The following is a 57671-nucleotide window of genomic DNA, read 5'->3' as shown; positions in this document are numbered from 1 at the left end:
GATATCAAAAAGGGAAATGAGGATTATATTTTTTTAAACCGGCTGGGCACACGCCTTTCCAGGATATCAGTGTTTACGATGATCAAGGCTCTTGCCGGAGAAATAGGATTGAAAAAAAGTATCAGTCCCCATACCTTCCGTCATTCCTTTGCTACCCATCTCATTGAAGGGGGTGCCGATCTGAGGGCAGTTCAGGAAATGCTCGGACACTCCAGTATTACCACTACCGAAGTTTATACACATCTGGACAGGGATTATCTAAAAGGTATCATCACCGATTTTCATCCCCGTACTTAAACTGCAGTTCAGCTATTTGAGCTGGCAGCGGATCATCCGGTCTTTACCCTGCATATCTTTCCTTAACTCGATATCGATAAACCCTTTACCTTCCAGCATTTCTATCATTTCCTTACCCAAATACTCATTGATTTCAAAAAAGAGATAGCCTGATGTTTCTAAATGACTGAGGGCGAAATCTGCTATACTTTTATAAAATATCAATGGATCCTCCTCCGTGACAAAAAGAGCCAGCTCAGGTTCATAGGCCAGTACGTTCCGGTGCATTTCCAGGCGTTCTTTCGGGGTAATATAAGGCGGATTACTAACGATCAGATCATAGCTGTCAATACTGCTATATTTGAGAATATCAATTTGAATAAAATTGATATCAGTCCCATTTAAAGATGCATTCTCCTGCGCAACCTGCAAAGCATCGCGTGATACGTCGAGAGCGTTTGCATGACTAGCAGGCATTTTCTTTTTCAGCGTGATCGCAATACAACCGCTACCTGTACCTACATCCAGAAAACTGCTAAACTTTCGCGTTGCTGCGCTTTCCAGAATCCAGTGTACAAGCTCTTCGGTTTCCGGACGGGGAATCAATACCGAACTGCTAACCATAAATTTAAGACCGTAAAACCAGGCTTCAGCAAAAATATGCTGTACTGGTCTGCCCTCTTTTAATTCACGAAGTATATTTTGATAGCTACCCTCCTGCTCCACGCTCACCGCTTGTGCCGCCTGCAGCGGTATCATTGCCCTGCTGAGCCCTGAAACATACTCCGCTGTCATGTAAAACAATTGCCGGGCTTCCTGTGCATCATACAGCGGGCTCAGTTCAGCAATAAATTCGTGTTCAAATTGTTTCAGTGTCATTGCCCGCAAAAGTAATTAATAATGTTGCATGTCTATGTTTGAAATATTTCAACATCTCATAAATTGAAGGTACTTTTGCATTTATGAGTGATGAATTATTCATGAAACGCTGTCTCGAATTGGCAGAAATGGGGAACGGCAGTGTAAGTCCGAATCCTATGGTTGGCTGTGTGATCGTTACTGAAGGAAAAATTATTGGCGAAGGCTATCACCGGAAATATGGAGAGGCACATGCTGAAGTAAATGCCGTAAATGCAGTGCTGGCCACTTACGGCGATGCGGCAGCGGAGCTTTTAAAAAAAGCAACCGTTTATGTTAGTCTTGAACCATGCGCTCATTTTGGTAAAACTCCACCCTGTGCAGATCTGCTGGTTCGTCATCAGGTGAAAAAAGTGGTCATCTGTAACAGAGATCCCTTCCCTGACGTAGATGGGAAAGGCATTGGCAAGCTGCAGGCAGCGGGAATTACGGTTGTGCATGGGGTATTAGCCGACAAAGGTTTACAGCTGAACCGTCGTTTTTTTACGAGAATCACGCAGCAGCGTCCCTATATCATACTGAAGTGGGCTAGAACAGCAAATGGATATTTTGCACCAAAAAATAGTACACAGCAATGGATCAGTGGCCCCCTGGCCAAGAAGCTGGTACACCAGTGGCGTACGGAAGAAGATGCAGTGCTGGTTGGTAAACAGACAGCTATTGCAGACAACCCACAGCTGAATGCCAGGGAATGGACCGGCAAAGATCCGGTAAGGATCCTGGTAGACCGGCAGCTGCAGGTGCCGGAGCATAACCACCTGTACAGTGCAGGTGCTAAAACTGTGATTCTGAATGAAATCAAAACTGACTTAGCCGGCAATATCTATTTTATATCGATGGAAGATATGCAATTCTATCTGCCACAGAAAATAGCTTATCAGTTGTACCTGATGGATATTCAGTCTGTAATTATTGAAGGTGGCGCCAATATTCTGAACCAGTTTATTGCTGCCGGACTGTGGGATGAGGCTCGGGTATTCAATTCAAAAAACAACTGGGATACAGGCATATACTCGCCCCAAATCAACGGAAAGATCAGCTCGGTAACAGAGGTTGATCAGGACCTTTTAACCATTTATGAAAACATCAGGAATTAATGATATATATATTTTTGAGTATCTGCTGCAGCGTGACTGTAGCCGTGCTGCTTAAACTGGCGAGAAGATATCAGATCAATGTTTTGCAGGCTGTCATGTGGAATTACCTGGCGGCAATCCTCCTGAGTTTCGTCTTTTTCAGACCAGCCATAGCGACTCTTGTTATAGTCCCTCCCGTATTAACACTGGTGCTGGGCGTGTTGTTGCCGGTACTGTTTCTGGTGCTTGCCGCCTCCGTAAGAAACATAGGTATTGTAAAAACTGATATCGCACAGCGGTTATCTCTCTTTATTCCCATTCTTGCCGCATTGTTCCTCTTCGGGGAAAAATTCAGTACATTCAGAATTGCCGGACTAATTCTGGGATTCGTCGCTATATTCTTAACATTATTCCGAAAATCAGCTCCCAGGTCTGAGAAATTCAGCTATCTCTACCCTGTCCTGGTATTCGTTGGCTTCGGAATCATCGATGTGATCTTTAAGCAGTTGGCGTTGGACCTGTCTATACCCTATACAAGTGCGCTTCTCATCGTCTTTTGTATCTCCTTTATTGTAGCAATGCTGATTCTATTGTACACTGTGACCGTTAAAAAACAGAAAGTGCAGCTGATCAATTTCGCCTGCGGGATTGTACTGGGCTGTTTCAACTTTGGCAATATCCTGTTTTATATGAAGGCGCACCGCGCGATGTCAGGGAATCCCTCAACTGTTTTTGCCGCAATGAACATGGGTGTGATCGTGCTGGGCAGCCTCGTGGGCATCCTGCTCTTCAGAGAAAAAGTGAGCAAAGTCAATTACATTGGAATCGCCCTCGCACTGGCAGCCATTCTCTTTATCACATTATCCCAGGCAAATGCTGTTTGACGATACTTACAAAACGATTGAAAAACCTGCTGAAGGGTTGTTTATAGACAAGGGAAGCAAATTTTTGGCTTTTGCTTATCCTATGAACTCAGAAGCAGAGCTGAAACCAATACTCACTGCCCTGCGTGCGGAACATACCAAGGCAAACCACTTTTGCTATGCATACCGGCTGAGTCCTGACCGTAATGTTTTCCGCGTCAATGATGATGGCGAACCTTCAGGTACCGCAGGCAGGCCGATATTAAACACCCTTTTATCTGCAGATGTCACCAATATCCTGATTGTTGTAGTCCGTTATTTTGGCGGTACACTGCTTGGAGTGCCGGGTTTAATCAATGCCTATAAATCTGCTGCTGCTGAAGCGCTCTCTGCTGCAGAAATCAGCGAAAAAACAATCAACGACAGATATGAACTTCGTTTCGGCTACCTGATGATGAACGATGTCATGCGATTGATTAAAGAAGAACAGCTGAATATCATCACACAGCAGTTCGACAATGATTGCAGCATTGTATTTGAAGTGAGAAAGGCTCAACTGAACAAAGTACTGCAGAGAATAGAAAAGCAGGAAGGAATTAACGTAAAATATCTCCCCCAATGACAAAAACCAGAAACTTTTTCCTGATTCTTCTATTAGGTTCACTTACGGCATTAGGCCCGTTTTCAATCGATATGTACCTGCCGGGATTTCCTGCAATCGCCGCAGACCTCCATACGACTGTTGCCAAGGTCTCTTTATCCCTATCGGGATTTTTTATCGGGATTAGCGTAGGGCAGCTACTTTACGGTCCGCTGCTTGATCGTTTTGGCAGGAAGATACCCTTGTATATTGGCCTCAGCGTCTATATCCTCGCATCTATAGGCTGTGCCTATGCCTCAACTATTGATATGCTGATTATACTAAGGTGTGTACAGGCTATAGGCAGCTGCGCGGCAGCGGTTGCTTCAATTGCCATGGTTAGGGATTTGTTTCCTGTATCAGAAAATGCGAAAGTATTTGCTCTCCTGATGCTCGTTGTAGGTGTATCTCCCATGATCGCACCCACAGTTGGCGGATACGTAACCACAGCCTTTGGATGGCACTCGGTATTTATTGTGCTCATGTTACTTGGCCTCATCAACCTGCTGGCGAGTATCTTTGGTTTACCAAGCAGCTATCAGCCAGATAAAAGTATTTCCCTAAAGCCAAAGCCAATCCTGAAAAACTTTTGGGAAGTACTTACAGAGCCTCAGTTTTATACTTATGCCCTCACCGGTGCAGTGGCCTTCTCAGGACTTTTTGCCTATGTAGCAGGCTCTCCCTTACTTTTCATGGATATTTTTGCTGTTAAAGAAGAAACCTACGGCTGGATTTTCGCCTTTTTATCGATCGGCCTGATTGGCGCCAGTCAGGTAAACACCATGCTGCTCAAAAAGTACAGCAGCGAGCAACTGATCTTTGCAGCCTTGATCTGCCAGGGAATAACTGGTCTGGTTTTTCTTGCAGGAAGTTTTAACGGCTGGTTTGGATTACCGGCAACGATATTTTTACTGTTTGTATTTCTGAGCTGCCTAGGCATTGCCAGTCCGAATACCTCTGCCTTGTCGCTCGCTCCCTTTACAAAGAATGCCGGCAGTGCCTCCGCGCTGATGGGTGCTATCCAAATGGGACTTGGTACGCTGGCCTCCATTGGAGTGAGTATGTTTGACACCCGCTCTTCGCTACCCCTGGTAGCCATCATGGCTTCTACCTCCTTAGTGGCGCTGACAATCCTGTATTTCGGCCGGAAAACTATCAAAACAAAGGTTGAAGCCAGTAAAGACGGGGCTGTCGCTTTTCATTAGGTTTAAGCATGCTGCCGGGTTGAGTCATCATTAAATTGTAGTTCTTTCAAAAAACACCAAACAAAAAAAGCGGGCAGGTGTTCAATTTAGAGATCAATTGAAAAGATATGTTCAGGACAATAAAGCATAAAATAACCATGTCAGCAGCAAATAAGTTGCTGGAGACAAATAAGAATGAGACGTTAAGCACTGCAAAAAGAGTCATTTCAATAGTTGCCGGTGCCTATATTTTTCAACGGGGACTAAGGAGTGTTAAAAGACACCCTGTAACCAGTATACAGGAGGCTATATTGGGTGTATTTCTGATTTATGACGCCATAAACGGCATAAAGGAAACATATCCCACACGACCAACTGAAGCGGCACAGATCCGCAGAAACCAGATTCAGGGAAATGATCCCGCGAGTCCTACACCCGCATTTGTATAACCTTTTGTCTCATATTACTGATAAAGAGAAGTGACATCCATCTCCAACAAAAGATGAATGTTGCTACTCTTTTCTTTTTTAGATGTTTATCATGACTAATCCTTCCCTGCCTGATATAACTTTTTGAGTTCCGTAAAATAATCACATAAATCAGTCAGTCCTTCTTTTAATATCGTGGCATAGTTGTACTGAACCATTTGCCGCTCAGTCCAGCTGAAAAATTCCGACAAATCATCCAGTATGTCAAGCAGCCTAATGATTAGCCTGTTAATCTCCTGGATATATCTGAATAAAAATATAGTGGTATGATCACCGAATATCAGCATATCTACAGCGGCCCTGGCTTTGATCCGTTCGATTTCACATTTGATGAAAGCAGAATTTCTGAATTCGATGAGCAGAAAATTTGGAGATTCCAATCTTTCAGTAAGATACTTCAGCAGACCCAGCTCACATAAACTTTCGGCCAAATAATAATATAGCATAATTATGGAAATAGAGTTGGATTAAAATTCTGTCTTAGCGCTCTTAACCTGAGCTTCTTTACTGCCCCATCCCTGATCTGTCTTACCCTCTCCTTACTCAAACAGAGTTGCCTTCCAATCTCTTCCAGCGACATGGGAATTTTGCCGGTTAAACCAAAATGCATCTTTATAATATTTCCGTCCCTTTCAGATAAACACCTCAGCATCGTTGCGATATCATAGGCCTGATCCATGCGGTAAAAGTGGTGATCAGGAGTAGTCATATCTCCGGCAATCGTATCCAGCAATGGCGTTTTCGAATCAGCGTTCAGCCCATTGTCAAGATGTAATGTCCTGGGCGCACTGCAGAGGTGATTTTTTAGTCTGGGCTCCGCCATACTCATCCCATCGGCAATTTCTCCCTGAGTGGGCTGTCGTTCCAGCTGCTGCTCCAGTAAGACCGAGGCTTTATTAATGTGATTGATTGAATTGATAATGTTCAATGGCAACCGGATAATCCGGGTTTGTTCGGAGATCGCAAGAATGATCGTCTGCCTGATCCACCATACGGCAAAGGAAATGAATTTGAATCCTTTGGTATGATCAAATCTGACTGCCGCCTTGATCAGTCCAAGATTACCCTCATTAATCAGGTCGCCCAGACTCAGTCCGTTATGCTGATATTTCTTGGCTACAGAAACGACAAATCTCAGGTTGGAGCTGACTAATCTATGCAGCGCAGCCTGATCTCCTTCCCTGATTTTTTTTGCCAGCCTTATTTCTTCATCGACATTTAATAAGGGGATTTTCGCAATTTCAGTGAGGTACCTGTGGATTGAATCCGTACCTCTTTCCGTGATTGTTGGATTTAGCTTTAATTCTCTCATTTCAAATAATAGTTACACAAATCTTTGCAATAATTACGATAAAAGAAAGAAGATCCTCAAAAACTGAAAATATATTCGATTGTAAAGTCAGAACTGATATAATCCCTTGGTTTCACTAGACATATATGTGCAAAATGCGAATAATTTTCATCCATAGGTTAATTGTCTAATTACAGATTAAATTAGAGCCCTAACCAAAATAAAAAAACATGAAAAATGAACTGAGTGATGTAGAAAAAGACATTCTGAGGATTGTTCACAAAGATGGAGACATGGGCTATAAGCAAATTGGCGGGATAGTCTACCGCAGTCAAAGTTCTGTAAGTAAGTATATAAGGATTCTTAAAGAAAATAAAGTAATTCTGCGTACTACTGCACAACTGGATCCTTCGTCTGTAGGTATCTATGCAGTTGGCCATCTTTACATCAAAACTTGTATATCTATGGACGAGCTGAAGGCCAAATTACTTCCAATTTTACAAGTATGTTCCTGTACCAGCATTAGCGGAACAACTAATGTGAGGGTAAAGGTGGCAACACAGGACAGTAAATCATTTGACAGGGTCAAAGAAAGCATTGCCCGGATTCCAAGGGTCTGTGTGATGCGTGTTGAAATGGAATTGGATGAAGTGATCCCGGACAGAGGCTTTACCTTCTAAAAACACCCTCGGGCTTCCCCAAACTCAACGCCTCCTGCAGGGGAAGCCCGATGTTGGTTTCTTGCTCAGAAACGGTACTTTCCCGTGAAAAACATTAAGTTTGCATCTTAATTACAGAAGATGTTGAAAAGGATACCCTCCTATATTGGCTTGTTTTTTATCTATGCACTTTCCCTACTGCCATTACCGGTACTATATGTCTTCGCAACAATCCTTTACTGGGTCCTCTATTATATTACGGGATACCGCAGGAAAGTGGTCAGCACCAATTTGAGAAATGCTTTCCCGGAAAAAACAGATGAAGAAATCAATCAGATCGAAAAACGGTATTTTAAATATCTCTCCGTGCTGATCTTCGAGATCGTCAAGATGTCTACGATATCAAAAAAAGAACTTCAGCGTCGTTTTACCTTTACAAACGTAGAGCAACTCAATGCATATGCAGCAAAGGGTATCAGTGTAGTAGCGTGTTCTGCGCATTACGGAAACTGGGAATGGGGTACCGTCTCCCTTGGATTAAGTTATTCAGGAGATACCTACCCTATTTATAAACCACTTTCCAGCAAAGCATTTGACCAGTGGTTTAACCATATCAGAAGCCGGTTCGGAAACAAGCTGATTGCCATGCGACAAACCTACAGGGCGCTCACAGAAACAAAAAATACAGCTACCATGTTCCTGTTTGGTAATGACCAGGCCCCTCCAAAGAACGAATCTCATGAATGGATGACCTTCCTGAACCAGCAGACATCATTTCAACAGGGCATGGAGAAGATCGCTATAAAAATCAACAGACCAGTGTTTTATCTGAAAGTAAATGTACTTAAAAAAGGGTATTACCAGGTAGAGTGTGTTCCTCTTTGTCTCAATCCCGCTGAAAGTACTCAGCAGGAAATAACAGCGCTGCACGTCAGCCTATTGGAAACCATTATCCGGGAAAAACCCGAATACTGGTTATGGAGTCATAAGAGATGGAAACATCAGCCTAATCAGTAACCTGAAGGTTCAGTACGTCTGTTGTCTGATTTCTGATGGATGAAGCCAGTTTTGCATCTTCACTTAGCGCTTTTCCATAAGAAGGGATCATCTCTTTCAGTTTGGATTTCCATTCTGAAGTGTTCATCTTGTCTTTGAAACAGCGTTCCATTAAGGTCACCATGATCGAAACCGCAGTTGAAGCACCCGGAGAAGCACCCAGCAAGGCAGCAATTGAACCATCCGCTGCAGTTACCACCTCAGTTCCGAATTCAAGAATCCCACCATGTTCAGCATGTTTCTTGATCACCTGTACACGCTGACCAGCAGTTTCCAGTTCCCAGTCTTCGATAACAGCTTCCGGCAGATATTCCCTTAAAGCATCCATACGGTCTTCGGGCGACTGCCTTACCTGATCAATCAGGTATTTGGTGAGTGGTATATTGTCAAGACCTGCAGCAATCATGGGTCTGATGTTGTTTACTTTGATAGATAATGGAAGATCCAGCAATGATCCGTTTTTCAGGAATCTTGTAGAAAATCCTGCGTATGGACCAAACAAAAGCGCTTTTTTGCCATCAATCATCCTGGTATCCAGGTGAGGGACAGACATTGGCGGTGCACCAACTGATGCCTTACCATATACTTTTGCATGATGACGTTCAATCACTTGAGGGTTCACACATTTGAGCCACTGACCACTTACAGGGAAGCCACCAAAACCTTTACCTTCCGGGATATCAGATTTTTCCAGCAATGGCAATGAACCACCACCAGCACCAATAAATACAAATTTTGCTTTTACAGTTCTCTTCTCACCCGTTTCCTGGTCTTTGATTTTCACTTCCCAGATACCGTTTTTCTGCTTCAGCCTGCGTACTTCCTTATTGAATTCCATATCCACATCAGGTTTGGTCATCAATGTATTGAGCATCATCCTCGTTAAGGCTCCAAAATTAACATCGGTACCCAGCAGCATTCTTGTTGCAGCAACTTTTTCTTCAGGATTTCTGCCATTCATTACCAGCGGCATCCATTCCTGCAGCTGTTTCGCATCTTCAGAATAAGTCATGCCCTGGAACAATTCGCATTCCATCAATTTGGTATATCGTTTTTTCAGGAAGTCGACATTATTCTCTCCCCAGACAAAACTCATGTGCGGAATACTTTTGATAAAAGACTCCGGAGCACCAACGAGATTATTCTGTACCAGGAAAGACCAGAATTGTTTTGATACTTCAAAAGATTCGGCAATGGCTACAGCTTTTTTTGTTTCCACTGATCCATCTGCCAGCTGAGGTGTATAATTTAACTCACAAAAAGCTGAGTGTCCTGTGCCGGCGTTATTCCAGGCATCCGAGCTCTCTGCGGCAGCAACATCGAGCCGTTCAAAAATCTCTATGCTTAATTCCGGTGACAGCTCTTTTAAAAGTACGCCAAGTGTCGCACTCATAATGCCTGCACCAATTAACACTACATCAACTACTTTATTTGAATCAATATTTTTACTGCTCATGAAGGGAAGATCATTTATTCTTATATGTCGGCCACAAAATTAATATAATGACGCATAGTTGGGCCTAAAATTTCTATTTTATGCGTCATATTTTGAAGTTTTTTGATGAAAGGAGGAAAATTTATCTTATCTGACCATTTCCACGAACCACCCACTTGTAACTGGTGAGTTCTGCCAGTCCCATAGGTCCTCTTGCATGCAGTTTCTGCGTGCTGATTCCTATTTCCGCACCCAGCCCAAACTGACCACCATCGGTGAAAGCTGTGGATGCATTGGCATAAACTGCAGCAGCATCTACGGCAGTCAGGAAGGTATTAATCGTGTCCTCATCTTCAGCCACAATGGCTTCACTATGTTTTGAACTGTGGTCAGAAATATGTGATAAAGCACTGTCCAGGTTGTCCACGGTCTTCACCGCCAGCTTATAATCCAGGAACTCTGTTCCAAAATCTTCCGCACTGGCATGATACAGCAGTTGTTCAGGATATGATCCGGTAACTGCATCGTAGGCATCTTCATCAGCAAAGATCTGAACAGATTTCGCCGCAAGCGGTTCCAGTAATGCTGCAAGATCGGCAAGACGTTCTTTATGGATCAAAAGACAATCTAGAGAGTTACAAACACTTACCCTTCTGGTTTTGGAGTTAAAGATAATGTCCTTACCTTTTTTTGTATCTCCGGAAATATCAAAGAAAGTATGTACTATCCCTGCCCCTGTTTCTATCACCGGTATTTTACTGTTGTTTCGTACATAGTTGATGAGCGACTGGCTTCCTCTCGGAATCAGTACATCCACCAGACCTACGGCATTGAGCAATGCTGCTGTGGCTTCCCTTTCGGCAGGCAGCAGCGTGGCTACGTTTACATCAATATCATGGGCTTTTAACACACTATGGATCACCTTAGTAATAGCGATATTTGAATGTTCAGCATCACTTCCGCCTTTTAGCAGCGCAATATTCCCTGTTTTGAAACACAGTGCAAAAACATCAAGCGTGACGTTTGGTCTGGCTTCATAAATTACACCCACCACGCCCAGCGGAACTCTTATTTTGCTCAGCTGCAATCCATTAGGCAGCGTATCTGCAGAAATTATTTCAGCAAGCGGGCTTTCCAAAGCTGCTACATTCTTCATTTCGGTGGCCATATCAGCCAGTCTCTGGGTGCTCAGCTGCAGGCGGTCATACTTAGGATCATCCGCAGACATCGCATCCAGGTCCTTTTGATTGGCCTCTAATATGGCCGCAGAATTGGCGATAACAGCATCTGCAACTTCAATTAAGACCGTATTGATGGTTGTCTTGGCCAGGCGGTGTATGGTACGGCTTGCCTTAACTGCATTCTCAAAATATAAACTATAATCTCTTTCCATTTCTATTAGCGTACTGCATAAAAATAATTGTAATGAACCAAAGGTTTCTCTCCTTTTTGTCCTATTCTTTCACGGGCTTTATCAGAACCATATTCAGCAATTCCCAAGCCAATCAGCACTTCCTGCTCATCAACAAGCCTGATAATATCACCTTTCTTGAAATCCGAGGAGATATCCAGCAAACCAACCGGCAAAAGGCTTCGTGCCTGGCCTGAAATCAAGGCCTTTGCAGCACCCTCATTAAGTTTCACGACCCCAGTTGCTGAATCCTCGGAATGTGCAATCCATTTTTTCTTTCCTGAGGTATTCTTTTCGGGTACAAAAAACGTGTTTACCACATTTCCGGCTACCAGATCCGTTAATACATTTTCCCGGGTGCCATTGGCGATGTGAACCGGAATGCCCAGTTTAGCCACCTTCTGCGCCATGCTCAGCTTGGTCACCATTCCACCACGGCCTGAGCCTGATTTCGCAGTGCTGATGAAGGAGCTGATGGTATCATTGTCCCTTTTGATTTCCCTTATCACACTCGAAGAAGGTGATTTTGGGTCTCCGTTATAGATACCGTCAACATTGGAAAGGATCACCAGTGCATCCGCATCCAGCATTGAAGCTACCAGTCCGGCCAGCTCATCATTATCTGTAAACATCAGCTCCGTAACAGAAACCACGTCATTTTCATTGACGATCGGAATCACCTGGTGTTTTAAAAGTATAGAGAGACAGCTCTTGATATTGAGATAATGTTTGCGGTCGCGGAAATCTTCTTTGGTCACCAATACCTGCGAGCACAACATCTGCTGTCGCTCAAAGAGTGACAAATAGGTATTGATCAGTTTGATCTGTCCGATCGAGGCCAGCAGCTGTCTCGCTGCCACGGCGTCCTGTTTTTCGGAGATGCTGATCATACTTCGTCCTGATGCCACAGCACCTGAAGAAATCACCACCACAGTTTTACCTAGTTTTTTTAGTGTAACGATCTGATCAACCAGGTGCTCAATCCTGGCGAGGTCAGGAAAGCCATTTGGTTGAGTAAGTACATTAGAACCTATCTTCACGACGATTCTTTTATAGGCAGCGGCCATCATATATGAGAGTAAAAATTTAAAAACATCATTTCTTTGCTACAGGAGGGCAATTAATCCTGTCCAGCCCGTCTGGTGGCCTGCTCCTAATCCCTTTCCATTATCTCCGTTAAAATACTCATAAAAAAGAATATAATCTTTGAAATGCGGATCATGATTAAATTTAGGGTGACCACCCGAAACGGGTCGTTCACCTGCCCCATTTTTCACAAATAGTGTTTTTAAACGTTTACTGAGCAAGTCTGCAATTTCGGCAAGACTGAAATATTCGCCCGATCCTGTAGGGTATTCTACCCTGAATTCGTCGGTGTAATAGTCCTGGAAATTTCTGAGCGACTCAATGATGAGGTAATTTACCGGCATCCATATCGGACCCCGCCAATTACTGTTGCCCCCAAACATGTTGGAGTCGCTTTCCGCAGGCAGGTATGTAACTGTATAATGGGAACCATCGAGCTGATAACGGAAAGGATTCTGACAGTAAGCTTTTGATACAGAACGGATACCGTGGTCAGAAAGAAACTCATTTGGATCGAGCATTCTTTTGAGCAGCAGCTTCATCCGGTGTCCCCTCAGTAAGGAAAGTAAATGCTGGTTATTACCTTTGGTATCTGTCCAGTGACTCACCAGCCTCACCAGATCGGGACGTTTCTGCATAAACGCAGCCATGGCCTTCTTTAACTTAGGCAGCTTTTCCCATTTGGCTTCTTCAAACACTACCTGTGCAAACATCGGGATCAGTCCTACAAGACTTCGCAGCCTGAGCCGGTCAGACGTTCCATCAGGTCGGCGCAACATATCGTAATAAAACCCATCCTGATCATCCCAAAGTCCCGCAGAGTCTTCACCCATCGCAGAAATTGATCCGGCGATATACAGAAAATGCTCAAAGAATTTAATGGCCATCGCTTCAAACACATGGTGATGTGAGGCCAGCTCAAGACTGATCTCCAGCATGTTCAGCGCATACATGGCCATCCAGCTGGTACCATCTGCCTGTTCCAGAAAACCTCCGCCGGGCACGGGCTGACTCCGGTTGAACACACCGATATTATCCAGTCCCAGGAAGCCTCCCTCAAATATATTGTTGCCTTCACTGTCCTTCTGGTTTACCCACCAGGTAAAGTTGAGGAGCAGCTTATTAAACAGGTCGATCAGGAATTCTACATCCCCCTTACCTTTGGCTTTTTTATCAATCTGGTATACATGCCAGGTAGCCATCGCATGTACCGGCGGGTTAACATCGCCAAAATCCCATTCATAGGCCGGTAGCTGACCGCTGGGGTGCATATAATTGGCGCTAACCATCAGGCGCAGCTGCTCTTTGGCAAAATCAGGATCTACTGCAGCAAAGCTGACACAGTGGAAAGCCAGATCCCAGGCTGCAAACCATGGATATTCCCATTTATCGGGCATGGATAGGATATCATTTGCCACAAAGTGCTTCCAGTGTGAGTTTCTCCCCTTTTTCCTATTGTCATCCGGCCGTGGTTGTCCATCATCACCCTTCAGCCAGCGGTTAATATCATAACTGTAGAACTGCTTGTTCCAGAACATCCCTGCCCATGCCTGGCGCTGCATATTTTGCTCTTCAGGATCTACAGCGTGCATGTGACAGGTACTGTAAAACAGATCAGTCTCGGCAATACGCTGTTTAAAAGTCTGGTCAAAATCTGCAAATGGCTGCGCATTTTTACTTTTGGATAAGCGTAAACGTACTTCCCTGCTTTCTCCTGCAGGGATATCCAGGTGATACCAGATGCCCACTTTTGTACCACTCTGATCAGGATTTACCGCAGTGTGCAAGCCATGTACTATAGCGTCATTAATACCATCTTTCACATAAGGAGCGCCATTGGGGAAGTTGTATAAACGTTTGTTATTACTCTCGTTTTCTGTAAAGAGGAAAGTTGGCTTGCCATCAGCGCAACAATGGTAGTCGCCAATATCTGCGGATCTCAACAAAAGCGTATTGTGGCCGTGGTTGAGTATCTCAGGCTTTGCCGAACCGTCAAACCAGGTATTTCTGAACCAAAGCTGTGGGATCACATCAATCGTTGCCTCCTCTGCACTACGGTTCCAGATGGTATATTTGATCAGCAGGTCTTCTTCATTATTTTTGGCAAATTCTATAAAAACATCAGCATATTCATCATTATCGAACAGGCCGGTATCTATCAGTTCATACTCTGGTTGTGTTTTATCCCTGCGTCCATTTTCGTTGACCAGGTCCTGATAAGGAAATGCCTGCAATGGGTATTTATACAGCATTTTCATATAGCTGTGGGTAGGACTGCTGTCGAGATGAAAGTAGATTTCTTTCACATCTTCGCCATGATTACCCTGCTCATTGGTCAATCCAAACAAACGTTCCTTGAGAATCGGATCCTTGCCATTCCAAAGTGCCAGGGCTACACATAGAAACTGTTTATCATCACTAAAACCACCCAATCCCTCTTCTCCCCATCGATAGGCCTTACTCCTGGCCATATCGTGAGTCACGTGGTTCCAGACATCCCCATTGGTACTGTAATCTTCTCTAACCGTTCCCCATTGACGATCAGTCAGATAAGGTCCCCATTTCAGCCAATTGGTTTTACCTGTATAGTTGATTTCAATGCGCTCCTGTTCCGGATTAACTTGGGTACTGGTGTTCATACACCAATAATAAGGAATGTTAACCGGAATATATGGTTTTAACGTTAAAACTTAGCCGAAAATGATAATCCCGGCATACCATTCTGATAAGTTGGCAACAGCACGGTATTTGTTTTTTTCTTACCCCAGACGGCGCGTTTTACTGATGGATAAACGAGGTAAGCGAATTTTGTAGATAGGATCCCAATCCCTGCTCCGGCAACCACATCACTAAACCAGTGATAACTTTTATATAAACGGAGTACGGCGGTCATCGTAGCAACACTATATCCGGCAGCAGTATACCAGGGAGAATTTTCACCATACTCCTGACGCAGAAATTCTGCAGATGCAAATGCCGTAGCAGCATGACCCGATGGGAATGAGTAATCATTCAGGCCGTTAGGACGCAACCTGTTACTACTGGCCTTCAGCGTTTTGATCGTCACCCCGGAAAATATAGAAGAGATAACCAGAAGCGATGTTTTATCACGGAAGTTATTCTTGCCTTTTACACCAAAGAGATCCAGTGCGTAAACTGCTGCAGAGGGAACATAACGTAAGAAATCATCAGCATTGGTATAGAAATTCCTGTTATCATGTTTGATAGTTTTGAGAATCTGGTTATCGGCACTGCGCAAAAAATCTGCATTAAGAGCTGTAAACCCGTAGGCAACGGCTACAGTGGCCGGTATAAACGCATAAAACTTAAGCTTGCCCTGATCTCTCAGTATAACGGTATCCTGACGACGAATTGAATCTGTTTGCTGCGCTTGAAGCGCGTTGGTAAAGGTACAAATGATGAGGAATGGCAATAACAATTTAGCAGACATAACCTAATGTACGAAATTACGTGCCAAAAGGCTTTTGGGAAATATGCTTAGTTTATAATTTGCTCTTTCTAGCATTCTTCCGCTCTATAATTCTCATTTGGCTTGGAATATCCAATATTTATTTCGTACATTCATAATAACAATTAAACCAAGTATAGATCATGAAAGTATTAGCGAAAATTCAGGAATGGGGTGATCGTCATCATCCAAAATGGCTTGACTATATCAGGATGGCCTTAGGTTTAACTTTAATGTGGAAAGGAATTGAATTCGCTTTCAATTTACACGCTTTCACTACACTCATGGAAAATGCAGGTTTGGGATTCGCTGTATCCATCAGTCTGCTCGCACACCTCATCATTGCCCTTCACTTGATTGGCGGATTGATGATTGCGCTGGGTACACATACTCGGATGTTTTGCATGCTTAATCTTCCGATTCTGCTGGTGGCAGTATTTTATGTGAACCTGCCAGGACAGATTTTCAGGCCATATTCAGAATTCTGGTTCTCCTGTATAGTGGCACTGGCGCTGATTTGTTTTCTGGTTGAAGGTGACGGAGTTATCTCCATTGAACACGACCGGCAAACATTAGCGGAATAATCTGCTCATTTTTCAATATTTTTTGATAGTTATCAAAATATGGACTGGTTTTTGAACTAATAATGACAAAACATTATTTATTTAAAAACTAATTGCCATGAATTACAAGAAATTATTGAACGACCAGCTGCATAGCGATACAGATAAAACTCCTGTTGTTGTTGCTTTATTAGCTGGACTAGCAGTTGGTGCTGCCCTGGGGGTGTTATTTGCACCAGCCAGCGGAACTGAAACCAGAGATTTGATCGCTGATAAATCCAAAGATCTTGCAGATAGTGCAAAAGACAAGCTGCAGACTTACAAAGAGAAGATCAAATCTGGTGCAGATCAGTTAACTGATACAGCTAAAGATAAATATCAAACATACAGCGGCAAACTGCAGGATGGTGTAGATGAACTTTCAGATTTGAAAGATATCGCTGTAGAAAGTGTAAAATCTAAATTTAACCGCGCTGAGAACCTGGCGGATAATATCAAAACTGATGTTGAAAACGCATAACTATCAGTTTATATAAAAACATAAAAAAAGCAGACTATAAATAGTCTGCTTTTTTTATTTGCTGCCAAGAGCAAGATATATTTCTGCAAAGAGCAAACCACTGCCCCCTCCATAATGAGGGATGATATGAATGTCAGGATGCATTTCTTTAACCTGAGCGGCTACCTGCTCTTCCTCTGCATCAGTTAATCCTGCCCCGATCAGGAAAACCTCATACTGTACTTCCCTGCTCATCTTCAAGGCTTCTTCCGGACTGGCGACGCCGGTGGCATTCCAGTTTTCATTGGTGTTCAGCAATCTGAGTACCGTTGCCAGAATTGGAGCATTGGTGCAGATCACCAGGATTTCAGTTTGTCTTTCCATGATTACAGGTTCATAGGTACATCCATAATTAAAACCTCTGCATCGGCATCAGCGGTGATCGTAAAACCATCTGTATCCCAAATGCCATATCCGTCACGCGTATCCAGCAACTGACCATTCACTTCAACTTTACCCGCAATCACAAAGATGTAGGCACCATTGTTTTTTTGGTGAATCGCGTAATCTACTGTACTGCCTTTCTCCAGCTTGCCCAGGTTAAACCAGGCATCCTGGTAGATCCAAACTCCGGCATCTTCCGGATTCGGAGACAGAATCTGTACCAGCTGATTGGGCTGCGCAGGACTTTCAATTTTCACCTGATCGTACCTTGGCTCTACATTTCTTTTATTCGGAAACACCCAGATCTGGAGAAATTTAACCGGTTCTGCTGCATTTTTGTTATATTCAGTATGGTAAATACCTGTACCGGCACTCATCACCTGGATCTCGCCGGTCTCGATGTTGGCAGAGTTACCCATGCTGTCATTATGCTGCAAAGTCCCTTCCAGTGCAATGGAAATGATCTCCATATTATCATGAGGATGTTCACCAAAGCCTCTTCCTCCTGCAACTTCATCATCATTCAATACCCGCAGTGCGCCAAACTGAACACGTTCAGGATTAAAATAACTGGAAAAACTAAAGGTATGGTGACTTTTTAACCAACCGTGATCTGCTACTCCGCGTGATGCTGCTGTATGTAATACTGTTTGTGCCATGATGTCATTCTTTATTTGATAGCTCAAATGTACAGCATCAGCTCTTGTCCGATCTTATCATAGAATAAGAAATGCTTTTATAATGTGAACTTATACCCCAAAGTGGCCCAAACTCCGGGCATCGGTACAGCCTGAGCCTGTATATAATTTACATCAAAAATATTCGATGCATCAGCGTAGATGCTTCCTTTATTTAGTTTACAGGACAGTCGCGCATCCATAATGGTATAATCCTTATAAGAAATTCGTTCACAATATCTCGCTGTAACTGTCAGCGACATCACCTTCAGGAAATCCGCATTTGCTGTACCTGTCAGTTGGTCGCGTAAAGTTTCGATCGCATAACGCGAGAATACAGCCATAGGGATCACGGTCTTCACCTTTGGGTCCAGATGTGTGTACGACAAGCCAAATCTCATGCTGTTGAACATGCCGGCATTGCTCAGCTGACCTGTATTGTAATCAGCGCTCAGGGTGTAGCCCGTACTATTGAGCTGTGCAAAGTTATTTGGCTGCCATTTTACGGTTTCGGATGCTCTTACCCAGTCGATAAAATCAGTGATTCTTCTTTTGAATACACTGGCATTTAAGACAAAGTGATTAGAATTATATTTCAAACCACCTTCAATATAGCGCGATTTCTCCGGACGCAACTGGTCGTTTCCGATATTCTGAGGCCCCGCATAATACAGATCGGTAAATGTCGGAAGCCTAACGCCGGTACCTACATTCACAAATACTTTCCAGTTATCCAGAAAGGTATAACCTGCATCAATTCCCGGCATTACATGCCAATCGAAATCAGAATTGTAATTCACATAAGTACCAGCATTGATCAGCAGGTTTTTAACCAGATCAAACTTATACTCACCATAAATCCCCAGGTTATCCCTGTCTCTTTTTCCGAGGTTATTGCTGTTGATTTTTTCTTTCCTGCCTTCCAGACCTAAGCCAAACTCGCCGATTCCGGTTTCAAAAGTATTGTTCAGCTCTGCACTCATTACCTGTGTAACGTGGTGATTATGGGCTATATTCGGCGTTTGCTTGATATACATATAGTCATCCACATTGTTTCTGTAACTCAGCCTTGGCAGCAAAGTCCAGAAAGAGTTCAGCTTTGTTTTATAGGCAACAGTGGCAATAGCCGTTTTAACGGTTTCTTCAGACTCTGTTCCGGCAGCAAAAAAACCGTTTGCACCATAGTTATTGTGGATATATCCACCTGTCACATCCAGCTGATCAGATTTACCTACATTGAATTTTCCCTGGTAGTAGATCTTCTGGTTATCAAAAGCAGTGTTGTGACGGTAACCATTTCCGGCTTCCTGTCCTGCAGAGAACAGGTGGCTCGATTCTTTCAGCGCCAGGGTTCCCGTAGCGCGGACACCATAATTACCATACACCTTGCCACTGCCATTCTTCTTAAAGCTGCTTCCGGTAAAGACATTTCCCGAAACTCCGGTAGTTACAGCGGATTTGGTGACGATATTTATTGCTCCTGTGAGCGCATTCAGACCGTAAATACGCGAGGCAGAACCCCTGAGCACTTCGATATGATCAATATCATCAATTGATATCGGCAAATTCATCATGTTATGCCCTGTCTGTGGATCTGATACTTTCACGCCATTCAGCAAAACGAGCGTCTGATCAAAAGTACCACCGTCAATACTGATATCGGCCTGTACGCCACCCGGGCCACGCTGACGAACATCTACACCGGTAGCATAGCTCAGTAATTCACTGATAGATCTTGAGGGCAGATTTTTGATCTGCTGGTTATCGATGATCCAGATATTGCGGTTTTGTTTAGAAAATGGAAGCTTCAGGCGATTCTCCTTCACCAATACTTCATTGAGATTATTTGTAGTATCACTTTGCGCTGCTGCATATCCGGCAGAGAGCATACATGCTACCATAACAGGTAAAACTTTCTTCATGTGCTATTAAAAATGCTGCGAAGATAGGCAATCCGCAGACAGATTAACACAGGAAAATTTTCTGCCCTTAGTGCCCGGGACGGATGAACTTCATAGACAATGCTGTCGAAGTACCCAAAAGAGCCCCTGTAGCCACATCTGTAGGATAATGCACGCCCAGGTACATTCTCGAATAACCCATTGCTCCTGCCCATAAATAGGCTGGCGCGATGACGTACCACTTGCTGTATACCTGTGATAAAGCAGTTGCGGTAGTAAATGATGAAGAGCTATGTCCTGAGGGAAAGGACGTGCTTCCCGGATGATAAACTGCATTGATTTTTACGCGCCCGTTAAAGGGTCTTGGTCTGCGAACGATCTTTTTGATGGCAGTAGTAACGAGGAAATTTATTGCTGAACTGCTGGCAATGTACAACGCATCCTGACGGGTGCCCTTATCATTAGATATCACTCCGCCAGCAAGTACTCCCGCCGGGACTGCCACATTCACGAGATTGTTATATTTTGATAAGAACATAAAAAAATCCGTCTGTTTTGGCGTACGGTTTTCTGAAAGATGAACCATAATGCGGTCATCCAGTCCCTGCAAACCCTTGCTTTCTTTCCAGCCCTGAGGTTTTTCAACAGTTGTTGAATCCTGAGCTTTCGCAAAAAAAGGCATTGCAGACAGTAAACTGAGCTGCAATGCGATCGAATATTGTAAAATGATCTTTATCGTAAATCTCATGATCAAATACTGGCTTCTGACTTAGACCATGCTTGTTCCATTGCACCTAAAAAAGTCTCCGGAGATTGTGCTCCCGAAACAGCGAGCTTCTGATCAAATATAAAGAAAGGAACGCCACTGATACCGATCTGCTGGGCAATGTGCTCATCAGCACGAACTTCATTGCTGAAGTCAAAACCATTCAACATACTTTCAACCGCAATCTTTTCCAGGCCTGCAGCAAGACCTATTTCACTGAGTACTGCAGGATCATCTATGTTTTTACCATCTATGAAGTGAGCAATAAAGAGTAGTTCTTCAATCTCATTGTCGAGCCCCATCGATTTGGCCAGTTGAATCAACCGGTGCGCATTAAATGAATTGGCGACAACAACATTTGCAATATTAAATTGCAGACCAACTTCGGCGGCAGCCTTCGTCACATGTGACTGTACGCCGACTGCCCATTCTCTTGTCTGTCCTTTTTTACGTGCAAGATCGTCCGTAGGATCAAGGTCGGGACGGGTTTCTGCATTAGGCTCCAGCTCAAAACTGTGCCATTCGATTTGTACACTATCTTTATGAGGAAATTGCTCCAGGGCTATTTCAAACTTTCTTTTCCCTATATAACAAAACGGGCATCTTACATCGGACCAAATATCTACTTTCATCAATTTATATTTTAGTAATTACAGACCAATTATAGTCACTGGTCATAGTATAACGTTAAACACAGAAATCTGTTATATTTACATGAGCTACTGCCATCTTTGATATTTATCCTGCCTTATACGGTTACTTTAAAAATAGTGGTCTGCAGATAAGTCTCGCCGGGCAAGAGCGTAGTTTTCGGGAATTCAGGTATATTGATACTGTTTGGGGCATGCTGCGTTTCAATGCAGAAAGCTTCAAAAGGATGATGATCCCTGCCGTTTTTACCCTTAGCTACATTAAGATATTTTGCAGTGTAGAAATGCGCCACTGGTTCAGTAGTAAAAACTTCGAGTTTAAGACCTGTGATCGGGTCGATAGTTTCGGAGGCAAGTCCCAGTTCCTTATATTCCTTATCCAGTACATAGGTCTGGTCATACCCTTCCTGAGGGTCCCAATCCTGTCCGATAGATTTACCGGCCAGAAAATCATGAATAGTACCTTCTACCGGCAACACCTTGCCTGTAACAATATATTCCGAATCCTGCTCCAGGTAGTTGCTTGCAGGGATCCGCTGCTGATAACGGCCTACATTTCCGCCATTTTTTGAAAGGTTGAAGTAAGTATGGTGTGTGAGATTGACAGCCGTAGCCGCATCAGTTACAGCATGATAATCCAAAATCAGCTCATCCTCATCAGATAATTTGAAGGTTAGCTGCACGGTCAGATTTCCCGGGAAGTTTTCCTCTCCCGCAGGACTGGTATATTGTAAAGTAAGACTTGGATCAATCGTCGGCAGGATATCCCATACTTTTTTGTCGAAGCCATTTGTACCGCCATGCAGACTTTGTGTAAGTTGGTACTGTTGGCCCTCAACGCTGAACTTTCCGTCTTTAATACGGTTGGCGTATCTGCCGATCACCGTTCCCAGGTAGGGGTAGTTTGCAAGGTAATCCTCACTGAGATAACCGTCAATATCGTCAAAACCAAGCACCACATCCTGGTCCTCGCCCTGCGCATTTTTGATGACAAAGCTGCTGACGATAGCACCATAGTTAAATATTTTCACTTTGCTTCCGCGGCTATTGGTCAGCTCGACAGCAAAAACTTCTTTTCCTTCAATTATTCTTCCTGTACTAATTTGATTTTCTCTCATAAAACGTATATTGGTCGACAGTATTCCTCAACAATACTACAAATAATACAGGCAATATTTGAGCCACCGTAAACATTTAACCAGATATTTAACATTCAGTCAAAAGATTGATTAACATTTTTATTCCATACTTATTGTGAAAGACGAATTAGCCCATAAATTCTTTGAGATCTACGGCCATGAGCCTGCCGAAACTTATTTCACCCCGGGACGCGTAAACCTGATCGGTGAACACATTGATTACAACGGAGGATTAGTTTTTCCCTGTGCAATAACCCTGGGAACCTGGCTTTGCCTGGCCCCAAACAACGACAGAATTCTCCGTTTTAAAAGCGTAAACTTTCCTGAAGAAGCAGAAATTCCTTTACAGGACAGCTATAAAAAAGATGGCAGCGGCTGGTATAATTATCCACTGGGCGTGTTCCATGAAATTCTTAAAAACTTCCAGATCCCTGTGGGATTCGACTTACTTTATGCGGGTAATATACCTATTGGCTCCGGTCTCTCCTCTTCAGCTTCAATCGAAGTAGTTACAGCTTATGCTTTAACTTCATATCTGGAACTGGATTATGACCGACTGGCGCTGGTAAAACTATCAAAACGCGTAGAGAATGATTTTATCGGGCTCAACAGCGGAATCATGGACCAGTTTGCTGTAGCCTTTGGTGAAAAAGACAAAGCTATCGTGCTGAACTGCGATACACTGGATTACCAGCTTGTCGACTGTGATCTCGGTGATCACGTACTCACGATCATCAATACCAAAAAACCAAGAGGATTGGCAGAATCTAAATATAATGAAAGAGTAGCTGAATGTCAGGCTGCACTTAAAGCCTTAAACACCGAGCTCAATCTCAACAACCTCTGTGAGCTTACGCCGGAGAAATTTGCCTTGCACAGCCATCTGATCACCGATGAGGTGGTACTCAAGCGTGCTACCCACGTGATTCATGAGAACGAACGGGTGAGCCTGGCTGCAAAGGCGCTGAGCGAAGGAAAACTGGAAGAGTTTGGTGAGCTGATGTACGCTTCACATCAGTCGCTCAAAGACTTATACGAAGTTAGCGGTCAGGAACTGGATACTGTAGTTGAGTTTTGTGCGGACTATGCTGATGTAACCGGTGCACGTATGACAGGTGCCGGATTTGGAGGCTGTGCGATTGCGATCCTGAAAAAAGATACCGTGGAAGATTTTACTGAAAAGCTGACTGCGTTTTATCAGGACCGTATCGGATATGCCTGTGAAGTATATGTCAGCAAAATTGGTAACGGCGCAACCACAATTTAATTCTATTTTTGCGCTATGCAAAAGTTAAAAACAACTGATTTAAACCGCGTAGGTATAGAAGAATTTAAGGAGCAGGATAAACTACCGGTAGTTGTCGTGATGGACAATGTCAGGAGTATGAATAATATAGGTTCTGCATTCAGGACGGCAGACGGATTTGCAATTGAAAAGATATTACTTTGTGGGATCACGGCACAACCCCCGCACCGCGAAATCGAGAAAACAGCAATCGGTGCAACGCAATCTGTAGCCTGGGAGCATTACGAGGATACGCTTGAAGCCATCAGGGAACTGAGAAAACAGGGATATGTGATCATTGCTATTGAGCAGGCAGTTGAAAGTATCATGCTGAATACCTTCAAACCTGAGATGGATCAGAAATATGCATTGATCTTTGGCAACGAGGTAAATGGTGTGAGCGATGAAGTCATGGCTGAGATCGATAAGTGTATCGAGATCCCGCAGTTTGGGACCAAACACTCCTTCAATATCGTGATCTCTGCAGGTATTGTACTCTGGGATTTCTACGCAAAACTAAGATTGTAATTATAAAAAAAGCACCGGGAAATTCCCGGTGCTTTTTTGGTTAGTACTAATGTAAAGTTAATACTATATACTATGCATAAGGAATGCCGTCTTTTGTGGCGAGTCTGCTTGAGCCCATCAGGTACATATCCACTTTTCTCGCCGTTTCTCTGCCTTCAGAGATTGCCCAAACTACTAAAGATTGTCCTCTTCTCATATCTCCCGCTGCAAAGATCTTCGCAATATTGGTCTGGAATTTACCCTCTTCAGCTTTCACGTTTCCGCGTGCATCAAGTTCTACCCCTAACTTTTCAATCAGCCCTTCTTTCTGAGGATGCAGGAAACCCATCGCCAGTAAAATCAGCTGACAAGGTAACTCGCGCTCAGTGCCGGCAACTTCTTTGAAGTTTAATGGTCTGCCCGAAGGATCGATTTCCCATTCTACATCTACTACCAGGATACCTTTAAGGTTACCTTCTTCATCCTTTAAGAACTCTTTGGTATTTACACCCCAGGCTCTTTCGCAACCTTCCTCATGAGAAGTAGTTACTTTCAGTAAGGTGGGGAATGTTGGCCATGGCATGTTTGAAGTACGTGCAGTACCTGGTTTTGGCATAATCTCAAACTGCATTACAGAACGTGCACCCTGACGGTTAGAAGTTCCCACACAGTCAGATCCTGTATCACCACCACCGATCACGATAACGTCTTTACCTGTCGCAGAGATGGCTTCCTGCTCAAAGGAGATTCCTGCAACGCGTTTGTTTTGTTGTTTTAGGAAGTCCATCGCAAAATGTACACCTTTGGCTTCACGTCCTTTTGCAGGGAGATCACGCGGAATGGTTGAACCACCAGCAAGAACGATCGACTGGAAATCTCTCAGTAAAGTATTCAGCTCTACGTTCACTCCTACGTTGGAGTTACATTTAAACTCAATGCCTTCTTTTTCCATCAGGCTGATCCTTCTGCTTACTACATCTTTCTGTAATTTGAAATCAGGAATACCATAGTTTAACAATCCACCCGGTCTGTCATCACGTTCGTAAACGACAACCTCGTGTCCTGCTTTGTTCAGCTGCGCCGCTGCTGCAAGTCCCGCAGGTCCGGAGCCAATTACGGCAACCTTTTTACCTGTACGGATCAGCGGTGGTTCTGCTTTGATATATCCTTTTGCAAAAGCAATTTCAATGATATGTTTTTCAATTTCCTCGATAGAAACTGGTGATTTATTGATACCCAATACGCAGGCCGACTCACATGGAGCAGGACATATCCTGCCTGTAAACTCAGGGAAGTTATTGGTGCTCAGCAAAATGCTTGATGCCAGCTCCCATTCTCCTTTATATACGGCTTCGTTAAATTCAGGAATAACATTTCCCAGCGGGCAGCCCGACTGGCAGAACGGAACGCCGCAATCCATACAACGTGCACCTTCCTGTTTAACCTGCTCCTGCTCAAAAGCAACTACAAATTCATTGTAGTGTTTTAAACGAGCCTGAGGATCTTGTTTTGCAGGAGAAGTTCTCTCATATTCTAAAAATCCGGTTACTTTTCCCATTATTATGATGTTTTAACTTTATTGCTTCTTTTTAATAAAACTGCTTTGTACTCTTTAGGGAATACTTTGATGAAATGTGCCGATTGAGTTGCCCAGTCGCTTAAGATAAACTCTGCTAACTTACTTTTTGTTAACTGAATATGTTTTTTCAACAAGCTATTAATGCGCAATTCATCTTCCTCATTCAACGGATCAAGGTCAACCATTTCCTTGTTGCATTTGTTAGGGAAATCACCATTCACATCGTATACCCAGGCAATACCACCACTCATACCTGCGGCAAAGTTGCTGCCTGTATTTCCGAGTACCAGCACCTCACCACCAGTCATATACTCACAACCATGGTCGCCCAGTCCTTCGATAACTGCTGTAGCACCAGAGTTCCTTACTGCGAAACGCTCTCCTGCCAAACCTCTGGCAAAAAGCTCTCCTGAAGTAGCTCCGTACAAGGCAACGTTACCCAGGATGATGTTTTGCTCAGGAACGTAGTTTACCTCTTTGAAAGGATAGATCGAGATACGTGCACCCGATAAACCTTTACCTACGTAGTCATTTCCTTCACCTTCCAGCTCCAGGGAAATACCTCTGGCAGCGAAACCACCGAAGCTTTGTCCTGCAGAACCATGGAATTTGAAGTTGATCGTATCAGCAGGCAATCCTGTGCCTTTGTATATTTTAGACACTTCGTTTGATAACATCGTACCGATTGCGCGGTCAGTGTTTTTCACTTCGAAGGTCTGGAATACAGGTTCTTTGTTTAATAATGCCGGCTGTGCTGCTGCAATCAGCTGGTGATCCAGTACGTGATCGATACCATGATCCTGTGTTTCAGTATTGTATAAGCTTACGCCGGTATCAGGTGCCTTGAATAAGATCGCTGACAAATCAATATTTTTCAGTTTCCAGTGCTCATCAGCAATCGGACGAACCTGAAGTGAATCTGACTGACCTACCATTTCCTCAATCGTTCTGAAACCTAATTCAGCCATGATCTCGCGCAGCTCTTCCGCCAGGAAACGGAACAAGTTTACTACATGGTCAGGATCACCTGTAAAGAGTTTTCTCAGCTCAGGATCTTGCGTAGCAACTCCTACAGGACAAGTATTCAGGTGACACTTACGCATCATGATACAACCTGCGGTCACTAAGGCTGCTGTAGCTACACCCCATTCTTCAGCTCCCAGCAAGGCAGCGATAGCGATATCACGTCCGGTTTTCAGCTGACCGTCACCTTGTAATACTACCCTGCTGCGCAGACGGTTTTTCACTAAGGTCTGGTGTGCTTCTGCCAATCCAAGTTCCCATGGCAGACCAGCGTGCTGTACTGAAGTTAAAGGAGAAGCTCCCGTTCCGCCATCAAATCCTGAGATCAGGATCACATCGGCATGTGCTTTCGCTACACCGGCTGCAATCGTACCTACTCCTGCTTTAGAAACCAGTTTCACGTTGATGCGTGCGGCGCGGTTTGCATTTTTAAGGTCGAAGATCAGCTGAGCCAAATCTTCGATTGAATAAATATCGTGGTGCGGAGGAGGAGAAATTAAACCTACTCCAGGAGTTGCGTGACGAGTCTTGGCAATCCAGTCGTCCACCTTGTGGCCCGGCAGCTGTCCGCCTTCACCTGGTTTCGCACCCTGCGCCATTTTAATCTGCAATTCATCAGCGTTGGTCAGGTAGTTGCTGGTCACCCCGAAACGTGCCGAAGCAATCTGCTTGATCGAAGAACGCATAGAATCACCGTTCTCCATTGTTTCATATCTTAGCTCGTCTTCACCACCCTCACCTGTGTTGCTCTTTCCGCCGATGCGGTTCATCGCGATAGCCAGTGTAGAGTGTGCTTCATGAGAGATCGAGCCAAATGACATCGCTCCTGTAGCAAAACGTTTTAATATATTTTCAGAAGATTCTACCTCCTGCAATGGTACAGATGGACGGTTGTAGTTAAACTCAAATAAACCACGGATAGTAAAGGCCTGTTTGCCCTGCTCATTTACCAGTTTACTGTATTGTTTAAAGATGTTGTAATCGTTTTTACGCGTTGCATTCTGCAATAAGTGGATCGTTTGCGGGTTAAACAAATGTTGCTCCCCTTTTCTTCTCCATTTATAGTTACCACCTGTCGGAAGGATTGCATCCGGACGTGTGTGTGCACCGAAGATCCTGTTGTGTTTGATCAGCGTTTCGCGGGCGATCTCATCGAGACCTAAACCACCGATACGTGAAACCGCACCCGTAAAGTAGTTGTCAACCACGTTTTTGTGGATACCCAATATTTCAAAGATCTGTGCACCATGGTACGACTGCAGTGTAGAGATTCCCATTTTAGAGAAGATCTTCAGCAAGCCGCTGTTGATGGCATAGATATAGTTTTGAATCAGTTTTTCTGCCGGAATACCAGACTCCTTGTCCATTCCAGTAATCGTTTCCAGCGCCAGGTAAGGGTTAACTGCTGTTGCACCGAAACCGATCAGTGTAGCAAAGTGGTGAACTTCCCATACGTCACCAGCCTCTACAACCAGTCCTACCGCTCCACGGTATCCTTTACGGATCAGGTGGTGGTGTACTGCAGATACAGCAAGCAATGAAGGAATCGCCGCATGCTCAGAGTCGAGCGCTCGGTCAGATAATACAATCACCTGGAAACCATCTTCCACCGCATCTACTGCATAGCGGCAAAGGCGGTCGAGGCCTTTAGCAAGTGAACCTGCTTTACCGTCCGCACGGAAGTAAGTCTGCAGCGTTTTCGACTGGAATACACCAGTATCGATACTACGTACTTTTTCAAGCTCAAGGTTGGTCAGTATCGGATGTTTGATCCCTACACAATGACAGTGCATCGCATTTTCCTCGAGCAGGTTTCCGTTGTTACCCATAAAGCCTGCAAGACTCATCACCACTTTTTCCCTGATCGGGTCAATTGGCGGGTTGGTTACCTGTGCAAATAGCTGCTTAAAGTATGATGAAAGGTGTTGTGGTTTCTGTGAAAGGATCGCCAGAGGAATATCCGTACCCATAGAGCCGATTGCTTCCTTGGCTTCCAGCGCCATTGGTTTAATCACCAGGTCGATATCTTCCCTGGTATAACCAAACACCTGGTGGTACTTGAAGATAGACTCCTGAGATAAACCTGTAAATACAACCCTTGGATCAGAAAGTTCTTCCAGACGGATCTGGTATTGATTGATCCAGTCGCCATACGGACGGCTGCTGCATACTTTATTTTTAATCTCTACATCACTGATGATACGGCCTTCTTCCATATCTACCACGAACATTTTTCCTGGTGTTAAACGGCCTTTTTCTATCACCTGACTTTGATCAAGTGCCAGAACACCAGATTCAGAAGCCATGATCACACGGTCATCTTTAGTGATGGCGTAACGTGCCGGGCGTAAACCATTTCTGTCAAGCGTACCACCAATGATATTTCCATCAGTGAAGGCAATTGCAGCAGGTCCGTCCCAGGGCTCCATTAAAGTAGCATGGTATTTATAGAAAGCAGCTTTCAGCTCGTCCATGTCCTCGTTGCCGTCCCAAGCTTCTGGGATCAGCATCATCATTACGTGAGGTAATGAGCGACCGGAGTGCATCAGTAATTCTACCACGTTATCAAGACAGCCAGAATCGGACTGTGTTTCATCGATAAACGGCAGCAGCATGTTCAGTTCTTCGGTAGTGAAATAGCTCGAAGCAAAAGAGCGTACACTTGCACGGAACCAGTTCAGGTTACCCTGCAGGGTGTTGATCTCGCCATTATGGGCGATATAGCGGAAAGGCTGCGCCAGACGCCACGAAGGGAACGTGTTGGTAGCAAACCTCGAGTGCACCAGACCAAAAGCGGATACCACCCTCTTATCACTGAGTTCAGTGAAATAGGTACGCACCTGCATTGAAGTCAGCTGTCCTTTATATACTATAGTACGTGAGGAGAATGAGGCGATATAGAAATCACCTTTGATACCCTTCACGGTGTTAAGAATCGTTTTAGTCAAATAGTTTTTAAGAACGTACAGCTTACGTTCAAAATCAGCACCGGCAGCGATATGGTCTGGACGGGCAATAAATACCTGTTCCATTTCCGGCTCTACTGAAAGGGCCATATTACCAATACCATCAGGATTGGTGTTTACCTTTCTAAAACCTAATACTTCCAGGTTCAGCTTTTCAGCTACGCGGTAAATAATCTCTCTGCTTTCTTCTCTGGCTCTGACGTCCTTTGGAAGGAACAACATCCCTACTCCGTAGTCGCCCGACTGATTCAAACTGAATCCTATCTTAAGGCACTCATCATATAAGAATTCGTGTGGAACCTGGATCATAATACCTGCACCATCGCCGGTATTAATCTCAGCACCAACAGCACCCCGGTGGTCAAGCTTCTCTAAAATAGTAATGGCATCAGAAATAATTTGCTGGGATTTTCTTCCTTTCACGTGAGCAACAAAACCAATACCGCAGGCATCGTGTTCAAAGCTTGAGTTATATAAGCCTTGATTCTCTTCTATTTGTTCCATATCTTAATGTATTCGAAACACTAAGATAATCAAATTGTTCTCAAATTGTTAAATTCACAATTTTTTTATGAAAAATAAAGAATTATGTAACAACCAGCGCCCCTGTTTAACATATTGACAATATATAGCTATCTAAATTACAAAATACGTAAGCGGCTTATTTAGATTCATTTTTGATTAGCTGTTTCTACCCCCCCGATTCAGGAAGTTGATTGTAGTAAGCTCATCTATATATATAATAAATATACGAAGTTATCCTGAAACACGGCTTGAATTGGAGAAATCATGATTATATGGTATAAAGCTGTGCAAACATGGAATAATTAATTTTTATTAAAATACAACCCGTTAAATCTCAATCCATTATCACAAAAAGTACAAAAAATAGCTAAAAATAGTTGTTTTGGGTTTTGCAGACCAAACTCTTTTGCTACATTTGCAGTGGGCAAGTCCTTTACGATCAGCTCCCTTTGAACTCCCCCAGGGCGGGAACGAAGCAAGGGTAGAAGGTTGTAGCGGTGCGATAAAGGTTGCTTGCCCATTTTTTATTTTTTTCCAGATTGACTATGCTTTCATTGCACAATCTTCCGTTCAAAATACCCGCCGATTTATTGCGCAGTTTATTTTTCCCTAAATTATATAATCATGAAATTTTTCATTGACACGGCTAATCTTGATCAAATCAAAGAGGCACAGGACCTTGGCATTTTAGATGGTGTAACTACGAACCCGAGCCTTATGGCTAAAGAAGGTATCACCGGCGAACAAAACGTAATCAACCACTACAAAGCAATTTGTGCAATCGTTGATGATAAAGTTAGTGCTGAAGTGATCTCTACTACTTACGAAGAAATTATTAAAGAAGGTGAAGCCTTAGCTGCGCTGGATGCTAAAATCGTTGTGAAAGTTCCAATGATCAAAGATGGTGTAAAAGCAATCAAATATTTCACTTCTAAAGGTATCAGAACAAACTGTACGTTGATCTTCTCTGCTGGTCAGGCTTTATTGGCTGCTAAAGCAGGTGCTACTTACGTTTCTCCATTCCTGGGCCGTTTAGATGATATCGGTTCTGAAGGTTTGACGCTGATCGAAGATATCCGTTTAATTTTTGACAACTACGGATACCCAACAGAAATTCTTGCTGCATCTATCCGTGGTCCGTTGCATATCATCAGCTGCGCTAAATTAGGTGCTGATGTAATGACTGGTCCATTATCAGCAATCTTAGGTTTGTTAAAACACCCATTAACTGATAACGGTCTTGCTACTTTCCTGGCTGACCATAAAAAAGCAGCTGAAGCAGCAGCAAAAGGATAATATTATTATATTATATATGAAAAAAGGGCCTGAATATTCAGGCCCCTTTTTTTATTCTCCGGCGAGGACTGCCTTCACTTTTTCATAGTCAATCTGTTCATCCGGGGCAATCAGGATACCCTTCACTCCTGCTCCGTTTGCGGCATCAACATCTCGTGGTTTGTCGCCGATCATCACTGACATTGCCGGATCAATATTGTATGTTGCAATTGCTTCCAGCAACATGCCTGATTTTGGTTTCCTGCATTCACAGTCGCCCGAGACTGTTGGGTGGTGCGGACAGTAGTAAGCATGGATAATCTCTGCGCCCTGCTCCTCAAATTTCCTGAAGAGGATCTTGTGCATCTCAGCAAGGGTTTCTTCAGTATAGCGGTTTAAAGCGATTCCTCCCTGGTTGGTAATTACTACCAGTAAGTATCCTTCATCAAAAAATCTTTTCAAAGGTGGAATCTGATATTCCAGGACTTCAAAATCTTCGAGTCTGGTGATATAATCGTAAATCTCGTGGTTCAGTACCCCATCACGGTCTAAAAATATGGCTTTGTTCATCATGTCGAATTTGCTCCAAATATCAAAATATAATTTAAAGCAGCGCAGGTGTTCGGAGAATTATTAGAAAATAATGAGTTTTTTTATGAATTTATGATTGTTGATAATGATTGGATAGGTGTTAAAAACGCGGTTTTCTGTATGAATTTAACGTTTATTTAACACGAAATGCAATTAATCTGGCTTAGGATCAGGGTACTATAAGTTATGCCATATTTTTATTTGCAGTATATAGATTGTACTCCTATATTTGCATCACTTTAAAAGGAAACGCTTAGAGTAGTTCTGAAAAGAATGATGATTCCGTAGCTCAGCTGGTAGAGCATTACACTTTTAATGTAGTGGTCCTGGGTTCGAATCCCAGCGGGATCACAAGATTTATCATCACAACGAGTAAAACCCTGCAATCATAAGATTAGCAGGGTTTTTTCGTTTACAGGGAAACTCAAAATTCATTAAAATTCACATTAAAAGGTGAGTGATCCGGTGAGTAAATTTGGGGGTAAAGACATGGCACCACTAAGGGAAATGTTTATCGGTAGAACTCTTGAGCCAGAAGCGCTCAAGGTTAACCAATGTACAAAGGATATCTGATCGTCGCGTTACAGCCTAGTATCATCATTCCGGTTACTTTGATAAAAAAACATGCCCGAAATTCATTCGTCGGGCATGTTTTTTTATAATGATATGCAGGGTGTGCACTGTAAAGACTGAAAAGCAGGGAATTGAGGACAACCACTCCGTATATGCCCTAAACGGGAACACGCGCGACGGGCATTGTGCGAAGGGGTTCCGTAGGCCGCAAATGCGCGGGGGGATTTTGGGATTTAATGATGATTTAGTAAAGATTAAATATCATCACAATATAGTCTATGACTGAATTAATCCCTCGTCCTGAAAGTAGTTCTTAAGTATGCTGAAGTACCAATTACAGGTAGCATTAAAACAAAAGTAATCCAAACTATTTTGTGCATAGTCGTCAGATTCTGATTGCTTACAATTTTAGAGATACCATAAATGAGATAGCTAATTATAATACAAAATAAGATAGCTTGCCCTATTATCATTCTTACTAAGATAAGAATTTCGCTTGCTAATAATTTAAACAAAATTTGTAGCTTAACCTTAATTTAAATTCGTAAAGAAGCACTGCAAATTCATGCCGCCAACGTTTCCAATATTTCTCGGATTAATGTCATACACCGCATTAACAGGTATATCGTTAATTCTATTTGCACCATTACTTTTCTTTAAGGCCAAAAGGGCAATGGCGATGAAAGTAATTGCAACCGCTTTAATATCATTTCCTTGTTTGATACTGGTAGTCATTGTATTTGGATTGATATTTACAATCCCAGCACTTATATTTTCTGGTCTAGCTAGGTCTGGAAATATAAGCGAAACATCAGGAATAATCATATTTATGATAGGTGCAGTCATATTTTTAACACTGGTTATTACATCCTCTCTATATTTATGGTTTTTCATCAGCAAAGTATTATACAAGAAGATTGGCAAGGAGCCTGCTTCAGAATTTATAAATAATGATAGGGTGTTTAATATCTTAAGATTCTATTTGAATAAATACCTAACAAAGAAATAGATATGTTAGAACATAAAAAATCATCTATAATTTCAATGATCATAATCCAGCGGGATCACAAGATTCATCATTACATCGAGTAAAACCCTGCAATCATAAGATTAGCAGGTTTTTTTGTTTTATATGAATCTCAAAATATGCGAGGATGCGCAAAATATAAGTCAGCAGTTCTCATGAGGGAACAAAGTGGGGCTAAAGCCCAACTTCCAATTACTCCAACACTCGTCATCATTCTCCTGCCATATCATAACAGTAGCTCAGCTAAATTATTGGCTTTCGAAAGTATTTAAAGTCATAATAGTTTAATATATATTTGAGCCCAATACAACCCTAAAGACGTATAGCAATGGCAACAGATGGAGTTAAAATAATTGACGGTGACACAGCGCACGATACATATTGGGGTATAATGGACTTATATGATAGTGGTGGAGATTTTGACGCTATTAATAAAGAATTCCCTCTTGTTCAAGCTGACTACTTTGACGACTTCGACAATGAAGTTTACGTAACATCTTGTGCGTTGGCTTTATGGGAAATTGGTCAGCTGACTCAGGACGAATTAATTTATGTAAAAACAGTTATTGATAATGGTGCTTGTAAAAAAGAGTGGGCAAAAAACGATGAAAAAGACGGCAAGGCGAGGCAAAAAGAGCTTGACAGGTTTTGGAAAAAAATCAGCCAGACTAATAATAAAGTAAGAGCCAGAAAAAAGTACAGAAAGATAACGAACTTCTATTTTCAACCAGATGACTTGTTGACCTTTCAACTTAAAGACGGAAACTACAGAACGATTATTTGTACGTCAATAGAACAGTATAGAGGGCAATGTAACTACATCTTAGTTCCGACAACATACAATTCAAGTAAAAAACCAACAGTCGATGATTTAAAAGATAAAGAAATTTTAGGTCGTCAAATCGGTAGCGGCTACGATCAACAAACAACAAAAGAGAAGCAACCGGGAATAGAAAGAGTTTGGAATTTATCAGGCGGAAATTGCAACTTCTTTTTTGGTGTTGACAAAATTGCGGTTGATCATAAAGACTTTATTAATTTCAAAGATAGATTTGAAAAAGTTGGAACCTTAAAAATAATTGAAGGACTGAAGGAAACAGGTTCTTATGGATATCAAGGGAACTTTGAAAGATTTGAGACAGTTTTTGCAGACTTGGAGAATCACATCAAAATATTTCAATGTAAAAAATATCCGGTAGCAACCTTGTGTGATATATGAAAGAATAGGCTGCAATAACGACTAATCCACAACTGAAGTACTTTTATTTTATTTATTATCACATCGAGTAAAACCCTGCAATCATAAGATTAGCAGTTTTTTTTTATATCCTATTTTCACTAACCCAGCTTTTTATCAGGTCTTTCTGCTGTGGCTGATCTTGTTGAAAAATAAATTAACAGCGAAATACAAATTAGAAATAAGTTAGCTCTGGCTTGCTCAGATTTACGATGAGCACAAATGGTAATTTATGGAAGATCAAACACAACAAACAGAAATATCTGATGAGATGATTTTGGATCAGATCTATTATGTACGCGGACAGAAGGTGATGCTTGATAGTGATCTCGCCGCGCTTTACGAAGTAGATACCAAACAGCTGAAGAGACAGGTACGGAGAAATATTGAACGATTTCCTGAAGATTTCATGTTTGAACTGAGCCCCGAAGAGATAAAATTCTTAAGGTGCCAAATTGGCACCTTAAAGCAAGGGGAGCATTCAAAATATACAAGTATGGTATTTACCGAACAGGGAGTTGCAATGCTATCAAGTGTTCTGAACAGCAGTAAAGCCATAAAAGTCAATATTCAGATCATCAGAATATTCACACGTATGCGCGAAATGCTGAAAGATACCACAGAACTGAGGCTGGAAATCGAGAGAATCAAAAGCGATTTGAATCATCATGGCAAAAATATGGAAATCGTGTTCAGGTATCTTGATGAGCTGCTAGTCAAACAAGAAAACCCAAGTCCGCCGAGAAAGAGGATTGGTTTCAAACCCGATTTTTAGTTTATTCAAGATTGTATATACATTCTCTCCTAAATTTGGTGATAACATTGCCCGGTATAGGCGATTGCTGGCGGCGCAGATAAATTTGATGTTTGTAGAAACATTAAAATCATACAAAATGAAAAGATTATTTCTACAGACAGCGCTAATGATTGCTACAGCAATAGCATTTAGCAGCTGCGACGATGACGACAAAGATTACACTCCGGAAACTCCCAATCAGGTTGAAGTGATACGTGCCGAAGGTGAGATTGATGCCATTAACGCAAAATTGTCCGCATTCCGCGAGATCGCAGGGAACCCGGTAAATGCTACCCTTGGTGCCAAAGGTGGCCGCCGCGAAATCAACTGGGATGGCGTTCCAGCTAACCTCACCAACGTAAACACCTTCCCGGCCGACTTCTTCAACCCTACTGACCCTGCTATTCCTGAAGCAAGGAAAAGAGGATTGCTCTACACTCCCGCTACCGCAGCATTGAGGGTGAGCGACAATAATTTCGCTGATATCGATCCTTCGTATGCGAACGAATTCAAAGCTTTTAGTCCGGCAAAATTGTTCAGTGCAAGCGGCACAGTAACCACTGATTTTAAATTCCAGGTGCCCGGAACAAACCAGGATGCTTATGTAAGTTCATTTGGAATCATCTTCTCTGATGTTGATGATGCCAATGCGACGATCGTAAAAGTTTATGAAGGCAATGATTTAATTGCCGAAGTGAAGGCGACAGCCGCAGACAAAAAGTTCTCCTTTGTGGGCATAACTGCGAAAAACCGCAAGATCACGCGTGTGCAGGTGAAGGCCGGAAACACCGTACTGGCTGCAGGTGCCCTAGATGGTGGCGACAAAGATGTTGTAGTGATGGATGACTTCATCTACAGTGAGCCAATAGCACTAAAATAAAAAAAATGGGCTTCCAGTTTGTTTGGAAGCCCTTTCCTATTGATGCGCTTTTAACCACTCCAGCCTGCGCTGATCAGCCAGGTGTGTAACTTTAAAGTTCTCAAATTTGGCTTCAAAACCCTTACCATCCGGACTTGCAGCCATCAGTCCTACCATCACGGGTGCGTTATCCTGCAAAGGAGCGTTACGAACCATGATATAATTTTTATCATCCAGGGAATAAAAGAACTCCACAGCATCCAGACGGCGCACAGCTTTGATCCAGATAAATGGAGGAACTTTATCCAGGGGCAATACACTCCAATCGCTTTTTTCATGGGTCACTACTGTGCTGACATTGAATTTCCCATCCACAAACTCAACACCTGCTTTGATATAGTTTTTGTGATCAGTACGTATCATCAATCCCATCTGATCAAAACGAGCTTCATAAGCACCAGTGATTTTAACTTTTGCTTCGAATTCTCCGCCATAGGTTGCGTAATAAAATGGTGCATCATCCACGGTAAAGCCATAATGTGATATCCGCCAGTAATCACTAGCCGGCGTAACCTGCATCACCAGGCTGTTGTTTTTGATCTGCCACTGTGTGGGCTCGTTAAACCACTGCATTTTATCCAGGCTTTGCGCATTGAGATTATTCAGGCCAAAAAATAGCGCGATACTGAGAAGGAGTTTTTTCATCATTTATTGTTTAAGATTCTGATCGTTTAGTAAGTTCGCAAAGCTATTGATGGCTCAGGCCAAATCAAATGGTCATTAATAACCATATCATTTTACTTATGCGGGATTTACTTGATATCAAACTATTCTCACAGCCTTTCGGAACAGGTTTGGACTCCAGCTCTCTACTGCCTCATAGCAAAAACATCGCTGAGTTATATGCCAGAATAGAAAATGGTATCAGCGTGCTCAGCGATCTGAAATCGAGAAAAAGTTATATTTATCATGGTGCTCTTGCTGAACAGATTGGCTTGTCCGACGAACATTCAGAGATAGAATCGATATGGGAAGATGAGCTGCTGTCCAGGATCAATCATGAAGACCTGCAAAATAAATACAGACTGGAGCTTCAGTTTTTTCAACTGCTCAATGCTCTTGAAGCTGAGGATCGAAAGGATTATCAGGCGATCACCAAATTAAGAGTGCGGAATACCGAAGGCAAGATTTTACTGGTCAAGCACCGTCTATTGTATATCGGGAGTTCGACTGATGGCAGTATCTGGCTTGCGCTGTGTCTGTACAACAGGATTTATGATAACCCGGATTACCAGATACCGCAAAGCATGATTGTCAATACCCGAACGGGGAAAGTCATTGATGACAGCCATACCAGATTTACCGATCTGCTCTCGCCCCGTGAAAAAGAAGTGCTGACGCTGATTAAACATGGAAGAAGAAGCAAAGAGATTGCTGTCCAACTGGAGCTGAGTATCAATACCGTTAACAGGCACCGTCAGAATATATTTCAGAAATTAAACGTCAGCAACGCAATTGAGGCCTGTAAGGTCGCAGAAAATACGGGACTGTTATCCCTCTAAATCCCAAAGTTTAAAACAAAAAATCATTTGAGTTGTCATCCATTCCTAAAACCTACTTATGGACAGCATCAATCAAAATCAAACAGAAGAGAACCACAAAAACCTTGACAGCGCAGCTGCTGTAAAGAAAATCAAAGAACTGGTAGATATCGCAAAAACCTGTTTCCTGTGCACAAAACCATCTGCGGGAGATTCAAATGGTACGCGCCCAATGAATGTACAGGAAGTAGATGAGCAGGGAACTTTATGGTTCCTGATCGCAAATGATAGTCACACTTATCAGGATATCAGCGCAAACTCCGGAGTGAAATTATACTTCCAGGGCTCCTCTCACTCCGACTTCTTATTCCTTGAAGGAACTGCGATCCTCTCAGCAGATAAAGCAAAGATCAAAGACCTTTGGAACCCTATCATGAAAACATGGTTTACTGAGGGCGAAGACGATCCGAGAATTGCAGTTTTAAAAATATCGTCAGAAACAGGTTACTACTGGGACAATAAACATGGAAACGTTGTTGCAGGGATAAAAACCGTCATCGGTGCAGCCATCGGCAAAACACTTGATGATTCTATTGAAGGTGATATCAATGTATAATAAAATTTCTTATATTAGTATAACGACTGATTAAGACTCTGTAGCTCAGCTGGTAGAGCAATACACTCTTAATGTATGGGTCCTGAGTTCGAACCTCAGCGGGGTCATAAAACCTTGCCAACGCTTCTAAAAAATTTAGAAGCGTTTTTTATATCAAATTATATCTCAGTCCTCAGACAGTTTTTCAATAGCTAATGACACATCTGAGAGAAAATTGATACGTTGTCCACGATTGCTCTCACGAATGAAATCCCTGAGGCTTCCGCCAGAGTATTTTTCAAAATCGCCAACAATCGCGAGCCGCATTTTATAATTTGAATATTTCTGCAATATTTCGCCAGCAAGTCCAGTCTTCAGATCAAAAAAACTGGGCGAGATATTTTTTTCATGAAGAATAACCTTATCACAGTCCTGATAGTAAACGTCTACCACTATCTGCAATCCTTCCTCCGCAGTGCTCATAATGATATCATCAGCTATCACTTCAGCGATTTGAGTTCCTTCTTTTTCAAGTATATTTATCTTCATTACCTCTTTTTGAAGTATTAAAGTTATATATTTTTTTCAGGATAAACCCCTTCAACATATTGAGCAATGAAAGCTTTCCTCGTCATGATATGTAAATACGGGTAATCACCAGACAACTGTCTGCGTTGCTTCAGCTGATAAACAAAGTGCCCTCCAAGATCAACTACGATAGGATTTTTTGCCTGATACCACACCCTGTGCGGATGTTTCCAGCAAAAGGAATAATAGTAAGACGTAAGCGGAAGCTTCCTCAGCTCGGGATGATGAAAATTTAACCTGCGCGGACTCCCCTGCAGAAAATCCGCTTTCCTGATCATCGAAAGATGGTCCGTATGGCAAAACTCATAATTCAGAATCCTTGGATCATCCACATCCGGCAGATTCTTTAAAACCCGGAAGCCTTTGAACTTTTTCCCGTTGAGAATCCAGATCAGCTTGGGATAAAAGCTCTCCCTGCTTTGCATCTCCTCCAGGCAGATCGGAGAATTCTGAAACTCCAGCGTAGTCCCGCATGGCGTGTGCACATCTGCACGGTGAAGCTCGCCAGCAGTAAGATCAGAAAAGCTCACCTCTCTAAATGCCGGCGGAAATGCCGCTTTCCAGTCGCGGTGCCAATCCGATTCCCCAAAATGATTTCTCAACGCCATATTTTAAAAGCCACAGCAATTTAGCAGCCCTCAAATTTATACTAATATTTTTAGTGGCGCAATACTTTGAAAATATTCTAAATGAAATGCTATTGATATATCTCCTGTTCTGAGACGCTGTAGTATATTTTTAATGGCGCAATATTTCGAAAAACTTCTAAATGAATGCTATTGCTATAACTCCTGTTCTGAGACGCTGGACTAATAATTTTAGTGACGCAATATTTTGAAAAGTTTCTAAATGAAATGCTATTGAAATAACTACCGTTCTGAGAGACTGGACTAATAATTTTAGTGACGCAACATTTTGAAAAGATTCTAAAACAACTGCTATTGATATAACTTCTGTTCTGAGACGCTAAAATAACTACTTCTTTTGCTCTTCCCTGTATCTTTTTTAACTACAGGCTTCTCACCAATCCTTGTTTCAGTTCTTCGGTAGACCTCCAGGTTTTGAGTCAGCTGATCAACCTTTCGCCATTTCAGAAAGTCAAAACTAAAATCCCTAGCCTCCTTTACAATAGCTTTCAACTTTGCAGCCGGGATCTTCCCTACAAGACTTTCAGGATGAACCCCTGCACGGTACAGCGCTTCATTTTTGATAATATTTCCTACACCGCTAAAGATCTTTTGATCAAGCAGCACGTCGCCAATTTGTTTTTTGGGCAAATCTTTCAGCTTCCCCAGCGCCTTTGCAACATCCCATTCATCACTCATCACATCTGCCGAAAAATCATAATGATCTTCCAGCGCCCCCTCAATACGTTCTATAGTGCAGACATAAAAGTAAACATCATCATTATTGAAGTGCAGCGCTAATTTTGGATTCACCTTCTTGGGCTCATGAAACTGATAACTGCCAAAGAGGCCAAAGTGAATCCTGATCGTAAAGTCGTTAAAGCAGATAAAGAAATGTTTGCCCCAGGACTTAAAATCCAGGATCTTCTTGTGAGACAAAGCTTCCATATCAATTTCAGCATAACCGGAAGCTTCCGAAACAATCTTATGTTTCAGGTAGTCCATTTTTTCCTTGAGAATAACGATTGGAGGTCCTTCGGGCATAGTTTTTTAAGCCAGAACAGATAAAAGCAGACAAAGTTTTTGAGGCTGCTTGTTTTCAAAGTAACCTCCTGTAAAACCAGAAAAAGAATTTCCTATATCTTAATGTGAAAGCTAAATTATCAGTTAGATTTGCTTTTTCTAACCAATTCTGCATGAAAATCCTTTTGCCCTTCATCGTAATCAGCCTCCTGTTTCCATTAACTGTAGCTGCGAATAACCCGGCCGACAGCCTGTTGCAGGTACTCAAAACGGAAATCAGCAGAAAGGAAAGGTACGACCGCAAGATGGAAGCCCGGATATCAGGATTAAGAACCGCTTACCGCCAGTCAAAACTACAAAACCTAAACAGTCAGTATCAGGCAACTCTGCATCTTTTTGATATCTTCCGTGATTACCAATTTGATTCCACATATCATTACGTACAACATTTGATAGTACTCAGTACACAAATGCGCGATGAGAAGAAACTCGCAGAGAACAGGCTCAGGATGGGAATGACACTCATCACTGCGGGCATGTTTAAGGAAACATTCGACTGCCTGAGGGAGATCCGCCCTGCCCTGCTGGATAGCAGCACCAAAAAATCGTACTACATCTTATACTCATGGGCGTACTCCGATCTCGCAAAATACAATGGCGACCGTATCTATGCGCCCCAGGATATGCGCAGGAAATACCTCTATCTGGATTCTGCTATAGCCCTGTGTACCCCCGGATCCTTTGAACGCGCCATTCTTGAGGCGCAACAGGAACCAAAACCAGGCCGCCACCCCATCAATTACTTCCTGAAGCTGAGCAAGATGAAGCTTTCCCTCCATGAGGAGGCCATGGTGGCAACAGGCCTCAGCACTTATCGTCAAGGTCCCGAGAAAATCCGCCTATTAGCTACAGCAGCGATAAATGATGTGCGCAGCTCCACCTATCGTGCACTCGCCCTACTCAGTCTTGGCACTGCATTATACGATCAGAGGAAAATTGAAGATGGATATTTCTTCCTGCAGCAGGCACTACAGCAGGCCAATAAATTTGGCAGCAGGCTGCAGCGTTATCAGGTGATCCATATGTTGTCTACGGTAGCTGCGACAAAAGAGAAGCTTGCAGCAGAAGAAAGACAGCGTTTTCTTATCTACCTAGCCTCCGTCGTTGTTTTTGCAGTCATCACCAGCCTGATCGGGTTTATCATCTTTGTGCAGTTTAAAAAAGTGAGGTCCGACGAACGTACCATCAGGGCCACCAACCAGATACTCGCTGTAAAAAACCAAAAACTCTGGGAAGACGGACGCATCAAAGAAGAGTATATCGGCTATTTCTTCAGCGAATTATCGCGATATATCATCAAACTAGACAAATTCAAAAACAACGCCCAGCGCAAAGCCAAATCCGGCAGTGTAGAGGAACTCCTGCGGCTGCTCGAGCAGGTAGATATCCCTTCAGAAAGACATGAATTTTTTGCAACGTTCGACAGGATATTCCTGAAATTATTCCCTGATTTTGTCGATGCTGTTAACGTCATGTTCGCCCCCGAAGACCAGATCAAACCTAAAAAGAAAGGATCCCTTACAGCGCAACTGAGGATCTTTGCACTCATGCGGCTTGGCATCAATAAAAATGAAACCATCGCCGGAATTCTTCAATATACGGTAAACACAGTTTACACCTATCGTTTCAGGGCAAAATCCAAGGCTTTGGTATCGGCAGAGGACTTCGAGCAACGTATCATGGGTATTCAGGTGGTCGCAGATTAAGCAAACACACCTGGATTTTTCAGAACACAACAAAGCACAACTATCTATAAAACAAAGGCTTATAAATATCAAAACTTAGATTTTAATTCCACATACCGTAATACCCTTGTAAGTTTCTTCGCAACGGACTTACTTGCATTTGCTAGAGCACACATCTGCTTTAACCAAATATTACTGTATGAAAAGAAAACTTTTACCGCAACTGAGTACCATTATTTTCGTAATGCTCTGCTCTCTTACAGTGCTGGCCCAGGAAAGAAAAATCAGCGGCAGAGTAACCAGTACTGCAAACCAGCAAGCCCTTCCGGGCGTCAGCATCACCGCAACCGGAACAAAGGCAGGCACACTCACAGACGCCAGCGGACAATATACCATCAGCGTTCCGGCGGATGCCAAAAACCTAACCTTTACGTTTATTGGCTACACCTCCAGAACCCTCAACCTGCCTGAAGGAAATGAATTCAATATCTCACTAACCCAGGCAGAAAACGATCTTCAGGAAGTAGTTGTAGTGAGCGTAGGTTACGGCACCCTGGATAAACGTGAAGTTTCCAGCGCCATTACCCATGTTTCGGGCAAGGATCTGCTCCCAGTCTCAGCAAATAACCCACTGATGTCACTGCAGGGCAAAGTTGCCGGACTAACCATTACGAATACTGCCAGCGGCGATCCCAATTCAAGTCCGGCATTACAGCTCCGCGGTGCTTCCTCGCGTAATGCAGGTTTAGGACCGCTGTACGTCGTGAACGGTGTCCCGGGAGGAAATATCGACAACATCAATCAGAACGATATCGAAAGCATCGATGTACTCAAAGGGGGGGCAGCTTCAGCCATCTACGGTACCCGCGGAAGTAATGGCGTGATCATTATCACCACCAAAAAAGGCAGCTCCCAGTCGCGCATGTTCTACGATGGATACGCCAGCTTCGACTATGCCAACAACCGTCTGGAAAACTTATCTCCAGAAGAATTCATCGCCAACCGCGTCAATAATAACCAGGGACAGGATTATGGTGCCCGTACCGACTGGACTAAAGCGGTAACAAAATCACCGGCATTCAGCCAGAAACATACCATCCAGCTCTCCGGAGGCTCTGGCAAGACCAATTACTTTGCTTCGGCCGACTACCGGGATGCAGATGGGATCGATCTTCGTGCTCACAAAAAGGAGTATGGCGCAAGAGTCAGCATCAGCCATACGACCGACAATGATATGTTTGTAGCAACGCTGAATGTAGCGCCCCGTTACATGAATACCAGCAACGCCGATCAGAGCAATTTCAATAATGGGCTAACACTGAATCCCACTTATCCCATTTATAATGAGCAAGGTAAGTACAACTACCTCAACACCGGCTTCTTCTCCAATAACCCAGTAGAGAACGGCAATGTGATCAAATCAGAAGGAGATATCAAGGAAATGGATATCAACGCTTCCCTGAAGGCAAACCTGCTGAAGAACCTCAGCTCCACTGTCACACTTTCCCAGATCAGCAGATCTGCCCGGGGTATGGATTTTAGTCCCTCGACCTTGTCGTCCATTGTCCATGCCAACAGGACCAACCAAACCAACTACGCCAGACAGAACCAGGAAGAAAACGACCAGAAGAACCTGGAATGGACCGGTAACTACAACCTGAACCTCAATCAGCATCATTTCAAGGTACTTGGTGGGTATTCCTTCTCTGCCTATAACTACAAGCAGTTTTCTGCACAGAATTACGACTTTCCCTTTGACACCTACTTATGGAATAATCTCGGTTCGGGGCTCTACAATGGTGGAGCTGCCGGACAGGGACAATCTGCCGTAGGCTCAACTCAAAATAGCTCCAGACTGATCGCGTTTTTCGGACGTTTAAACTACGATTTCAATAACCGCTATATCCTCACCGCCAGTCTGCGTCATGAGGGATCTTCCAAGTTCGGCCCCAACAACAAATGGGGTAACTTCCCTGCAGTATCCGCAGCATGGCGGGTTTCTGAGGAAGATTTTATCAAGAAAGATATTCCCTGGATCAATGAACTCAAATTCCGCGCAGACTATGGCGTAACCGGAAACCAGGATTTCGGGAATTACCTGTCGCTCCTGCTTTACGGCGGTGCCGGATATTTCCCGTTCAACGGCGTGCAGTACCAGGTGTATGGTCCGTCTTCCAACATCAACCCTAACCTCAGCTGGGAGAAGTCGGTCAACTTTAATGCAGGAATAGATTTTACACTGTTCGACAGCAGGCTGAGCGGATCGGTGGATTATTATATCCGTACCAATAAAGACCTGCTGGGCTATTACAATGTCCCTCTCCCACCAAACCCGCAATCGCAGACCTTCACCAATGTAGGCACCATGCGCAATAACGGTGTGGAGGTTACTTTAAATGGCAGCCTGATAAAAACAAAGGATTTCAGCTATAACGCCAGTGTCGCAGTAGCTTTCAATAACAATAAGTTTATCTCCTTCTCCAATTCCCTCTTCCAGGGAGCAGTATTTCAGGATGTTGCAGGACTGCCGGCTCCGGGATCACCGGGTACCATACAGCGTATTGAAGAAGGCCATCGGATTGGTGAGTTTTACACCCTTCGCTCTGCAGGTGTAAATGAAAGCGGTGCACTGCTGGTTTACAAAAAAGATGGCAGCATTGTCCCTGCTAATGAGGCCTCGAATGACGATAAGCAGTATGTAGGCAATGGATTACCAAAAGTTGTGGGATCACTGAACAATAGTTTCTCGTATAAACGTTTCGACCTAAACATCTTCCTCAGGGGATCTTTTGGCTATAAAATCTTTAACACCCCTGCCTTTTACCTCGGCACACCTTCATCACAGTCGGACGCCAATGTGTTAAAGTCTGCTTACGACAGCAAAAGTAAATACTCCAAACTCACCAATCCTGCTACCACCTCCATTGCTTCAGATTATTTCCTGGAATCAGGATCATTCCTGAAGATCGACAACGTTTCTCTGGGATATACACAACCTTTAAAAAGCAAATACCTCAAATCCGTGCGGGTATATTCTGCGGCAAGGAACATCCATACGTTTACCAAATACACTGGCGGAGATCCCGACCAGATTCAGGTGAACGGACTCACACCGGGAATAAGGACCGACGGGGATGGCAACGGAACCCTGAGTTATTACCCCTCTACAATGCAATTGATATTTGGCTTACAGGCAACATTTTAACATCAACACATGAAAAACTATAAATTATATATCAGCACGCTGCTGCTTTCTGCATTCTCCATTGGCGGCTGTACCAAACTTGATGAGCAGGTGTACGACAAAGTGGATGCGGCAGGCTTCCTTACCCGCAGGGATGATGTAATCCGCGCATTTCTGCGTCCCTTTGAACATGGCTACTGGAGCATCCAGGGCAATGAGCTCTATGGAGTAAACGAAAACAGTGCCGATCAGGTGGGCACGTTTAACCGTCAGGGCGACTGGCAAAACGGGGGCTACTATCAGCGTATGCACTACCATACCTGGACGCCAACAGATGGCTTTACCACTGGCGTGTGGACCAACTTCTACCAGGGAATTGTACTTGCTACCAACTCATTACAGGATCTCGAAGGGATATCAGAGCCCAGCAAACTGGGGGTAACGCCCGAAGAACTCACGGATTTCAAATCAGAACTCCGCACCATCAGAGCATGGTTTTACCTGAGAGCCTTCGATTTCTACCGTAACATCGAGATCATCACCGATGTAAAGAACTCCACACAAGGCAAACCACAGTCGCCCCCACAGGAAACCTTCGCCTTCATCGAGAAAGAACTGCTGGAAGCGATTCCGGGACTGCCTATCAGGGACCAACTCAGCAATCAGGGTATCGGCCGCTGGACAAAAGCAGGTGCAGCCTCTTTACTGGCAAGGTTGTACCTGAATGCCAAAGTTTATACAGGCACAGATAAGTCGGTAGAATGTGAAGCCGTATGCCGGGATATCATCAGTGGTAAGTATGGAAATTATGCCCTGGATAACCGATGGGACGCCCCTTTTGATTATACAAATGTGCTCGGTCCCTCGGAGGTCATCTACGGATTTCCGGGAACGCTGGCACGTACACACTGGCAGTATGATGGCGGCATGTACTTCAACGCATTAACTTATGACGCTGCACCACTGTACTGTGGCTTTACAGATTTCGGTCAGGCCAACCCTAAGTACGCCATGCAACCCGGCCGCGATGTAGATAGCGTGGAATACAGCTTCACACTGGGAAAACCATTTGTAAAATTCCAGCGCTACCCGGACGACCTCCGTCTAAAGAAATACAAAAACCTCGGTAACAGTACCCGCGAAGGGATGTTCCTGTATGGCTACCTCCCTTTTACCCGCAGCACCAACGGTGTAAGTCGCCCGGATACAGTGCGTGGAAATAAAGGTCCTTACCCCCTGTTTATCCGTGATCAGGTAGGCCTTTTCCTGGGCACAAAACCCGGCACGAAGATCTCAGACAAAGAATCCAACATGAACCATGCAGATCATAACTCGGGAGTGTTCTTCGTCAAATATCCCCTGTACCCAACACCTGACCCCAACAGAATTACTTCGGCCTATGCAGAAGTGCGGCTGTCAGAAATTTACTATACACTTGCAGAATGTCTGTACCGCAGGGGCGATAAAGCTGGTGCTGCGGGCCTCCTCAACCAGGTGCGCAAACGTAATTTCCCTGCAGGCACAACGAGCCTGTATCTTGCCGACGGCAGTCAGCTGACGGATCAGGAGATGCTCGATGAATGGGGAAGGGAATTTTTTGGCGAAGGTCGCCGCAGGACAGACCTCATCCGCTGGGGCGTATTCAATACAGGCACCTGGTGGGATAAAAAACCTGATGCCGACAAGCATACCGAGATCTTCCCTATTGGCAGGGATATCCTCAATGTGAACCCGCAGCTGAAACAAAATCCCGGCTATTAGTGTAATTTTCCGGGGCTATATTTTTTGTACTTCTAAACCTAAAACGATATATTAGCTAAGTACAACACAACAAAATTAACCAAATATAGCCCATGGCAGAAAACACGTATGACGCAATAGTTATCGGATCAGGTATCAGCGGCGGCTGGGCAGCAAAGGAACTTACCGAAAAAGGTCTGAAAACCCTGATGCTGGAACGCGGCAGAAACTATGAACATATCAAAGATTACAAGTATGGTACCCGTATGCCCTGGCAGTTTGAGCATCGCGGCAGCACCACCAAAGAACAGCAGAAGAATTATCCCGTAATCCATCGCGGATGGGCGGCCAATGAAGCGGTGATGGACTGCTGGACAAATGAGCAGGACAGCCCCTATACAGAGGTTAAACCTTTCACCTGGTGGCGCAGTTATCAGCTTGGTGGCAGATCTACCCTATGGGGACGACAAAGCTACCGCTGGAGCGACTTTGATTTTGAAGCCAATGCAAAAGAAGGATGGGCGATCGACTGGCCCATCCGTTATAAAGATATTTCACACTGGTATGACTACGTAGAGAAATTTGCAGGCATCAGCGGCGCCAAGGACGGACTTGCACATCTGCCCGACGGCCATTTCCTGCCGCCTGTAAGCTTAAACATCGTAGAAAAGGATGTCGCTGCCAGACTTAAAAAACATTACAAAGACCAGCGGCACCTGATCAACGGCCGTGTAGCTAACTTAACCGAAGCTATTCCGGGACGTACCCGATGCCAGTTCCGCGACCGCTGCTGGGAAGGTTGTCCCTTCGGAGGGTACTTCAGTACGCAGTCGTCTACCTTACCGGCAGCTGTAAACACCGGCAACCTTACCGTGAGACCATGGAGCATTGTTACTCGCATTCTCTACGATAAAAACACGAAAAAGGCTACGGGTGTAGAAATCCTGGATGCAGAAACCAACCAGACTTACGAGTACCACGCAAAGATCATCTTCGTCAATGCCTCTGCACTTAATTCTGCATGGGTGCTGATGAACTCCGCAACGGATGTGTGGGAAGGCGGCTTAGGCAGCAGCAGTGGCGAACTGGGTCATAACATCATGGACCATCATTATAACATAGGTGCTTCGGGCAGTATTGAAGGTTACGACGATCATTTTATCTACGGACGCCGCCCTACTGGCTTTTACATCCCCCGCTTTACCAATCTCTACGGCGATAAGCAGGACTTTACCCGTGGCTTTGGTTATCAGGGTGGTGCCAGCAGAGATGGCTGGAGCAGGGATATTGCAGAGCTGAATATCGGTGGCGACTTTAAAGATGCGCTAAGCCAGCCAGGCAGCTGGAATATTGGCATGACAGGTTTTGGAGAGATCCTTCCCTACCACGAAAACAAAATTACCCTGGACGGCAAGAGGAAAGACAAATGGGGTTTACCAATTTTGTCGATGGATGCAGAACTGAAAGACAACGAGATAAAAATGCGTGCTGCCATCGTAAGTGAGGCGGCCAATATGCTGGATGTAGCAGGTGTTAAAAATATCCGCACCCATGATAGCGGTCATGCGATGGGACATGGTATCCATGAGATGGGTACCGCCCGGATGGGTCATGATCCAAAAACATCGGTTCTGAACCAGCACAATCAGGTTTGGGATGCACTGAATGTTTTTGTTACTGACGGAGCCTGCATGACTTCCTCAGCCTGTGTCAATCCATCTCTCACCTATATGGCCCTCACTGCCAGAGCATGCGATTACGCCGTTAATGAATTAAAAAAAGGTAACCTATAAGTATTGATCATGGACAGAAGAACAGCAATATCCAGGGTAGCGATCCTATTAGGAAGCACCATTATTGGCGGAGATCTATTTATCAGCGGATGTAAGAGTGAGCCCGGAAAGGTAAATCAGACGGTACTTGATGACTCCCAGATCAGTTATTTAAATGAAGTTGGGGAAACTATCCTTCCTAAAACTGCAGCCTCTGAGGGTGCCAAAGCAGCAAATGTGGGCTTGTTTATGAAAACGATGGTGCGCGACTGCTATTCAGCAGAAGAACAGGAAATATTCTTCAAAGGCTTAAATGAGTTAGAAGAAGCTTCGAAAAAAATGAATGGAAAGGGATTTCTGAAATCCAGCGCAGAGGAAAGAAAGAAACTCCTTAGCAGTCTGGATGCAGAGGTCAGAGAAGTGAAGAAAAAGAATGATCTGCTGAAACAAAAAGAGGCAGAGCGTCAGAAAACGGCTCAGGCAAGTGGCAAACCCAACTACCTCAAGAAATCACCGCCAGCGTCATATTTTGCGATGATCAAGCAGTTGACATTACTCGGCTATTTCACTTCAGAAATAGGTTACAAGAATTTGGGCTACGTGCCTGTACCGGGGCGTTACGATGGTAATGTTACCTCGCGTATATAAAAGATTCCAGGGCTTCGCAGTTGAAGCCCTGGGTATCCAATAATTCACATATCAGCTCCGGCTGCAAGTGTGTGCTTACCACCCTGAGGATATTGTCGCAGTCGTCCAGGTCAAAATTATGTTCTTTGATCAGTGGCATATTGTTCAGCAGGGGCTGCAGTTGCTGCGCTTCCTTCTTTGTCGCTACGCTGGTCTTAAATATAATCAAATGCATGTTCCTGTTTTTTAGTTGTTATCAAAATTTGGCCTCCTGGGTCCGCACATTTTTTCTTTCATCCGCTCTTTAAATTCATGACGCTCATCGGGGGTCATGTTTTTAAACCGCTCTACCATGTGTCGTTTCCCCCAGGCTCCCCCGCCCCCGCCTTTCCCGAAGCCAAAAAGGATCTTGCATAAGATAAAGATTCCCATGGCCTGCCAGAAAGTTATGGTTTTAACATTCATGATCTCCGGCAGTAAGTTATTCCAGAGCAGCATCACCACGTAGCTTACCAGAGCCAGCAGTGCGGCAATGCCGAAAGGAATGAAAAAATATTTTTTTCTGTTTCTATTAAATTGAGATTTCATTTGTGTGTGTATTAATATTCAACGATTTCTGTATACAGCTGCTTTAACCGCTTCCGAAGATGGACCACAGCATATCGCTTTCGGGATACCAGGGTATTGAACTTCACGCCGGTCCTCTCCGAGATCTCTTCGAACGACTGATCTTCGAGTTCCTGCCAGATAAATACCTGCTTCTGTTCTTCCGGAAGTTCATCCAAAGCAATTGCCAGCTGCTCCCAGAAAAGATTACGCAGGTATTCTGTTTCAGGCGTCCCTGCTTCGATCATGAGCATGCTGATCAGATCTGTAGAATCTTCATCGTGTTCTACTTTGTAAAGATCTTCGAGCAGGCTCTCCCCGTGTTTCTTGTGTTTGTCCAGAATCTTGTTCTTCGCCACCCTGTACAGCCATGCACTGGTTTGTTCGATGGGCTGGGCATTGATCACATTGCTGAACTGGTACCATACATCCTGCAATATATCTTCTGCGTCTGCCTCGCTTTTCACCTGCTTACGTATAAAACCCATTAAGCTTTTGCCATATGCTTTTATGGTTTCTAAGATGTAGCTGTTCTGGTCTTTGGGCATGTATGCGGCTTTCAAAATATGCGCTGTTTATATAGAAGACGACTGTGGCAGGGAAACATTTTAATATATTTTATATTTTTTTTAATTCAGTAGATTTACAGAATGGAAAACGAACGCAGCAATCCCTACACGCAATTTAACGAAGAAATTCTTGAAAACTGGAAAACTAATGGTGTAAAATATATCAAACTTGTGGAGCTGGATGCTGATCTGGCGATTAAGTTTTTTGAACTGATACCAGATTCAGAGATCCCTGATTCTGATGAAACCATCTATCCTATCGAATCTGAGGATATTACTGAGCTTCTTGAGCCTGTTGCAACGGTTAAATTCCTGGTGCATGATATTTATCTTGAGGAAGAAGAGTAAGGCTTAAGGATGCCTTCTGAATGGCTTCGAGGCAATAACGCAATAAAAACGGGTTAATAGCGGATCTCTAGTGGTCCTTTAAGGGTCGGGGGGTATACAAGCCCCGCTTCAGCACCGCTTGTGGACCGCCTGAGCACCGCCTGCGGTCAGCCACTGGACCCTTGTTAATCGGTCATTGGGTCGAAGGCATCCTTAACGCTTCCCCTAGCCTTTAGGTACCGTCTATTTTTATCATTTGCAGAGCATAAGATCGTTGCATTTGTGGCGTTATCATAAAAATGAGTGATAGCTCTATTTAAAAAAAACATATATGTCAACTGATAATTTAAAAAGCGCGGCATCCTGGATCGGGAAATTGGATTTAAAGCCTCATCCTGAGGGTGGGTATTACAGTGAACTGTACAGATCTAAACTTGAAGTAACGAGGGTATCTTCTACCCTTGCGGGAAATTACAATGCTTTTACGTCTATTTACTATCTGCTTGAAGGAAATGACTTCTCCAGTTTCCACCGGCTGTCCTCAGATGAGATCTGGTATTTCCATAAAGGGGTCCCTCTGCTGATCCATATGATCGATGATGAAGGTAATTACAGCAGTCAGGAATTGTCTGATGAGATTTCAGGTACGCTGCAGTTTATGGTGCCTGCAGGGGTTTGGTTTGCTGCAGGAATACCTTCAGGCCAGGATTTCGCTCTTGTCAGCTGCGCTGTAGCTCCGGGTTTTGAGTTTTCGGAGTTTGAAATGGCGGTTCGTGATGAGATGATAGATAATTATCCGCAGCACGCAGAAATTCTCACAAAATTTTGTCGGAATGCCTAACGAATTGATCTATATGGATATTAGTGGGGTTTCCAACATAGAAACAGCTGTAGCCTAAAGAATATTTGTTATTTATTTTCAGAATTAATTGCAACTTAATATTTAATTTCTATCTTTGCACCTCCTTAAACAAGAGGAATTGATTCCGTAGCTCAGCTGGTAGAGCATTACACTTTTAATGTAGTGGTCCTGGGTTCGAATCCCAGCGGGATCACAAGAAAGCCTCAGAGAAATCTGAGGCTTTTTGCGTTTACGGAATTGCCAAAATTCGTATCAATCCGCAAGACTTTGGTAAGTGATTCGGTGAGTTAGGCAAGAAGTTTACACTTAACTCACCGAATGAAGTATAATTAGATATTGAACAGATTTTTATAAATTAAACATCTTGTTTATTTTAAGAAACAAAGCTATGTTTGTTTACAGTTTTATTTTCAATAATAAGTTTAGTAGTGTCAAATGTTATGTATTTGAAGCAATTCATTTTTTTGGATATCTCTATATATGATTAAAGCTAACGGTTTGGGGCTTTTGCGAATTTTTGATTTTACTTAAAATACGATTAGCCACAGCACTTAACTTAACAAAGTTCTAAACTCGCGTTGTGCTTGTCGCCCAAAAATTTGCAAAACCGCTGTTAGATGGAGTATTTTTGAGCAATTAGTCTAATTACTTCCATCGGATTGTCGTTTAAACCTAAGGAAATGTTTTCATTGATACTTGTTCGATTTTGCAAAATTCTACCAAAATCAAGTTCCTCATCAAATTCTCCAAGGTAATCTGGGTCTACTTCTCCAACGATATTATCTTCAATAAAGTTTTCGAAGTTATAAGGAAAGATATGTGAAAAATCTAAATCATCTGTCGACCATATTTGATTTTCCTTAAATTTATTAGCTTTTCGTTTAAAATTAGTAGTCAGATTTATCCTATATATGTTAAAATTCTTCCTCCTAATTTGTGCTGTCCAAAATTCTTTAGAGCCAGGGCTTGAATGATATTTATCTGATAGTATTTTATAATTTAACTCTTCTACTAAAATCTTAAACAAATAAGTTAAGTGTCCTCGTCTCTCAAGTTTTGAGTACGTCCAAACAATCTCAAAGTAATTTATTTTGTGATAATTGGTAATATTTCCGTGTATAAGAGAAACCAAATCTCTTTGGCTTCTGTCTATTAATTTAAGTGTTAATCCGTCATTAGAAATTTTAATACTTTCAAACGCTCTTGAGGAGACTGTTGTAGGATCGTAATCTCTGAAAATTTTATTTGCATATAGTTGATGCAAATAATCATAGTCTAAGTCTTCAGGGCTTTTTATGATAGGCACGTGCGTTGATTGGGGAGTTAAATATTGCAGCTAATATTTTGAAAATTTGTGTAGAAATGGCATTGCTTGCAGAAGCATTATCGAACAGCATTAAATTGAATAATGACTAATGACTTACCATGAACCACTGTCAACCATCTTTGCATAAATTTGCTGTTAGCAATAGAATTTATGTCATGTAGTTCATCCATTTACTTGATTGGTCAAAGAAATTGTAACCATTATCTGAATTACTTTCAAGATGTCCAATAAAACTGTTATTCAAGTTAAATATTACAAAACCATTCATATTGTGGGTAACTCCAAATTTAATTAGTTCGTTACTTTGATTAAATATCAAAAGAATATTATCCTGTAAAATTGCAAAATCAGTTAATTCATTATTTAGGTTAAAGTAATAGAATCCACTAAAATTTAAATTGAAGATAGGATTAATTGTTTTATTATAAATTGGATTTAATAACCGATTGTATACCGGGTTTATAGTCCTATTATAAATCAAATTGATTGTTCGATTGTATATAGGATTTATTGTTCGATTGTATATAGGATTGATTGTCCTATTGTATATTGGATTAATCGTTCTATTGTATATAGGATTGATTGTCCTATTGTATATTGGATTAATTGTTCTATTGTATATTGGATTAATTGTCCTGTTATATACTGGATTCTTATTGTTTAATATTCTCATAATTTCAACCTTGTAAAATTCTCTCAATGAGTCTGTCCAATGGCAAACAAACCGCATAACCTGAATTAAAAAAATCTTGTCTTGAAATACTAGATTCGTGCTTGTTTTTCCATTCTGTAATAAAAGGTACAAATCTGGAAACAACTCCAACTATTTTAATGTTTCTTTCAACATCTATTTGGACAATTGGTCCACCACTTACTCCGTAGTATGCAACAGAGTCAACTACAAAAGTGTGGTTCCCTATGTTTTTACCTGCAATAATTCCTGTTCTGAGCAAAGGTCTATCAACATCATAAAAATCGTCTACTGTCAAAGAAGATGGGAAGCCCACTAAAAAAATATTTGCTCCTATCAAAATCGACTCAAAGTTGCTAGTATCCTCAATGGAAGCTATCGAAATATCTGTGCCAGCATTTTCGATTTCATAATTAAATTGTATGTCTAGTTTTATAACCACGACATCTAAATCGTCAAAAGTTAAAACATTTTCAGTTGAAAGGTTTATTTTCGCACTATAACCTTCAGTTTCGTCGCCAAAGTAATTTCTTGATTTTATCCATAAGTCCGATAGCAAAACGTTTTTATTATATACCACATGTTTTGCGGTAATAATATAATCGCACCCGTTATGATTTATTCTAAATCCTGAACCCGACGAATCTCCGAAGTCAACACTTAGAAAAGTCGAAACGCTGAAATTTTCTATTGTTATAGGCATTTTTCTAATATCACGGCTGACTCTAAAATATACAAAATTCCCCCATAAAGCTTAATCTGATACTCTAAAAATAGCATTTTCTATTTTATATTTTGAGTACACTTTCAATATTAATAAACGTTTATACACGGATGATACACTGTAAAATTAAGAGAAGATAGAGCGTGTATGAATAATTTATTTTTTACTAAAATATAAATTAACTTTTAATCTCCAATATGGGAAACCGTAAACAACATAAATCATTTCCTGAAACTGCACACTTTTGTTTTCGTGGGGTTAAATAAATAAAATTCAATAAAAATATGCATTTTAACAATTCATATTGCAAACCGCCCATGAACAGGTTTTATATTGCACTAATTGCCTCTAGGTCTGCTTGTGCGACACCTACGACTTTAACCTATCCGATGTTTTTTGTTGTTGGTTCCACTTTTTTGGTTTTTTAATTTTTCCGGCCTGTTTACTACCTATCGGCGGAAGCTATTTTTGGCTTTTTGTTAAGTACCCTCGCCTGATTATGCAGTGCTTACAGGCAAGGCTTTTGAAAAAAAATACAACCCGAGGATCCGCCGAGGTGTAGAGATTTTTTTTTCAAAACATATTGGCTACATGGCGTAGAAACTGGCAATTATCCACGTCACCTGAACCGTTTGATGTTTTTAATCGAAAATTTTTATTGTGCACAATTTGCCGAATCGTGTACATAACCTATTCCGATGGAAATGAATTCCAGTGACTGATGCCTGATATCTGTTCCCTCTTGAATCCATAGAAATTACGGTTGAAGATTATATAAACCAGGCTTTGGTGGAAGCCAATCGTAATACCGTTAGAGGAATATTTTCGAAATAAAAGGCAAATATGAAAACTATATTATGTAAACTTCAGGTCATTAGTGCTGCGTAATTCAAAACATTTTGTTGACGAATTGACTAAAATTGGCGATGTTTATGAAATACTGGACAAGAAGCAATAATGGATAAATCTAATGATCACAATTCTTAACGAAGTGATATAAAACTATACTCCTGCTCACATTTTAATAAAACTTCAACTTAACGAATTATATTATTTCTGTTAAAATCGTATATTGTTAAAATTGAAATTGAAGCTAAATTCTAACGACATAAATGGAGTTAAAAGGAAAAACAGTATTTATAGATACGTCGGTATTTGTTGGAAACAATTTCCTTCATGGCACCGTTATTAAAACTTTCTTAAACACAGATTTCAAGGAAGACTTTAATATTGTGCTCACTCAAATCACCGTGAACGAGATCAAGACAAATTTTAAGCGTTGGGCCGAACGTGCCATTGAAAAGCACAATCAATTGATTAATGGAAAATTAAAAGACGAGCATAATAAAAATATTAGTGTCGATGTGTTAAAAAACGTTGAAGAGTCGGCTGTTCTTATCCAGCGTATGCCCAAGCTAAATGTATTGTGTAAAAGTTTTGGTGATAATTTAGATAAAATGCTGGTTGCGGTTGGAGCAAAGATTTTAGATTATCCAGTGTTGGATACTAAAAATGTATTCGATGCTTACTTCAAAGGAACCCCGCCCTTCGGTCCCGCTAATAAAAAAAGTGAATTTCCTGATGCTATTGCTTTGGCCCAAATTGAGAGGTATGCCGCTGAGATTGGAGAGAATATCCTAGTATTCTCAAATGACGGTGATTTCTTCAAGGTGAAAAGTGAATATATTACCCCAATTAAGGAATATAGGACATATATTGACGAACTTCTTGGAGAAAAACGACGCAAAGAAAAACTTAATCAATTAATTGACTTTAAACGTCCAGAAATTGAAAAATATGCTTTGAAGTGGATTGAAGAAGAGCTTTATGACGAAAGTATCTATATCGATATTGTGAATTATTTAGACATATATAGTATTGATATACATTCTACAGAGATTCTATCAATCGACACTAAAATAGTTGGTGGTGATAAAGAAACCTTTGAAGTTAGAGCTGATGTAGAAATTGGGATAGATGTTAAAGTCGGAGTTGATGATGAGGATTCGGGAATATATGACAGTGAAGACAAGGTGATGCTTTTTCGCGAACAAACTTATATTAGTGTTACACAAACTATAAATATTCCTATACTTTTAAGTTTCTATATTGTTGATGCAGAAGACTTCGATAATGATATCGAAATAATTGAGTATAATAATGGGAAGGGGCTTGAATTAGAGAAACCCCGATGGTACTAAATGATTGTTATAAAATATAGTTTGAGCCTGTGAGGATTTTTGTGTAAATGGCCAACCATATTATAATCAAAGTCGACATCTATTTTCAAATATTATGTTGAATTGGTTAACGATCATGCCCCAATCCCTGATTGGCATCACCCACTTTTTTTGGATATTCATTACGGAAAGGTGTAACCCCTCCTAAAA

General features: G+C 42.6%; 53 protein-coding genes, 3 tRNA genes and 1 other RNA gene (1 of these 57 running past the window's edge). 30 read left to right on the top strand and 27 right to left on the bottom strand.

The genetic code is table 11. From position 1 onward, the window contains the following. A protein-coding gene (xerD, locus tag OQY15_RS00285) for a site-specific tyrosine recombinase XerD (protein ID WP_265786347.1) crosses the window boundary here: on the top strand, positions 1–297 show its end. 603 nt of this gene lie to the left of the window's left edge; only the last 297 of its 900 coding nucleotides appear in the window; its start codon lies beyond the left edge, outside the window; it ends in the stop codon at positions 295–297. Between the two features lie 12 nt (positions 298–309). Here xerD and prmC read toward each other — a convergent pair whose 3' ends face one another. Continuing rightward, positions 310–1155 (bottom strand): peptide chain release factor N(5)-glutamine methyltransferase, encoded by an 846-nt coding sequence (gene prmC / locus OQY15_RS00280; protein WP_265786346.1) that lies wholly within the window; start codon positions 1153–1155, stop codon positions 310–312. Between the two features lie 83 nt (positions 1156–1238). On the opposite strand from prmC, the gene ribD reads away from it, so the two are divergent. From ribD to OQY15_RS00255, 5 genes are all read left to right on the top strand, one after another. Next, on the top strand, positions 1239–2291 hold the full coding sequence (gene ribD / locus OQY15_RS00275; RefSeq protein WP_265786345.1) for a bifunctional diaminohydroxyphosphoribosylaminopyrimidine deaminase/5-amino-6-(5-phosphoribosylamino)uracil reductase RibD: 1053 nt from the start codon (positions 1239–1241) through the stop codon (positions 2289–2291). Beyond that, on the top strand, positions 2291–3154 hold the full coding sequence (locus OQY15_RS00270) for a DMT family transporter (protein ID WP_265786344.1): 864 nt from the start codon (positions 2291–2293) through the stop codon (positions 3152–3154). Before ribD ends, OQY15_RS00270 begins: the two co-directional genes overlap by 1 nt. Beyond that, positions 3144–3755: a YigZ family protein gene (locus OQY15_RS00265; protein ID WP_265786343.1), complete on the top strand. Its 612-nt coding sequence runs from the start codon at positions 3144–3146 to the stop codon at positions 3753–3755. Before OQY15_RS00270 ends, OQY15_RS00265 begins: the two co-directional genes overlap by 11 nt. Further along, a complete protein-coding gene (locus OQY15_RS00260; RefSeq protein ID WP_265786342.1) occupies positions 3752–4978 on the top strand; it encodes a multidrug effflux MFS transporter in 1227 nt (408 codons plus the stop codon). The genes OQY15_RS00265 and OQY15_RS00260 overlap by 4 nt, the downstream gene beginning before the upstream one ends. Positions 4979–5115: 137 nt before the next feature. Continuing rightward, positions 5116–5406 carry a hypothetical protein gene (locus tag OQY15_RS00255; RefSeq protein WP_265786341.1) on the top strand — a complete coding sequence of 97 codons (291 nt, stop codon included), beginning with the start codon at positions 5116–5118 and terminating at the stop codon, positions 5404–5406. 95 nt (positions 5407–5501) lie between these two features. Here OQY15_RS00255 and OQY15_RS00250 read toward each other — a convergent pair whose 3' ends face one another. Both OQY15_RS00250 and OQY15_RS00245 read right to left on the bottom strand, forming a co-directional pair. After that, entirely contained in the window at positions 5502–5891 is a 390-nt protein-coding gene (locus OQY15_RS00250) for a hypothetical protein (RefSeq protein ID WP_265786340.1), read from the bottom strand. A gap of 2 nt (positions 5892–5893) precedes the next feature. Continuing rightward, positions 5894–6757: an RNA polymerase sigma factor RpoD/SigA gene (locus OQY15_RS00245; protein ID WP_265786339.1), complete on the bottom strand. Its 864-nt coding sequence runs from the start codon at positions 6755–6757 to the stop codon at positions 5894–5896. Between the two features lie 209 nt (positions 6758–6966). Here OQY15_RS00245 and OQY15_RS00240 point away from each other — a divergent pair, with 209 nt between their 5' ends. Both OQY15_RS00240 and OQY15_RS00235 read left to right on the top strand, forming a co-directional pair. Next, positions 6967–7416, top strand: coding sequence for an Lrp/AsnC family transcriptional regulator (locus tag OQY15_RS00240; RefSeq protein ID WP_265786338.1), 450 nt, complete (start codon positions 6967–6969; stop codon positions 7414–7416). 120 nt (positions 7417–7536) lie between these two features. After that, on the top strand, positions 7537–8412 hold the full coding sequence (locus OQY15_RS00235; RefSeq protein WP_265786337.1) for a lysophospholipid acyltransferase family protein: 876 nt from the start codon (positions 7537–7539) through the stop codon (positions 8410–8412). Here the strand turns inward: OQY15_RS00235 and OQY15_RS00230 are convergent. The 5 genes from OQY15_RS00230 to OQY15_RS00210 form a co-directional block, all read right to left on the bottom strand. After that, complete coding sequence (locus OQY15_RS00230) at positions 8402–9907, bottom strand: malate:quinone oxidoreductase (protein ID WP_265786336.1); 1506 nt, start codon at positions 9905–9907, stop codon at positions 8402–8404. The genes OQY15_RS00235 and OQY15_RS00230 overlap by 11 nt on opposite strands. Positions 9908–10028: 121 nt before the next feature. Further along, the gene (locus OQY15_RS00225) at positions 10029–11279 is read right to left on the bottom strand and encodes a glutamate-5-semialdehyde dehydrogenase (RefSeq protein WP_265786335.1); all 1251 of its coding nucleotides are present in this window, start codon (positions 11277–11279) and stop codon (positions 10029–10031) included. 5 nt (positions 11280–11284) lie between these two features. Further along, positions 11285–12367 (bottom strand): glutamate 5-kinase, encoded by a 1083-nt coding sequence (gene proB / locus OQY15_RS00220; RefSeq protein ID WP_265786334.1) that lies wholly within the window; start codon positions 12365–12367, stop codon positions 11285–11287. A 36-nt stretch (positions 12368–12403) separates the two neighbouring features. Beyond that, on the bottom strand, positions 12404–15022 hold the full coding sequence (locus tag OQY15_RS00215; protein WP_265786333.1) for a glucosidase: 2619 nt from the start codon (positions 15020–15022) through the stop codon (positions 12404–12406). A 44-nt stretch (positions 15023–15066) separates the two neighbouring features. Continuing rightward, positions 15067–15834, bottom strand: coding sequence for a phosphatase PAP2 family protein (locus OQY15_RS00210; RefSeq protein WP_265786332.1), 768 nt, complete (start codon positions 15832–15834; stop codon positions 15067–15069). 161 nt (positions 15835–15995) lie between these two features. Between OQY15_RS00210 and OQY15_RS00205 the strand changes: the two genes are divergently transcribed. Together OQY15_RS00205 and OQY15_RS00200 are read left to right on the top strand one after the other, a co-directional pair. Then, on the top strand, positions 15996–16436 hold the full coding sequence (locus OQY15_RS00205; protein WP_265786331.1) for a DoxX family protein: 441 nt from the start codon (positions 15996–15998) through the stop codon (positions 16434–16436). A 97-nt stretch (positions 16437–16533) separates the two neighbouring features. Next, positions 16534–16935 (top strand): YtxH domain-containing protein, encoded by a 402-nt coding sequence (locus OQY15_RS00200; RefSeq protein ID WP_265786330.1) that lies wholly within the window; start codon positions 16534–16536, stop codon positions 16933–16935. Between the two features lie 54 nt (positions 16936–16989). Here OQY15_RS00200 and OQY15_RS00195 read toward each other — a convergent pair whose 3' ends face one another. The 6 genes from OQY15_RS00195 to OQY15_RS00170 form a co-directional block, all read right to left on the bottom strand. Continuing rightward, positions 16990–17298, bottom strand: a complete 309-nt coding sequence (locus tag OQY15_RS00195) for a hypothetical protein (RefSeq protein ID WP_265786329.1) — start codon at positions 17296–17298, stop codon at positions 16990–16992. 2 nt (positions 17299–17300) lie between these two features. Beyond that, on the bottom strand, positions 17301–18017 hold the full coding sequence (locus tag OQY15_RS00190) for a pirin family protein (RefSeq protein WP_265786328.1): 717 nt from the start codon (positions 18015–18017) through the stop codon (positions 17301–17303). Between the two features lie 77 nt (positions 18018–18094). Then, a complete protein-coding gene (locus tag OQY15_RS00185; protein ID WP_265786327.1) occupies positions 18095–19957 on the bottom strand; it encodes a TonB-dependent receptor in 1863 nt (620 codons plus the stop codon). 67 nt (positions 19958–20024) lie between these two features. Continuing rightward, entirely contained in the window at positions 20025–20684 is a 660-nt protein-coding gene (locus OQY15_RS00180) for a phosphatase PAP2 family protein (protein ID WP_265786326.1), read from the bottom strand. A 2-nt stretch (positions 20685–20686) separates the two neighbouring features. After that, a complete protein-coding gene (locus OQY15_RS00175) occupies positions 20687–21334 on the bottom strand; it encodes a DsbA family oxidoreductase (protein WP_265786325.1) in 648 nt (215 codons plus the stop codon). Between the two features lie 116 nt (positions 21335–21450). Continuing rightward, positions 21451–22470, bottom strand: a complete 1020-nt coding sequence (locus OQY15_RS00170; protein ID WP_265786324.1) for an aldose epimerase family protein — start codon at positions 22468–22470, stop codon at positions 21451–21453. Positions 22471–22606: 136 nt separating this feature from the next. On the opposite strand from OQY15_RS00170, the gene OQY15_RS00165 reads away from it, so the two are divergent. Together OQY15_RS00165 and OQY15_RS00160 are read left to right on the top strand one after the other, a co-directional pair. Next, positions 22607–23758, top strand: coding sequence for a galactokinase (locus tag OQY15_RS00165; protein ID WP_265786323.1), 1152 nt, complete (start codon positions 22607–22609; stop codon positions 23756–23758). A gap of 15 nt (positions 23759–23773) precedes the next feature. Next, entirely contained in the window at positions 23774–24304 is a 531-nt protein-coding gene (locus tag OQY15_RS00160) for an RNA methyltransferase (protein ID WP_265786322.1), read from the top strand. Positions 24305–24374: 70 nt separating this feature from the next. On the opposite strand, the gene OQY15_RS00155 is transcribed toward OQY15_RS00160, so the two are convergent. Both OQY15_RS00155 and gltB read right to left on the bottom strand, forming a co-directional pair. Next, complete coding sequence (locus tag OQY15_RS00155) at positions 24375–25841, bottom strand: glutamate synthase subunit beta (RefSeq protein WP_265786321.1); 1467 nt, start codon at positions 25839–25841, stop codon at positions 24375–24377. A 2-nt stretch (positions 25842–25843) separates the two neighbouring features. Further along, positions 25844–30355 (bottom strand): glutamate synthase large subunit, encoded by a 4512-nt coding sequence (gltB, locus tag OQY15_RS00150; protein ID WP_265786320.1) that lies wholly within the window; start codon positions 30353–30355, stop codon positions 25844–25846. A 443-nt stretch (positions 30356–30798) separates the two neighbouring features. Here gltB and ffs point away from each other — a divergent pair. Together ffs and fsa are read left to right on the top strand one after the other, a co-directional pair. Next, positions 30799–30898, top strand: an RNA gene (gene ffs / locus OQY15_RS00145) — signal recognition particle sRNA small type. Positions 30899–31000: 102 nt separating this feature from the next. Next, a complete protein-coding gene (fsa, locus tag OQY15_RS00140) occupies positions 31001–31672 on the top strand; it encodes a fructose-6-phosphate aldolase (RefSeq protein WP_265786319.1) in 672 nt (223 codons plus the stop codon). A gap of 51 nt (positions 31673–31723) precedes the next feature. Here the strand turns inward: fsa and OQY15_RS00135 are convergent, their stop codons facing one another. Next, positions 31724–32224 (bottom strand): HAD family hydrolase, encoded by a 501-nt coding sequence (locus OQY15_RS00135; RefSeq protein ID WP_322973266.1) that lies wholly within the window; start codon positions 32222–32224, stop codon positions 31724–31726. Positions 32225–32520: 296 nt separating this feature from the next. On the opposite strand from OQY15_RS00135, the gene OQY15_RS00130 reads away from it, so the two are divergent. Next, positions 32521–32593: transfer RNA gene (locus OQY15_RS00130), tRNA-Lys, on the top strand. 753 nt (positions 32594–33346) lie between these two features. On the opposite strand, the gene OQY15_RS00125 is transcribed toward OQY15_RS00130, so the two are convergent. Then, positions 33347–33709 carry a hypothetical protein gene (locus OQY15_RS00125; protein WP_265786318.1) on the bottom strand — a complete coding sequence of 121 codons (363 nt, stop codon included), beginning with the start codon at positions 33707–33709 and terminating at the stop codon, positions 33347–33349. 461 nt (positions 33710–34170) lie between these two features. On the opposite strand from OQY15_RS00125, the gene OQY15_RS00120 reads away from it, so the two are divergent. The 3 genes from OQY15_RS00120 to OQY15_RS00110 all read left to right on the top strand — a co-directional run bounded on the left by OQY15_RS00120 (position 34171) and on the right by OQY15_RS00110 (position 36755). Continuing rightward, positions 34171–35061 (top strand): hypothetical protein, encoded by an 891-nt coding sequence (locus tag OQY15_RS00120; protein ID WP_265786317.1) that lies wholly within the window; start codon positions 34171–34173, stop codon positions 35059–35061. 250 nt (positions 35062–35311) lie between these two features. Then, positions 35312–35854 (top strand): ORF6N domain-containing protein, encoded by a 543-nt coding sequence (locus OQY15_RS00115; protein WP_265786316.1) that lies wholly within the window; start codon positions 35312–35314, stop codon positions 35852–35854. Between the two features lie 118 nt (positions 35855–35972). After that, the gene (locus OQY15_RS00110; RefSeq protein ID WP_265786315.1) at positions 35973–36755 is read left to right on the top strand and encodes a hypothetical protein; all 783 of its coding nucleotides are present in this window, start codon (positions 35973–35975) and stop codon (positions 36753–36755) included. Between the two features lie 36 nt (positions 36756–36791). Here OQY15_RS00110 and OQY15_RS00105 read toward each other — a convergent pair whose 3' ends face one another. After that, positions 36792–37442 carry a DUF1349 domain-containing protein gene (locus tag OQY15_RS00105; protein ID WP_265786314.1) on the bottom strand — a complete coding sequence of 217 codons (651 nt, stop codon included), beginning with the start codon at positions 37440–37442 and terminating at the stop codon, positions 36792–36794. A 95-nt stretch (positions 37443–37537) separates the two neighbouring features. Between OQY15_RS00105 and OQY15_RS00100 the strand changes: the two genes are divergently transcribed. The 3 genes from OQY15_RS00100 (at position 37538) to OQY15_RS00090 (ending at position 38998) form a co-directional block, all read left to right on the top strand. After that, the gene (locus tag OQY15_RS00100; protein ID WP_265786313.1) at positions 37538–38296 is read left to right on the top strand and encodes a LuxR C-terminal-related transcriptional regulator; all 759 of its coding nucleotides are present in this window, start codon (positions 37538–37540) and stop codon (positions 38294–38296) included. 58 nt (positions 38297–38354) lie between these two features. Then, a complete protein-coding gene (locus OQY15_RS00095; RefSeq protein WP_265786312.1) occupies positions 38355–38891 on the top strand; it encodes a pyridoxamine 5'-phosphate oxidase family protein in 537 nt (178 codons plus the stop codon). Positions 38892–38925: 34 nt separating this feature from the next. Then, positions 38926–38998: transfer RNA gene (locus tag OQY15_RS00090), tRNA-Lys, on the top strand. Positions 38999–39056: 58 nt separating this feature from the next. On the opposite strand, the gene OQY15_RS00085 is transcribed toward OQY15_RS00090, so the two are convergent. The 3 genes from OQY15_RS00085 to OQY15_RS00075 form a co-directional block, all read right to left on the bottom strand. After that, positions 39057–39419, bottom strand: coding sequence for a DUF4180 domain-containing protein (locus OQY15_RS00085; protein WP_265786311.1), 363 nt, complete (start codon positions 39417–39419; stop codon positions 39057–39059). A 23-nt stretch (positions 39420–39442) separates the two neighbouring features. Beyond that, positions 39443–40066, bottom strand: a complete 624-nt coding sequence (locus OQY15_RS00080) for a competence protein (RefSeq protein ID WP_265786310.1) — start codon at positions 40064–40066, stop codon at positions 39443–39445. A gap of 330 nt (positions 40067–40396) precedes the next feature. After that, entirely contained in the window at positions 40397–41128 is a 732-nt protein-coding gene (locus OQY15_RS00075; RefSeq protein WP_265786309.1) for an endonuclease, read from the bottom strand. Between the two features lie 152 nt (positions 41129–41280). Here OQY15_RS00075 and OQY15_RS00070 point away from each other — a divergent pair, with 152 nt between their 5' ends. The 5 genes from OQY15_RS00070 to OQY15_RS00050 all read left to right on the top strand — a co-directional run bounded on the left by OQY15_RS00070 (position 41281) and on the right by OQY15_RS00050 (position 50196). Beyond that, positions 41281–42873 carry a DUF6377 domain-containing protein gene (locus tag OQY15_RS00070; protein WP_265786308.1) on the top strand — a complete coding sequence of 531 codons (1593 nt, stop codon included), beginning with the start codon at positions 41281–41283 and terminating at the stop codon, positions 42871–42873. A gap of 178 nt (positions 42874–43051) precedes the next feature. Further along, positions 43052–46057, top strand: a complete 3006-nt coding sequence (locus OQY15_RS00065) for a SusC/RagA family TonB-linked outer membrane protein (protein WP_265786307.1) — start codon at positions 43052–43054, stop codon at positions 46055–46057. A 9-nt stretch (positions 46058–46066) separates the two neighbouring features. After that, positions 46067–47797 carry a RagB/SusD family nutrient uptake outer membrane protein gene (locus OQY15_RS00060; protein WP_265786306.1) on the top strand — a complete coding sequence of 577 codons (1731 nt, stop codon included), beginning with the start codon at positions 46067–46069 and terminating at the stop codon, positions 47795–47797. A gap of 92 nt (positions 47798–47889) precedes the next feature. Next, a complete protein-coding gene (locus OQY15_RS00055; RefSeq protein ID WP_265786305.1) occupies positions 47890–49569 on the top strand; it encodes a GMC family oxidoreductase in 1680 nt (559 codons plus the stop codon). Between the two features lie 9 nt (positions 49570–49578). After that, positions 49579–50196, top strand: coding sequence for a gluconate 2-dehydrogenase subunit 3 family protein (locus OQY15_RS00050; protein ID WP_265786304.1), 618 nt, complete (start codon positions 49579–49581; stop codon positions 50194–50196). Here the strand turns inward: OQY15_RS00050 and OQY15_RS00045 are convergent. The 3 genes from OQY15_RS00045 to OQY15_RS00035 are packed head-to-tail and all read right to left on the bottom strand — an operon-like array spanning position 50180 to position 51344. Then, positions 50180–50410 (bottom strand): hypothetical protein, encoded by a 231-nt coding sequence (locus OQY15_RS00045; protein WP_265786303.1) that lies wholly within the window; start codon positions 50408–50410, stop codon positions 50180–50182. The genes OQY15_RS00050 and OQY15_RS00045 overlap by 17 nt on opposite strands. 11 nt (positions 50411–50421) lie before the next feature. After that, on the bottom strand, positions 50422–50763 hold the full coding sequence (locus tag OQY15_RS00040) for a hypothetical protein (RefSeq protein WP_265786302.1): 342 nt from the start codon (positions 50761–50763) through the stop codon (positions 50422–50424). 11 nt (positions 50764–50774) lie between these two features. Then, entirely contained in the window at positions 50775–51344 is a 570-nt protein-coding gene (locus OQY15_RS00035; RefSeq protein WP_265786301.1) for an RNA polymerase sigma factor, read from the bottom strand. Between the two features lie 87 nt (positions 51345–51431). Between OQY15_RS00035 and OQY15_RS00030 the strand changes: the two genes are divergently transcribed. The 3 genes from OQY15_RS00030 (at position 51432) to OQY15_RS00020 (ending at position 52732) form a co-directional block, all read left to right on the top strand. Then, complete coding sequence (locus tag OQY15_RS00030; protein ID WP_265786300.1) at positions 51432–51698, top strand: hypothetical protein; 267 nt, start codon at positions 51432–51434, stop codon at positions 51696–51698. A 310-nt stretch (positions 51699–52008) separates the two neighbouring features. Beyond that, entirely contained in the window at positions 52009–52518 is a 510-nt protein-coding gene (locus OQY15_RS00025; RefSeq protein WP_265786299.1) for a cupin domain-containing protein, read from the top strand. A gap of 141 nt (positions 52519–52659) precedes the next feature. Continuing rightward, positions 52660–52732: transfer RNA gene (locus OQY15_RS00020), tRNA-Lys, on the top strand. Positions 52733–53152: 420 nt separating this feature from the next. Here OQY15_RS00020 and OQY15_RS00015 read toward each other — a convergent pair. Together OQY15_RS00015 and OQY15_RS00010 are read right to left on the bottom strand one after the other, a co-directional pair. Further along, on the bottom strand, positions 53153–53845 hold the full coding sequence (locus OQY15_RS00015) for a hypothetical protein (RefSeq protein WP_265786298.1): 693 nt from the start codon (positions 53843–53845) through the stop codon (positions 53153–53155). Positions 53846–54543: 698 nt separating this feature from the next. Beyond that, positions 54544–55260 (bottom strand): serine protease, encoded by a 717-nt coding sequence (locus OQY15_RS00010; RefSeq protein WP_265786297.1) that lies wholly within the window; start codon positions 55258–55260, stop codon positions 54544–54546. 1133 nt (positions 55261–56393) lie between these two features. On the opposite strand from OQY15_RS00010, the gene OQY15_RS00005 reads away from it, so the two are divergent. After that, positions 56394–57482 carry a PIN domain-containing protein gene (locus OQY15_RS00005; RefSeq protein ID WP_265786296.1) on the top strand — a complete coding sequence of 363 codons (1089 nt, stop codon included), beginning with the start codon at positions 56394–56396 and terminating at the stop codon, positions 57480–57482. The last annotated feature ends 189 nt before the right edge of the window (positions 57483–57671 follow it).

Source organism: Pedobacter sp. MC2016-15, assembly GCF_026239695.1.
Taxonomy (GTDB): domain Bacteria; phylum Bacteroidota; class Bacteroidia; order Sphingobacteriales; family Sphingobacteriaceae; genus Pedobacter.
The sequence above is the reverse complement of the archived record's forward strand: the minus strand, read 5'-3'. Positions and strand labels throughout refer to the sequence as shown.

What these genes read in the sequence shown, in the direction of transcription:
- OQY15_RS00195 (WP_265786329.1), bottom strand. Translation starts at nt 17,298, where the DNA reads ATGGAAAGACAAACTGAAATCCTGGTGATCTGCACCAATGCTCCAATT.
- OQY15_RS00045 (WP_265786303.1), bottom strand. Translation starts at nt 50,410, where the DNA reads ATGCATTTGATTATATTTAAGACCAGCGTAGCGACAAAGAAGGAAGCG.
- OQY15_RS00030 (WP_265786300.1), top strand. Translation starts at nt 51,432, where the DNA reads ATGGAAAACGAACGCAGCAATCCCTACACGCAATTTAACGAAGAAATT.
- OQY15_RS00080 (WP_265786310.1), bottom strand. Translation starts at nt 40,066, where the DNA reads ATGGCGTTGAGAAATCATTTTGGGGAATCGGATTGGCACCGCGACTGG.
- OQY15_RS00270 (WP_265786344.1), top strand. Translation starts at nt 2,291, where the DNA reads ATGATATATATATTTTTGAGTATCTGCTGCAGCGTGACTGTAGCCGTG.
- OQY15_RS00070 (WP_265786308.1), top strand. Translation starts at nt 41,281, where the DNA reads ATGAAAATCCTTTTGCCCTTCATCGTAATCAGCCTCCTGTTTCCATTA.
- OQY15_RS00075 (WP_265786309.1), bottom strand. Translation starts at nt 41,128, where the DNA reads ATGCCCGAAGGACCTCCAATCGTTATTCTCAAGGAAAAAATGGACTAC.
- OQY15_RS00230 (WP_265786336.1), bottom strand. Translation starts at nt 9,907, where the DNA reads ATGAGCAGTAAAAATATTGATTCAAATAAAGTAGTTGATGTAGTGTTA.
- OQY15_RS00265 (WP_265786343.1), top strand. Translation starts at nt 3,144, where the DNA reads ATGCTGTTTGACGATACTTACAAAACGATTGAAAAACCTGCTGAAGGG.
- OQY15_RS00085 (WP_265786311.1), bottom strand. Translation starts at nt 39,419, where the DNA reads ATGAAGATAAATATACTTGAAAAAGAAGGAACTCAAATCGCTGAAGTG.
- OQY15_RS00095 (WP_265786312.1), top strand. Translation starts at nt 38,355, where the DNA reads ATGGACAGCATCAATCAAAATCAAACAGAAGAGAACCACAAAAACCTT.
- OQY15_RS00170 (WP_265786324.1), bottom strand. Translation starts at nt 22,470, where the DNA reads ATGAGAGAAAATCAAATTAGTACAGGAAGAATAATTGAAGGAAAAGAA.
- OQY15_RS00160 (WP_265786322.1), top strand. Translation starts at nt 23,774, where the DNA reads ATGCAAAAGTTAAAAACAACTGATTTAAACCGCGTAGGTATAGAAGAA.
- OQY15_RS00185 (WP_265786327.1), bottom strand. Translation starts at nt 19,957, where the DNA reads ATGAAGAAAGTTTTACCTGTTATGGTAGCATGTATGCTCTCTGCCGGA.
- OQY15_RS00245 (WP_265786339.1), bottom strand. Translation starts at nt 6,757, where the DNA reads ATGAGAGAATTAAAGCTAAATCCAACAATCACGGAAAGAGGTACGGAT.
- OQY15_RS00235 (WP_265786337.1), top strand. Translation starts at nt 7,537, where the DNA reads ATGTTGAAAAGGATACCCTCCTATATTGGCTTGTTTTTTATCTATGCA.
- ribD (WP_265786345.1), top strand. Translation starts at nt 1,239, where the DNA reads ATGAGTGATGAATTATTCATGAAACGCTGTCTCGAATTGGCAGAAATG.
- OQY15_RS00255 (WP_265786341.1), top strand. Translation starts at nt 5,116, where the DNA reads ATGTCAGCAGCAAATAAGTTGCTGGAGACAAATAAGAATGAGACGTTA.
- OQY15_RS00180 (WP_265786326.1), bottom strand. Translation starts at nt 20,684, where the DNA reads ATGAGATTTACGATAAAGATCATTTTACAATATTCGATCGCATTGCAG.
- OQY15_RS00240 (WP_265786338.1), top strand. Translation starts at nt 6,967, where the DNA reads ATGAAAAATGAACTGAGTGATGTAGAAAAAGACATTCTGAGGATTGTT.
- OQY15_RS00225 (WP_265786335.1), bottom strand. Translation starts at nt 11,279, where the DNA reads ATGGAAAGAGATTATAGTTTATATTTTGAGAATGCAGTTAAGGCAAGC.
- OQY15_RS00200 (WP_265786330.1), top strand. Translation starts at nt 16,534, where the DNA reads ATGAATTACAAGAAATTATTGAACGACCAGCTGCATAGCGATACAGAT.
- OQY15_RS00060 (WP_265786306.1), top strand. Translation starts at nt 46,067, where the DNA reads ATGAAAAACTATAAATTATATATCAGCACGCTGCTGCTTTCTGCATTC.
- OQY15_RS00210 (WP_265786332.1), bottom strand. Translation starts at nt 15,834, where the DNA reads ATGTCTGCTAAATTGTTATTGCCATTCCTCATCATTTGTACCTTTACC.
- OQY15_RS00055 (WP_265786305.1), top strand. Translation starts at nt 47,890, where the DNA reads ATGGCAGAAAACACGTATGACGCAATAGTTATCGGATCAGGTATCAGC.
- fsa (WP_265786319.1), top strand. Translation starts at nt 31,001, where the DNA reads ATGAAATTTTTCATTGACACGGCTAATCTTGATCAAATCAAAGAGGCA.
- OQY15_RS00025 (WP_265786299.1), top strand. Translation starts at nt 52,009, where the DNA reads ATGTCAACTGATAATTTAAAAAGCGCGGCATCCTGGATCGGGAAATTG.
- OQY15_RS00135 (WP_322973266.1), bottom strand. Translation starts at nt 32,224, where the DNA reads ATGATGAACAAAGCCATATTTTTAGACCGTGATGGGGTACTGAACCAC.
- OQY15_RS00175 (WP_265786325.1), bottom strand. Translation starts at nt 21,334, where the DNA reads ATGAAAGTAGATATTTGGTCCGATGTAAGATGCCCGTTTTGTTATATA.
- OQY15_RS00190 (WP_265786328.1), bottom strand. Translation starts at nt 18,017, where the DNA reads ATGGCACAAACAGTATTACATACAGCAGCATCACGCGGAGTAGCAGAT.
- OQY15_RS00100 (WP_265786313.1), top strand. Translation starts at nt 37,538, where the DNA reads ATGCGGGATTTACTTGATATCAAACTATTCTCACAGCCTTTCGGAACA.
- OQY15_RS00040 (WP_265786302.1), bottom strand. Translation starts at nt 50,763, where the DNA reads ATGAAATCTCAATTTAATAGAAACAGAAAAAAATATTTTTTCATTCCT.
- OQY15_RS00110 (WP_265786315.1), top strand. Translation starts at nt 35,973, where the DNA reads ATGAAAAGATTATTTCTACAGACAGCGCTAATGATTGCTACAGCAATA.
- OQY15_RS00260 (WP_265786342.1), top strand. Translation starts at nt 3,752, where the DNA reads ATGACAAAAACCAGAAACTTTTTCCTGATTCTTCTATTAGGTTCACTT.
- OQY15_RS00115 (WP_265786316.1), top strand. Translation starts at nt 35,312, where the DNA reads ATGGAAGATCAAACACAACAAACAGAAATATCTGATGAGATGATTTTG.
- OQY15_RS00065 (WP_265786307.1), top strand. Translation starts at nt 43,052, where the DNA reads ATGAAAAGAAAACTTTTACCGCAACTGAGTACCATTATTTTCGTAATG.
- OQY15_RS00125 (WP_265786318.1), bottom strand. Translation starts at nt 33,709, where the DNA reads ATGAAAAACCATAAATATAGAGAGGATGTAATAACCAGTGTTAAAAAT.
- proB (WP_265786334.1), bottom strand. Translation starts at nt 12,367, where the DNA reads ATGATGGCCGCTGCCTATAAAAGAATCGTCGTGAAGATAGGTTCTAAT.
- OQY15_RS00215 (WP_265786333.1), bottom strand. Translation starts at nt 15,022, where the DNA reads ATGAACACCAGTACCCAAGTTAATCCGGAACAGGAGCGCATTGAAATC.
- OQY15_RS00250 (WP_265786340.1), bottom strand. Translation starts at nt 5,891, where the DNA reads ATGCTATATTATTATTTGGCCGAAAGTTTATGTGAGCTGGGTCTGCTG.
- gltB (WP_265786320.1), bottom strand. Translation starts at nt 30,355, where the DNA reads ATGGAACAAATAGAAGAGAATCAAGGCTTATATAACTCAAGCTTTGAA.
- OQY15_RS00155 (WP_265786321.1), bottom strand. Translation starts at nt 25,841, where the DNA reads ATGGGAAAAGTAACCGGATTTTTAGAATATGAGAGAACTTCTCCTGCA.
- OQY15_RS00205 (WP_265786331.1), top strand. Translation starts at nt 15,996, where the DNA reads ATGAAAGTATTAGCGAAAATTCAGGAATGGGGTGATCGTCATCATCCA.
- OQY15_RS00050 (WP_265786304.1), top strand. Translation starts at nt 49,579, where the DNA reads ATGGACAGAAGAACAGCAATATCCAGGGTAGCGATCCTATTAGGAAGC.
- OQY15_RS00105 (WP_265786314.1), bottom strand. Translation starts at nt 37,442, where the DNA reads ATGATGAAAAAACTCCTTCTCAGTATCGCGCTATTTTTTGGCCTGAAT.
- prmC (WP_265786346.1), bottom strand. Translation starts at nt 1,155, where the DNA reads ATGACACTGAAACAATTTGAACACGAATTTATTGCTGAACTGAGCCCG.
- OQY15_RS00120 (WP_265786317.1), top strand. Translation starts at nt 34,171, where the DNA reads ATGGCAACAGATGGAGTTAAAATAATTGACGGTGACACAGCGCACGAT.
- OQY15_RS00010 (WP_265786297.1), bottom strand. Translation starts at nt 55,260, where the DNA reads ATGCCTATAACAATAGAAAATTTCAGCGTTTCGACTTTTCTAAGTGTT.
- OQY15_RS00005 (WP_265786296.1), top strand. Translation starts at nt 56,394, where the DNA reads ATGGAGTTAAAAGGAAAAACAGTATTTATAGATACGTCGGTATTTGTT.